Below are 56,289 nucleotides of genomic sequence, written 5' to 3' on the forward strand. Positions count from 1 at the left end.
CGGGGAGGACGCCGGCCCCTCCTGGCCGGCCGCGGCCAGGGCCGCCTGCGCGTCCTTGATCCGCTTCCAGGCGTCGCCCATCGCCGGGTAGTCGCCGTTCTTCTGCGCGGCCTCGTAGTCCGACACGGCCTTCTGCAGATCGCCGATCGCCTTCTGCGCGGCCGCGCTCAGCTGCGGCGGCTGGTCGCCGCCGTCCCCGTCCGGCTCCGACGTTGTCGGCGGTGGCGCCGACGTCGCGCCGCCGAGGACCTGCTTCAGCGCCTCGTCGAGGGTGTCCGCCGCGGCGATGCTGTCGCCGTACCTCACCAGGATCTTGCCGAGGATCGGGTACGGCTGCTGCTCCGTGCCGCCCGCCGCCATCGTGTACATCGGCTCGACGTACAGCAGGCTCCCGCCGAACGGGATCGTCAGCAGGTTGCCGGGCACGGTCTTCGTGCCGCCCTGTCTCAGCGCGAACAGGTCGGCCTTCACCTGCGTGTCCGTCTCGAACGAGTTCTGCACCTGCCCCGGGCCCGCCGGTTGCGCGTTGCGCGGCATCTGCAGGATCTGGATCTGCCCGTAGTCGCGGCCCGGTGTCGAGCCGACCGACATGAAGGCCGCCAGCTGCGGGTTGTTGCGCGGGTTGAACACCGTCGTCAGAGAGAACGACGCCTGGTCCTGGCCCGGCATCCGCAGGCTCTGGTAGTACGGCGGCTGCCGCTTGCCCTTCGCGGACGGGTCCTGCGGCACCTCCCAGAAACCCTCGCCGTTGTAGAACGCCGACGGGTCCGTGACGTGGTACTTCGCGAGGACCTTCCGCTGCACCTTGAACAGGTCCTGCGGGTAGCGGAAGTGCGCCTCAAGCTCCGGCGGGATCGACGAGCGCGGCTGGACGGTGTCGTCGAACACCTTCATCCACGTCTTGGTGATCGGGTCGTTCTCGTCCCACTGGTACAGGTGCACGGTGCCGTCGTAGGCGTCCACCGTCGCCTTGACCGAGTTCCGCATGTAGTTGACGTGGTCGTCGGCCTGCCGCGCCACCGCCGACCGGGTGTCGGTGATGGTGTCGCGGGTCGCGTCGTCGAGGCTCGTCTCCTCCGAGTACGGGTAGTTGTTCGCCGTCGTGTAGCCGTCCAGGATCCACAGGATCCGGCCGTTCACCACCGCCGGGTACGGGTCGCCGTCGAGGGTGAGCCACGGCGCGGCCTTCTGCACCATCTCCCGCGGCGCACGGTCGTACAGCAGCTTCGCGTCGTCGTTGATCGCGCCCGACAGCAGGAGGTTCTTGTCCTGGAACTTCGTCGCGTACAGCAGCTTGCGGAAGAACGAGTCGATCGCGACGCCGCCCTGCCCGTCGTAGTTGTTGCTCTGCTGGCCCGACTCGCTGTTGTCCGGGTAGTTCAGCTCCTGCTGGCCGCGCCCGCCCACGATCGAGTACGTCGCCGAGCGCTCGCCGAAGTAGATCTCCGGCCGGTCCAGCTTGATCTTCTGGTCGGGGGAGACCGGCATGTTCTTCGTGACGAAGTCGGGCACGTTGCCGTCGGCGAACCGGTCGCCGAACGCCGACACGAACCCGTAGCCGTGCGTGTAGACCATGCGGTCCTTCACCCAGCTGCGCTGCCCCTCCGGCGCCCCGGACAGCTCGCGCAGCGCCACCACCGTGTCGACCAGCTTCCCGTCGATCTGGTAGCGGTCGACGTCCAGCGTGTCGGGGAACCGGTAGAACGGCCTGATCCGCTGGAGCTGCTGGAACGTCTCGCCCACGACGTTCGGGTCGAGGACGCGGACGCCGCCGAGCTGGTCGGCCTCCTGCTGCAGCTTCGTCTTGTCCGTGACCGGTTCCTGCCCGTACTGGACGACCTTCGCGCCGTCCACCCCGTAGGCGCGGCGCGTGGCCTCGATGTTGCGTGCGATGAACTGGCGCTCCTTGGCCAGCTCGTCCGGCTTCACCTGGAACTGCTGGATCAGCAGCGGGTACACCCCGCCGAGCAGGATCGCCGACAGCACCAGCAGCGTGAACCCGACGCCGGGCAGCATCATCCCGCGGCGCAGCAGGTTCGAGAAGAACATCGCGGCGCAGATCAGCGCGATCACCGCGAGGATCGTCTTCGCCGGGATCAGCGCGTTCACATCGGTGTACGACGCGCCGGCCGTCACCCCCCGTTCGGAATGCACCAGCCCGTACCGGTCGAACCAGTACGCGACGGCCTTCAGCAGGATGAACACGCCGAACAGCACGGACAGGTGCGCCCGCGCGGGCGGGCTCGCCTTGTCGCCGGGACCCTGCAGCCGCAGGCCCCCGTACAGGTAGTGCACCATCACCGCGGCCACGATCGACAGGATCACCGTCGCGAAGACGACGCCGATGATCAGCCGCAGGAACGGATACGTGAAGACGTAGAACGAGACGTCCTTGTTGAACTGCGGGTCCTTCACACCGAACGGCGTCCGGTTCAGGAACGCCAGCCACACCGGCCACTGGCCCGCCACCGACGAACCCGTCAGCAGGCCCAGCACGCCCAGCATCGACCAGGCGATCAGCCGGCGGCGCGGATCGATCACCGCGCGGTAGCGCTCCAGGCCCTGCTGCTCAACCGACAGCGGCCGGTACGCGGGCCGCAGCCGGTACGCCACCGCGACGTTCGCGCCCACCACCAGCGCCATCAGCAGCCCTGCCCCGAAGAACAGCACCACCTTCGCCTGGACCTGGGTCGTATAGACGTCCGCGAACCCGATGGAACGATGCCACAGCAGGTTCGTATAGACCGACGTGAAGACCAAGAACACGGTCAGCAACACGGCCAGTACCACCAGTATCGGCAGCATCAGCCGTGTCCGTCCGGTGCCGAGCCGGCGCCCGAAACCGGGAGTCCGGAAGGTCAAGAGGCCCCTCCGATCGAGATCTCGCTCACCGGCCGCCCGCCGGTTCCTGTAGATGCAACTTACCGACTCGCGCGGGGGTTCCCGCACCTCCCCGCACCGAATGCGGGGAAGATGGGCCCGTGAGCCTTCTGGAAGAAGTAGTACTAGATCTTGAACGTCATTCGGCCCAGGAGGGCTGGGACAGTGCGCCACGGCTGTACGCGCTCGTCCGCAGCACCGAACTGCGCCGCGCCGAACCCGACCTCGCCGATCAGCTCGGCCTGCCTCCCGATGCGGACACTCTAGCCGCACTCGAACAACCCGCCCTCCCCGAGCGGGACGGCGTCGAGAGCGCCCTCGCCTCCATCGCCTGGCCCGAGGCCGTCGAAGGATGCGCCCTCGTCATGGAACGGGTCGTCCTCCCGCCCGAGGTCGAGGACGACATCCCCGAGGACGAGGCCGAGGCCGCCGAGTTCGCCGCGACCCACCCCGGACGCGAGGACGTGCGCATGGTCGTCGGCGTCCTCCGCGACGGGAACCGGCACTCCGCCCTCCGGCTCCGCCGCCACGACAGCGACGACGAGGTCCTCACCGGCCCCGACCTCGTCCCCGCCCTCGCCGAAGCCCTCGCCGCCACCTTCGAACCGGACGAACCCGCCGAAGGGTAACCTGCGGACTGTGACCCACGACGGTGTAGACCCAGACGGTGCCGGCCGCGACGGCGTCATCCGGCTGCTCGGCGTCCGCGAGACGCCCCTGTCCGTCGACGAGGTGTTCGCCGCCGTCAGCGCCCCCGGCGCCGGCGGCATCGCCGTCTTCGCCGGCACCGTCCGCGACAACGACCACGCCCGCGCCGTCACCGGCCTGTCCTACAGCGCCCACCCCACCGTCGAGCAGCAGCTCCGCGCCGTCATGGAGAAGGTCGCCGCCGACCACCCCGTCATCGGCCTCGCCGCCGTGCACCGCGTCGGCGACCTGCGCATCGGCGACATCGCCGTCATCGTCGCCGCCTCCAGCGCGCACCGCGCCGAAGCGTTCGCCGCCGGCCGCCGGCTCATCGACGACCTCAAGGCCCAGGTCCCCATCTGGAAGCACCAGACCTTCGCCGACGGCGGGGACGAATGGGTCGGCGCCTGCTGACCCCCGCGACCGCATAGAGTTTCCGGCATGTCCCGTCGTGCCGCCACCCTCACCGTCGCGAGCGTGATCGTCCTCCTCCTCGCCGTCGTCGGCTCGGTCATGCCGGTGCCGTACGTGGCGCTGACACCCGGACCCACGAAGAACACCCTCGGCACCGACGACGACGGCCGGCCGCTCATCACGATCGACGGCCGCAAGACCTACCCCGACGAGGGCCACCTCAACTTCACCACCGTCACCTACCGCGGCGGCCCCGGCGGACGCATCGACCTGTTCACCGCCCTGACCGGCTGGCTCGACGGCGACACCGCCGTCGTCCCCGAAGAGACGATCTTCCCCAAGGACGAGTCGCAGAAGCAGGTCGAGCAGGAGAACACCCGCCAGATGCAGAACTCCCAGCAGAGCGCCGAAGCCGCCGCCCTGCGCGAACTCGGCATCGACGTCGCCACCCGCGTCGTCATCGAGGACGTCCAGAAGGACCGCCCCGCCGACGGCGTCCTCAAACCCGGCGACGAGATCACCGCCGTCGACGGCACCAAGGCCACCAGCGTCACCCAGATCGTCGACGCCATGTCCGCCCACGACATCGGCGACACCGTCAACGTCACCTACAAGCGCGCCGGCAAAGAACACGAGGCCGCCCTCAAGACCGTCGCCGACCCCACCGGGGAACGCGCCGTCGTCGGGATCGTCCTCGCCGACCAGTTCAAGATCCCCTTCAAGATCGACATCAGCGTCGGCGACATCGGCGGCCCCTCCGCCGGCCTCATGTTCAGCCTCGCCATCGTCGACAGACTCACCCCCGGCTCCCTCACCCAGGGCAAGTTCATCGCCGGCACCGGCACCATCACCCCCGACGGCGAAGTCGGCGCCATCGGCGGCATCCAGCAGAAGATGATCGCCGCCCGCGAAGCAGGCGCCACCATCTTCCTCACCCCCGCCGACAACTGCCCCGACGCCCGCACCGCCCGCCCCGACGGCCTCCGCCTCGTCCGCGCCGACACCCTCCACGGCACCATCCAGGCCATCAACGCCATCAACACCGGCAAAGGCGACGTCCCCGGGTGCGAATAAACGACCCGACCACCCCTCCCCATGCCATAGACTTGAAGCATCACCGCGGGGTGGAGCAGTTCGGTAGCTCGCTGGGCTCATAACCCAGAGGTCGCAGGTTCAAATCCTGCCCCCGCTACGAGTCCTGAGGCCCGTGTGGTCGGATGTCCTGCATCCTTCCCTCGGGCCTCTTCGCTGCCTTTGGGGGGACGACCCCCCAATCCCCCCGGTTCCTCCTCCTTCCCCCACCCACCCGCCCCTGGGGCTCCGCCCCTAGCCCCTCCTTGGTTCTGGTTGTGGGGGTGTTCGGGGCTTAGGGGGTGTTGTTTTGGGTTGGTTCTCGGGGGGGATTGTCGTGGTGCTGGGTTAGTAGGTAGGGGAGCAGCATCTTCAGGGTGTTCGCCGCGTGCCAGGATGCGGTGACGTGGTGATCGTCGTTCTTCGCGGGGTTCGCGTCGTCTGAGATGCCGCGGACGACCACCCAGCCGTGTTGGCGGTTCGTGGTCGCGGAGCGTTCGTGGCATGCCTGACTCAGGCCTGCTGCCTCCATGTCCACCGCGAGGATCTTGTCGTTGAAGGCCGCCAGGTAGCGGACGATGTCGGAGTCGCGGTCGGCGATCACCGCGTCGCCTGAGGCGATGGGGCCATGGTGGAGCCGCAGGTCGCGGGACATGCCGCCCGGGTCCGCGATGGACAACTCGCCGGGATGGTGATCGGTGAAGAAGGCGTTGACGGCGTGCCCTACGGCAGCGGGAGTCTCGCGCTCCTCTCCGCGGCGGCTCGTGCCTTGGGGAGTCTCCTTCCGGAGGTCGTAGTAGACGACACGTGTCGCTACGACGACGTCATCCACCCGGACGTCCTTGTGCAGGCCGCCGCCAATACCCGCCAGGACGATGACCCCCGGATCGTGGTGGCGGTACAGGTTGTCGCACGCCGCCATCGCCGAACGCTGCCCCTGGCCTAAGGCCTGGATCGCCGCCACCTTTACGGGTGTCTCGCCTGTGTAGAAGCGCAACGGGCCAATTGGGTCCTCCTGGAGACCCAGAGCCACGCAGACAGCGGTTGTCTCCACATCGAGGATGGTGATGATGCCTACGTCGGTACCGTTGCGCCGATCGTCCGGGCGGGGCGTTGTCCCCAGGTTGACCACGGGGTGATCGCCCACTGCCGAGGACGTGATGTTCGTGGTGCCGCCCGTGTTCAGGACGCCGTTGACCCGAGTGTGCTCGTTCACTTCTGTGCTCCCTGCGTAGCTGGCTGAGGGGTGGAGTTCTGGTTGACCTGTGCGTTGGAGCCGACTGCCGACTGATTGATGTTCGTGGTGCCGCCCATGTTGAGGACGCTCGCGTTGACGATCGTCTCCGCCCGCTTCTCGAACGCTGAGGTGTCGATGTTGCGGGCCCACAGGAAATCCTCGGTCGCGTGCAATATCCGCTGCTCAATGATCTTCATGTGGCCGAGGATCGTCGTCTCGTCGAAGGCGGCCTCGTCCCAGGACACCGCCTTCTCCTCGCGGAGGCTGAACCGTGCCGCGCGGACACCGGGTGCGCGCCGGACGCGGGCCCGGACGTATCGGGCGAGGTAAACGGGGATTCCGAATGCGAGGCACGATCTCGCGGTTTCGGCCGGCAGGCTCTTCAGCACGTGAAGCGCCATGTGCGGGACGTACTTATTGCTGCGTTGTGCCCACCGTTCCACCGAACGGATGCCCAACGGCGTCCTCGTCAGTGCACACGTGGCGAGATCCAGGGTCAGCGACCGCCCTTTGACCGTCACCCGCACGAAGACGCTGGTGACCAGTTCTCCGGACGAGGTGACGCGCATTTCCAGGAAGTGCTGGCAGACATCCTCCGGATCGTTGATCACCGTCCTCCGGAAGTCCTCCTCGCTGCGGGCGCGATCGAGTCGCTCGAACGCGCCGCGGGCATCCGCCTCCTCGACGTACACGCGGTGCGTGACTCCGTAGCCGGGCAGCCGGAACGGATCGCCCAAGTGCCCGATCGGCCGCATCGTGGTGCGCAGGTGCGCTACGAGATCGTGCGCTCTGAACGGGGGGTCGACGTACTCGCGTCGCGTGATGTCGTCGGCGCCGCTCTGGTCGTGGAGGTCGCCCTTGCGTGGACGGAGCAGCTGGATGGTCAGCGGTGGCAACCAGCGATGTACGAGTTTGCCGCCGCCCACGAAGAAGCCCGGCTCCTTGTCCGATCGGAAGAAGTCGACGAAGGTCTCCGAGCCCTTTTGCCTGGGTCTGCGGTAAACGACGATGAGACTCCGTTGCTGGTTGTCAATCGCGTGCAGCCTGCGGTTCTTTCGCACGGGTCCCAGGGGGTCCCCGTCCAGTGTGGTCCTGATGGACCGGCGCCTTGCGGCGGTGACGGTGGCCGTCACCGCCGTGATCAGCGCGAGCGATGCCGCCGCCCAGCCCACGGTGAGGTGCAGCGGTGTCCGCGCGGCCCCTGCCGCCACGGCCGGAGCGGCCAGCAGGAGGCCGCATCCGGCGAGACACACCTTCAGTCGCCGCGTCTGCTCCTTCGGAGGATCCGCATCGGCTGCCTTCTCCTCCTGCTTCTTCCGGTACTTGGGCACGTAGCGGCTCGCGGTGGCCTTCCCTTCGTCTCGCAGATTTCCGGCCCGAGCCGGGCCGCGCAGGCGGCGAGCGGGATTAGGCCGAGGATGCAGAGCGCCGTGATCGCCGCGGGTGGACTCGACGCGGCCGTGATGCCGAGAACGGCGAGGATGCACACGTGCTGGACTGCGTCCAGAGTCCACGCCCTCCAAGCATGGTCGGCCACGGGGACGAGATTGAAGCCGTAGGAGGGGGCCGCGCGGTGCCGGAACGCGACGAGGACCTTGTTGACCACCAGATTCCGTAACTCCCGGTCCTGGTACACCGCCGCGCACAGTCGGCGCGTCGTCTCGTCGCCGCCGCCCCTGGGAACGGCCCCGGTCTTGATCAGTGACACTGCCTGGTGGCTCACCACGGCCCCCAACGGTCCTGATTTAAGGTACGAGTGACCTTAAAACGGGAACGAATTAAAGTCAATACGACCTTTAAAGGGTGTGGGATGGGGCGGACCGTGCAAGAGGCCATCGCGGTGACCGTGGACCTGGTGATCCTCACGATCCGGGGAGACGAACTGCAGGTGCTGCTCATCGAACGCGGGAAGGAGCCGTTCCTCGGCCTTCCGGCGTTGCCGGGGGGTCACGTGCAGCCGGGGGAAACGCTTGACGAGGCGGCACGGAGGGAACTCGCGGAGGAGACCGGGCTCGACGGGGGGACGCTGCACCTGGAGCAGCTGCGGACGTACGGGGATCCCGAACGCGATCCACGCGGGCGAGTGGTCACGGTCGTGTATCTCGCGCTCGGCCCCGACCTACCGGTGCCGCAGGCGGGCACGGACGCGCGGGCCGCGCGCTGGGTGCCGGTGCAGCGGGTGGACGGTCTCGCCTTCGACCACGAAGTCATCCTTCAGGAGGCGTTGGAGAGGGCCCGGTCGCAGTTGGAGTACACGACGGTGGCGGCGGCGTTCTGCCCCGAGCCGTTCACGGTCGCGGACCTGCGGCACGTGTACGAAGTCGTCTGGGGAGTAGTGCTGGACCCGAGCAACTTCCGTCGCAAGGTCACAAGGGCGGAGAAGTTTCTGGAGGCGACGGGAGAGCGGAGGATGGCGGAGGCCGGACGCCCCGCGGCCCTCTACCGCCGAGGCCCGGCGAGGCTGCTGTCCCCGCCTTTGCTTCGCGCCGGTGGTGTCGCACGGGCTCAGTTCTCGACGCTTTCGCTGCGGTGACCTGAATCCTGGAGGTGGGGGGAGAGGGTTAGGGCTAGGTGGAGGGTTAGGCGGTCTTGGCCGTTGGTCAGGGTCAGGGACGTCAGGGCCTCTATGCGGCGTAGGCGGTGGTAGAGGGTTTGGCGGTGGATGTTCAGGGTCTTGGCTGTTTGCTGGATGTTGCCGGCCAGGTCCAGGTAGGTGCGGGCTGTTTCCGCCAGGTCTGGGTGGGCTTGTAGGCGGGTTGTGCCTGGGGTTTGGGTTGTTTGGGTCAGGGCCTCGTCGCCTGCGGTTCTGAGGAGGCGGAGGGCGCCCAGGGTGTTCCAGTCGCGGGTTTCGCCTGGGGTGGCTACGCGGGCGGCCACTCGGGCGCGTTGCCAGCTTTCGTGGACGTCGTCGAGGGTCGGGCAGGGGGAGTGGACGCCGATCTGGACGGGGGCGTTGCGTTCTTCCAGGAGTAGGCGGGCTCGGTCGAGGGTGGTCGGGGTGGAAGTTGTGGACGGGATCAGTAGGACGTGGTCTCGTTGCCAGAACGTGGTCAGGACCGAGTGGGGGAGCAGCCAAGGGTTCAGTGGTTCGGGGCTTGGGGTTCGCAGGACCGCGACTGTGAAGGGCGGGGCGGTTATCCCTGTCAGGTCGTCGGCTGCTCGGGTGCGGGGCTCCGGGTGGGTTGATAGGAGGTCGGCGACCTTCCAGCCCAGGTCGTCGCGTTCCCTGGCCTGGCGGGCCATGAGGAGGGCGGCGCGGTCGCAGAGGGGCATCGCTTCGGCTGCCTGGTCGGGGGTTATGCGTTCCTCGTCGTCCAGGAGCCAGAGGTAGCCGTAGGTGACGTTGTTCCAGCGGACGGGCAGGCACAGGCGGCCCAGCTGGCCCAGGGAGGGGTCGGCCGGGATGCGGACGGGGCCCTTGGCGCGGGCGATGCCGTGGCTTTCGAAGCGGGCCCGGACGGCGCCCGTCGCGCGGCGGCGCAGGATCGAGTCCAGCCGGACGGGGTCGATGGTGTCGCCGTGGGCGGCGTAGGCGACCAGGTGGAAGTCGCGGTCCTCCAAGGTCGCGGGGGCCTGGAGGAGGCTGGCCGCGTGTTCCGCGATCTCCTGTAGGTCGTCCATAAGGTCCTTCGTACGTTTGTATGAAGAAGGTGCGGTGTGGAAGTTGCATTTGACTATAGGGGTGGGCGTCGGGGGCTTCTAGCGTGCGGAGTGTTCCTCGTGCTGGAGGTTCCCGATGCCGAACCCTGTGCTTCTTGCCGCCGCGCGTAGTCGGCGGATGCGTGACGTGGTGACGTCCGTGCCTCTGACCAAGGGGGTCGTCGACCGGTTCGTCGCTGGTGACGACCTTGAGTCGGCGGTTCGTGTTGTCGAGGCTCTGGTCGGGGGTGGGGTCGCGGTCACCCTCGACCATCTCGGTGAGGACACCGTCGAGGTTGGGCAGGCGCGGGATACGCGGGATGCCTATCTGCGCTTGATGGCGGTGCTTGAGGAGGGGCGGCTTTCCGAGGGTGCCGATGTCTCTTTGAAGCTGTCGGCGCTTGGACGGGGGCTCTCCGAGGGGCTTGCGCTCGACTATGCACGGGATATCTGTGCTGCTGCTGAGCGTGTCGGTATGACGGTCACTCTTGATATGGAGGACCACACGACGGTCGACTCCACGCTGGAGGTCCTCGGCAAGTTGCGGGTTGACTTCCCGTGGGTGGGTGTTGCCGTACAGGCGATGCTGCGGCGTAGTGAGGGTGATCTGCGGGACTTGGCGGGCTCGCGGGTGCGGCTCGTCAAGGGGGCCTACGCCGAGCCCGTTTCGGTGGCCTTTCAGGGTCGGCGTGAAGTCGATCTCGCTTATGTGCGGGGGCTGCGGACGCTGATGGGCGCGGACGGGTATCCGATGATCGCCACCCATGATCCGCGGATCATTGAGATCGCGTCCTTGCTGGCTGGGGAAAGGGCGCCCGGGTCTTATGAGTTCCAGATGCTCTACGGGGTGCGGGTGGCCGAGCAGAACCGGTTGGCGCGGCGGCATCGGATGCGCGTCTACGTGCCCTACGGCGTCGACTGGTACGGCTACTTCATGCGGCGCCTGGCCGAGCGGCCCGCCAATCTCGCGTTCTTTCTCCGTTCGTTCGTTTCCCGCTGACCAGGAGGATCTCCTTTCATGGACGCCGTGACCAACGTCCCGACCCCGGTGAATGAGCCGGTGCGGGGGTACGCCCCCGGCAGCCCCGAGCGCGCCCGGCTTGAGGCCAAGCTCGCCGAACTCGCCGGGGAGACGCCGATCGATCTGCCCATGACGATCGGCGGACGCCGGAGGCTCGGCGGCGGGGCCAAGGTCGCCGTCGTGCAGCCCCACCGGCACGCCGCCGTGCTCGGGACGTTCGGGAACGCCACCGAGGACGACGCCCGGGACGCCGTCGCCGCCGCGCTGGAGGCCGCCCCCGCCTGGCGGGCGCTGTCGTTCGACGACCGGGCCGCGATCTTCCTGCGGGCCGCCGACCTGCTGTCCGGGCCGTGGCGGGAGACGATCCTCGCGGCGACCATGCTCGGGCAGTCCAAGACCGTCCAGCAGGCCGAGATCGACAGCCCCTGCGAACTCGTCGACTTCTGGCGCTTCAACGTGCACTATGCCCGGCGCGTCCTCACCGAACAGCCGATCAGCGAACCCGGTGTGTGGAACCGGTCCGACCACCGGCCGCTCGAAGGGTTCGTCTACGCGATCACCCCGTTCAACTTCACCGCGATCGCCGCCAACCTCCCGACCGCGCCCGCGCTGATGGGCAACGTCGTCGTGTGGAAGCCTTCACCCACGCAGACCTACTCGGCTGTGCTCCTCATGCGGCTGCTCGAAGCGGCCGGCCTGCCGCCCGGCGTCATCAACCTGGTGACCGGGGACGGGCTGGCGGTGTCGGACGTCGCGCTCGCCCACCCGGAACTCGCCGGGATCCACTTCACCGGGTCGACGGCGACCTTCCGGCATCTGTGGAAGACGGTCGGTACCAATATTGAGAGGTACCGCGGGTATCCGCGGCTCGTGGGGGAGACCGGCGGAAAGGACTTCGTGGTCGCCCACCCCTCGGCCGACCGGCGCGTACTGAAGACGGCGCTGGTGCGTGGCGCGTTCGAATACCAAGGGCAGAAGTGCTCTGCGGCTTCGCGGGCTTATATCCCTAGGTCCATTTGGGACGGGGGATTTGCTGACGAGCTTGCTTCGGAGGTCGACGGGCTCGCTGTGGGGGACGTTGCCGATCTGAGTAACTTCATGGGTGCCGTGATCGACGAACGGGCCTTTGCCAAGAACAAGGCGGCCATCGATCGCGCCCACGCCGATCCGGGTGTGCGTGTCCTGGCCGGGGGGACCTACGACGATTCCGTCGGGTACTTCGTCCGGCCTACCGTGCTCGTCTCCGACGACCCCGAAAACGACATCTTCCGCACCGAGTACTTCGGGCCCATCCTCGGCATCCACGTCTACGACGACGACCGCTACGACGACATGCTCCAGCAAATGGAATCCGTCTCGGCATACGCCCTCACCGGCGCCATCATCGCCGACGACCGCGCCGCCGCCGCCCACGCCGCCGAAACCCTCCGCTACGCCGCCGGCAACTTCTACATCAACGACAAACCCACCGGCGCCGTCGTCGGCCAGCAACCCTTCGGCGGCGCACGCGCATCCGGCACCAACGACAAGGCCGGATCCGTCCTCAACCTCCTCCGCTGGACCTCACCCCGCTCCATCAAGGAGACCTTCGTCCCCCCGACCGACCACCGCTACCCCCACATGGGCTGACACCCCACCCCCGACGAGCCCCGAACCAGTTTGCCTAAGCCCCCACCGCCCCATACAGTTAACCCATCACCGCGGGGTGGAGCAGTTCGGTAGCTCGCTGGGCTCATAACCCAGAGGTCGCAGGTTCAAATCCTGCCCCCGCTACGAGTCCTGAGGCCCGTGTGGTCGGATGTCCTGCATCCTTCCCTCGGGCCTCTTCGCTGTTTTTGGGGGGACGACCCCCCAAACCCCCCGGGTTCCTCCGCCTTCCCCCACCCGCCCGCCCCTGGGGGCTCCGCCCCTATCCCCCCTGCGGCTCTGCTTGTTTGTCGCTGTCGCCCCCTCCGGCTGGGCACTAGCTTTTCCCTACCGCTTCTTACAGCTGGCTGGAGGACGGGGTGGGCGACTCGGGGACGGTCGGGGATCGGCTTCGGCGGGCTCGGCGGCGGCGGTTCGTCGGGCGCGGCGGGGAGATCGAGCTGTTCCGCGGGGCGCTCTCGGACGGGGCGTTCGCCGTGCTCTTCATGCATGGGCCCGGTGGGGTCGGCAAGAGTGCGCTGCTCGGGGAGATGGCGGAGGCGGCGCGGCAGGCCGGGGTCACTCCGGTGCTCGTGGACGCGCGGACCGTCACGCCCGAGGCGTCGGCCTTTCTGCGGGCCGTGGAGGCGCCGGGGGCGGGGCGGTACGCGGTGCTCGTCGACACCTACGAGATGCTCGCTCCGCTCGACGACTGGGTCCGGGAGCAGTTCGTTCCGGGGCTGCCCGCCGACACCGTCGTCGTGCTCGCCGGACGGGACGCGCCCTCGGCCAGGTGGATCGCCGACGCAGGATGGCACGAACTGCTGCGTGTGGTGTCCGTGCGCAACCTCAGTCCGTCGGAGACCAGGGACTATCTCTCCATTGAAGGCGTCCCCGAATCGCTGCACGAGCGGATGCTGGAGCTCGCGCACGGGCATCCGCTCACCCTTGCGCTGCTCGTGGACATGGTGCAGCGGCAGGAGGAGGTGCCCGGGGCGCTGCGGGCGGCGCCCGACATCGTTCGGGCGCTGCTGGCTCGGCTCGTCGACCAGGTGCCCGGTCCCGGGCACGCGGAGGCGCTCCAGATCTGTGCGCACGCGCGGTTCACGACCGAGGAACTGCTCCGAGGCATGCTCGGTGACGACGCCGGGACGCTCTTCCACTGGCTGAGAACCCTGTCGTTCGTCGAGGAGCGGGAGTTCGGGCTGTTCCCGCACGACGTGGTGCGGGACATCCTGGACGCCGATCTGCGCTGGCGCGACCCGGACGGGTACGCGGGGCTGCACCGGCGGCTGCGGGGCCACTTCGTCGAGCGGGCGCGGAGGTCGGCCGACGACGAGCGGGTCAGGCACCAGACCGTCGCGGACATCATGTTCCTCAGCAGGGACCACCCCATCGTCAAGGGGTACTGGCGGCTCACCGGGCTCGGGCAGCTGTCCGCCACCGGGCTGCGGCCCGGCGACGCCGAGACCGTGCTCGCCATGACCCGCGAGCTGCAGGGCGAGGAGCAGGCCGCCTGCGCGGCGCAGTGGATCGAGCGGCAGCCCGCGGCGTTCGGGGTGTTCCGGGACGGGACGGGCGAACCGTTCGGGGCCGCGGCGTACGTGGAGCTGAGCGAGGACGGCATCGGGGACGATCCGGGTGCGCGGGCGATGTGGGAGCACGTGCTGCGGCACGGGCCGCCGCGGCCCGGGGAGAGCGTCATGGCCTGGCGGTTCTTCGTGGACACCGAGCCGGGCGCGCGGCCCACCCGGTCCGAGACCATGATCCGGCTCTGGCACGGGCAGGAGATCATCACCGGGGCGCGCAAGGCGTGGGACCTCGTCGCCGTCCCCTCGGAGCGCGAGTACTGGGACCCGCTGCTGTCCTTCTTCGACTTCCACCACGCGCCCGAGGCGGCCTTCCGGATCGGCGGGCACCGCTACGACGTGTACGCCCACGACTGGCGGGTCCTCGGCGTCGACGAATGGCTCGCGCTGACGGCCGAACGCGAACTCGGAGCCCCCGTCACCGCGGCCAGCGCGCCCGAACTCGTCCTGTCCCAGCCGGAGTTCGCCGACGCCGTCCGCGGCGCCCTGCGCGACCTGCACCGCGCCGACCGGCTCGCCGGCAACCCCCTGCTGCGGTCCCGGCTCGTGCGCGGGGCCGACGACCCCGCCGGGGAACTGCGCAGGCTCATCGAGGAGGCCGCCGCGACGCTGCGGGACGACCCCCGCGAGGAATCGCTGCACCGGGTCGCCGACCGGACGTTCCTCCGCCCGGCCCCGACACAGGAACGCGCCGCCGAGATGCTCGGGCTGCCGTTCAGCACCTACCGGCGGCACCGCAACCGGGCCGTCGAGCGGATCGCCGGATGGCTCTGGGAACGCGAACTCTACGGAGGAAACGGCCACCAAGTGGACGGCTAGTGGCCTGGCGGGTGGACAGCGGCCCGCCGCATCGTCGCCTCATCGACCGACATCGGGAGGCACGAGATGCGAGTCATCGGAGAGCACGCGGTGGTCCTGGGCGCCGGCATGGCGGGACTGCTCGCCGCGCGGGCCCTGACCGGGGCGTACGAGCGGGTCACGATCGTGGAGCGCGACGGCGGGTCGACCAGGGAGGCGCGCAAAGGCGTTCCGCAGGGCAGGCACGCCCACGTCCTGCTGCCGCGCGGGCAGCGGACCCTGGAGGACTTCTTCCCCGGCCTGGAACGGGAACTGGTCGACGGCGGCGCCGTCGTCGCCGACCCGGGGACCGACCACCGGTTCGTCATGGGCGGCCGCACGCTCCTGCGGCGGGCCGGGACGGAGCGGGCGATCCAGGCGAGCCGCCCGTTCCTGGAGCGGGCCGTCCGCGAGCGGGTCGCGGCACTGCCCGGCGTGCGGTTCGCCTGCGGGCGGGACGTCGTCGGGCTGCTCAGCGGCGGGCCGGGCCGGATCAGCGGCGTGCAGGTCATGCCGAGGAGCGTCGGCGGCGCCGCCGAGGAGCTCCGCGCCGACCTCGTCGTCGACGCGATGGGACGCGGCGGCCGCACCCGGTACTGGCTGGAGCGGCTCGGGTACGGACCTGTGCCCCGCGAAGAGATCGACATCGGCGTCGGCTACGCCTCGCGCCCGATCCGCCCGGCGCTCGCCGCGCGGATCGGCAGGGCCGTCGTCGTGGGCCCGCGGCCGGGGCGGTCGGCGGGGATGGCGCTGGTCGCCGTCGAAGGCGACCGGTACCTGCTGACCGTCGCCGGGCTGAACCGGCGTCCCCCCGCCGACGACGACGGCTTCCTCGCGTTCGCGCGGGAACTCGCGCCGCCGGACGTGTTCGAGGCGATCCGCACGGCCGAACCGCTCGGCGGGATCGCCACGCACCGGTACTCGTCCGACCTGCGCGTCCGCTACGAGAAGGTACGGAACCTGCCCGAAGGGCTCGTCGTCACCGGCGACGCCCTGTGCAGCTTCAACCCGATCTACGCCCAGGGCATGACGGTGGCCGGCCTTGAGGCCGAGGCACTGCGCCGCTCCCTGCGGGAGGGCCCGCGCGACCTGGCCCGGCGGTACTTCCGGGCGGTCGCGAAGACGCTCGACGACCCCTGGCGCATGGCGGTCGCGGCGGACCTGTCCCTGCCGGAGGTCGAGGGCCGCCGCAGCCCGGCCATCAAGATCATGAACGCCTATGTGGACCGCGTCCAGGCAGCCGCGGCCCAGGACGCGGCGGTGGGGGAGCAATTCTTCCGGGTCATCGGCCTGCTAGACCCGCCGACGGCGCTCATGCGCCCCGCGGTGCTGGCACGTGCCCTGCTGCCCGGCGGTCGCGGTCGCGTCGCGGCCCCCGTCGCCAGGGAAGAGCACGCCACTGCATGAGGCTTCCATTGCACCGCCACGCCCACCTACCTGAGTGATCACCTCACGGGTCGTGCGGCCGGAGGCGCCCCAGGCGCCGGAGGTCGCACGACCCGACGCACGGGGCGCCGTTTCACGAGACGCGGAGCGGATCGGGAAACGGTGCGCCGTGCGCAACGGGGGTTCCAGGGGGTCGCCCCCCTGGGCTGGCTACGCTGGGGTTATGCGGACTGGCGTGGCGGGGCTTTTGGATGTTTGCTGCGTGGTCGTGTTCGTTGCCATCGGGCGTGCCACGCATGAGGGGGCTGCGTCCCTTACTGGGTACCTCGGGACGGTCTGGCCGTTTCTCGTCGCTCTGGGGGCCGGGTGGGTGCTCGGGCGGGTCTGGCGGCGGCCGGAGGTGCTGGTGCCGTCGGGGGTCGTCGTGTGGGTGACGACGCTGGTGGGCGGCATGGGGCTGCGAGCGCTGGCGGGGGACGGGACCGCTCTTCCGTTCGTCGTCGTGGCCACGGGTTTCCTGGCGCTCACGTTGCTCGGGTGGCGTGCCGGTGTGCGTGTGGCGGGTACGCGGAAGGGCCTGTCCCGGCAGGGCTGAACGCCTTGTGGAACGTCTCCAAATGACCGCCTGGTCTCTTTGCTGATCGACTCGGTTGACTGCGACGCGCCATCCTGATGAAGTTACCCGCGGGTCACGTTGGTGGCGGTGGGCGACGCGAAAGGGACACGATGGCATCTGCGCTGCGCGACTGGCTGGAGAAGCCGAACGGCGGACGTGGCGTTCACCTGGCGGCCGACGACGGCGGCTGGGAGTTCCGCGACTACGGCGAGCTTGCCTCCGGCGCGCGACGCACCGCCGCCGCGCTCATCGAGGAGGGCGTGCGGCCCGGGGACGTCGTCTGCCTGATCCTGCCCACCGATTTCACGTGCATCGAGGCCTACTACGCGGTGTGGGCGGCGGGGGCGACCGTGTGCCTCATCACCCCGCCGCTGTTCCAGGACGGGGACGACTACGTCGCGCACGTCGCGGCGATCCTGCGGCAGGCGTCGCCCGCGCTGGTCGTCGCGTCCAAGGACCTCACCGAGTACGCGGGACGGGCCATGGCCGAGGCCGGCATGAGCGGCGAGCCGTGGCAGCCGCGGCAGGCCGTGGACGAGGCGGACGTGCAGCCGGCGGGCGAGCTGGCCCTGCTGCAGTTCACGTCCGGGTCCAGCGGCGCGCCGCGCGGCGTGATGGTCACCTGGGCGAACCTGGAGGCCAACTCCGACCTGATCGTCCGGGAGTCCGGGTACGAGGACGGCGACGTGGTCGCCACGTGGCTGCCGCTCTACCACGACATGGGGCTCATCGGCACCTTCATCACGCCCATCGCGCGGCAGGGGATGCTGCGGCTGATGCGGCCCGACCACTTCATCCGCGACCCCGCGCGGTGGATCCGCCTCTTCGCCGAGGCCGCGCACACGGCCGCGCCCCCGTTCGCGTACTCGTACTGCGCGCGGCGGATCAAGCCCGAGCAGCTGGAGGGCCTCGACCTGTCGGGCTGGAAGATGGCGCTGATCGGCGCCGAGCCCATCGACCCGAACACCCTGGAGGTGTTCGCGCAGCTCGTCGAGCCGTTCGGGTTCTCGCGCACGATGTTCAAGCCCGCCTACGGCATGGCGGAGACGACGCTGCTGGTCACCATGGACAGCGAGCAGCGGCCGCCGCTCGCCGTGCGGCCCGACCCCGAGTCGCTGTCGTTCGGGGAGCCCGTCCGGATCCTCGACCAGCACCGGCTGGGGCCGGAGTCGCTCGGCGCGAAGGCCGGGTGGGTCGTCGGGTGCGGCACGCCGGAGAGCGACGTGCCCGTCATGATCGTGGACGACGACGGGGCCGAGCTCGGGGACGGGCTGCTCGGCGAGATCGTCGTCGGCGGGGCGTCGGCCTGCCCCGGGTACTACGCGGGCGCGGAGGCCAAGTCGACGCGGTTCATCGACGGGCGGGTCTTCACCGGGGACGCCGGGTTCTTCCACGAGGGGCAGCTCTTCGTCCTCGGGCGGATGGGCGACAGCATCAAGGTGCGCGGGCGGTCCGTCTACGTCGAGGACCTCGAAGCGAAGATCGCCGAGGTGAGCCGGCTCGGGAAGGGCCGCATCGCGGCCGTCGCCGTGCCGGACGCCGGCCGCAAGGGCCTCGCCCTGTTCGCCGAGACGCAGGACGAGTCGTGGACGGCCGCCGTCCGCGAGATGCTGCGCCGCCGGCTCGGCGACGACGTCGAGCTGACGATCGTCATCGGCACCGGGCTGATCCAGCGGACCTCCAGCGGCAAGCCGCGCCGCCGCTACATGTGGGAGCGGCTGAAGTCGGGGAAGATGGAGGGCGCGCGCATCGTCCCCTGATTGCGGAGGCCGGTTGCGGCGCGACACGATGGCGCTGACGCCGTGAAAGGTGCGCGATGCCGGCTGTAGCCAGAACGCTCCTGCGCCTGGGCTCCCGCCTGGGCTCCACCGCACAGAACGCCCTGGAGGTCGCCCGGTTCGGCGGGTTCGACACCGACGAGGACGCGTCCCCCTGCGAGGTGGTGACCGAGCAGCGGGTGTACCGGCTGCGGCACTACTTCCCCGGGGCTGCGGGCGGGCCGGTGGTGCTGCTCGTCCCGCCGCTGATGATCACCGCGGAGGTGTACGACATCTCCTCGCGGGTCAGCGCGGTCCGGGTGCTGCGCGACCTGGGCGTCGACCCCTGGGTGGTCGACTTCGGCGCGCCGGAGCGGGAGCCGGGCGGGCTGGAGCGGACGGTCAGCGACCACGTCCTCGCCGTCAGCGACGCCGTCGACCGCATCCGCAAGGCCACCGGGCGGGACGTGCACCTCGCCGGGTACTCGCAGGGCGGCATGTTCGTCTACCAGGCCGCCGCGTACCGGCGCAGCGAGGGCATCGAGTCAGTGGTGACGTTCGGCAGCCCGGCCGACACCAGCGTCGGGCTCCCGTTCGGGCTGCCGAGCTGGCTCGCGGCCGAGGGGGTCGAGCGCATCCCCGACGCGCTGCTCGGCGGGTTCGCCGTGCCGGGCTGGGTGACGCGGCTCGGGTTCCAGGTGCTCAGCCCCGTGAAGTCGGTCCGGTCGCGGGTCGACTTCATCCTGCAGCTGCACGACCGGGAGCGCCTCGCGCCGCGCGAGCGGCAGCGCCGGTTCCTGGAGCGGGAGGGCTGGGTGTCGTGGCCCGGCCCGGCGCTCGCGGAGTTCATCCGCCAGTTCATCCAGCACAACCGGATGCTCACCGGCGGGTTCGTCATCGGCGACCGGCCCGTCACGCTGGCCGACATCACCTGCCCGGTGCTCACCTTCGTCGGGGAGGTCGACGAGATCGCCGGGCCGCCCATGGTCCGCGGGATCAGGCGGGCCGCGCCGCGCGCGCAGGTGTACGAGGCGTCGCTGCCCGCCGGGCACTTCGGGCTCGTCGTCGGCAGCCTCGCCATCGCCCGGACGTGGCCCGCGGTGGCCGCGTGGGCGAAGTGGCGCGCGGGCGACGGGGAACTGCCGGGCATCGTCGCGCCCGTCACCGGGGACGAGGAGGCGGCCACCGCCGAACTGCCCGGCGGGCCCGCCGGCTACGGGCTCCAGCTCGCGATGGGCGTGGGCGCGGGGGCCGCCCGCTCCGCGTTCCGCACGGCGGCGCGGGCGGTGCACGGCACCCGGGAGCTCACCGGGCAGGCGGCGCAGAACCTGCCGCGGCTGGCCCGGCTGGAGCGCATCCAGCCCGACACCCGCATGTCCATGGGCCTGCTCCTGGACGAGCAGGCGCGGCGCAGGCCGGACGAGGTGTTCTTCCTCTACCACGGGCGCGGCCACACGCACGACGCCGCCAAGCGGCGCATCGACGCCGTCGTCCGCGGGCTGGTCCACATCGGGGTGCGGCGCGGCGACGCGGTCGGCGTGCTGATGGGCACCCGGCCGACCGCGCTGGCGCTGGTGGCCGCGCTGAGCCGGCTCGGCGCCGTCGCGGTGCTGCTGCGCCCCGACGGCGACCCGGACGCGGAGGCGCGGCTCGGCCGGGTGACCCGCGTCATCGCCGACCCCGAGCACGCGGAGCGGGCCGCGAAGCTGGAGGGCGTGGACGGCTACGTCCTCGGTGGCGTCGGACGGGCGGAACGCGGCCCGCTGACCGACATGGAGGCCATCGACCCCGAGCGCGTCGAGCTTCCCGGGTGGTACCGGCCGAACCCGGGGCGGGCCGGCGACCTGGCGTTCGTCGTGTTCACCGGGGAGGGGGAGCTCCTGCGGGCCAGCCGGATCACCAACCGGCGCTGGGCCCTGTCGGCGTTCGGGACGGCGTCGTCCGCCGCGCTGTCGCCGTCCGACACCGTCTACAGCATCACCCCGCTCCAGCACCCGTCCGCGCTGCTGATGAGCCTCGGCGGCGCCGTCGCGGGCGGTGCCCGGCTCGCGCTCGCCGGGGGATACGACCCCGCGACGTTCTGGGACGAGGCGCGCCGCTACGGCGTGACCGTCGCGTCCTACACGTGGCTGCTGCTGCGCGACCTGGCCGAGGCGCCGCCGGACCCGGCCGAACGGCACCACGCCGTCCGGCTGTTCATCGGCTCCGGCATGCCGCGCGGTCTCTGGCGGCGCGTCGAGGACCGGTTCGCGCCCGCCCGGGTGCTGGAGTTCTACGCCTCCACCGAGGGCGAGTCGGTGCTGGTCAACCTCAGCGGCAAGAAGCCCGGCTCGCTGGGCCGCCCGCTGCCGGGCAGCGCCGGGGTGCGGCTCGCCCGGTACGACCTGGAGAGCGGGCGCCTGGAGGAGGGGCCGGACGGGTTCGCCGTCGAGTGCGAGCCCGGCGAGATCGGCATGCTGCTCGCCCGGTCGCGGCCCCCCGCGGCCGGTGCCGAGACCCGGTGCGTGCGCGGCGTCTTCCACCCCGACGACGCCTGGACCATCACCGGCGACCTGTTCCGCCGGGACGCCGACGGCGACTTCTGGATGGCCGGGCGGGAGACGGAGCTGATCCGCACGGCCGAGCGGATCGTCCCGCCGGGCCCGATCCGCGACGCGCTCGGCGACCTGCCCTACATCGACACCGTGGCCGTCTACGGGCTCCCGGCGGGGGAGACGGAGATCGTGGCCGCGGCGGTGAGCCTCCGCGACGTGGGCGAGCTGAAGCCCCTGGACCTGTCGGAGGCCATGCTCCGGGTGGAGCCGGAGCTGCGGCCGGCGATCGTCCGGGTCGTGGACGAGGTCCCCCTCACCGCGGGCGGGCGGCTGCGGACCGCGTCGCTGCGGGACGAGGGCGTCCCGCCCGCCGGCGACGGCCGCACCTACCACCGCACCAGGGCGGGCGCGTACCGGCCGCTGACGGACGCCGCGCGGCGCCGGCTCCTCGCCGCCCCCGCGGGCCGCCAGGCGCGCTGACCGGGGAGTCACAATTCACCGGCCGCAAGCCTGGACTTACCGGTGTCCCCTGCGTTACAACAAAGCAACAGATTTCGGTCTTTTGTTGCACGCGTTCCGGAGGGGTCATGACGAGCGTCCTCGCGCCGCCGCCGCAGGGCAGCGGCCTGAAGCCGGTCCCCGGCGTGCCCGGCATCCCGTACATCGGCAGCACCCTCGCGGTGATGCGCGACCCCATCGGGATGGCCCGCAAGCGCTACGACCAGTACGGACCCGTCGCCTGGGGGTGGCTGCTCGGGCAGCGGACCGTCACCGTCCAGGGCCCCGAGGCCGCCCAGGTCGTCCTCGTCAACCGGGACAAGGCGTTCGCGAACGGGCCGGCGTGGAGCTACTTCATCGGGCCGTTCTTCAACCGCGGCATCATGCTCCTCGACTTCGAGGAGCACCTGCACCACCGCCGGATCATGCAGGAGGCGTTCACCCGTCCGCGGCTCCAGTCCTACATGGAGGCGATGGCGCCCGGCATCGTCAAGGGCGTAGAGGCGTGGCAGCCCGGCGACGGGTTCAAGGTCTACGACCACGTCAAGCAGCTCACGCTCGACCTGGCCGTCGACGTCTTCATGGGCGTCGAACTGGACGACGCCGAGCGCGACCGGGTCAACGGCGCGTTCATCGACGCCGTCCGGGCGGGCACGGCCTACGTCCGGTTCCCCGTCCCCGGCCTGCGCTGGCACCGCGGGCTCAAGGCCCGCAAGGTGCTGGAGGAGTTCTTCTACCGGCACCTGCCCGCCAAGCGCCGCGACGGGGGTGACGACCTGTTCGCGGCCCTCTGCCAGGCCGAGACCGACGACGGCGAGCGGTTCACCGACGCGGACGTCGTCAACCACATGATCTTCGCGCTGATGGCGGCGCACGACACGACCACCATCACGATGACCTCGATGGCGTACTACCTGGCCAAGCACCCCGACTGGCAGGAGCGGCTGCGCGAGGAGTCGCTGGCCCTCGGCAAGGCGCAGCCCGGCTACGACGACCTCGACCACTTCACCGGCACCGACATGGTGATGAAGGAGTCGCTGCGGATGGTCGCGCCCGTCCCGGCGCTGCCGCGCAAGGTCGTCAAGGACACCTCGATCCTCGGCTTCCACATCCCGGCGGGCTCGCTCGTGGTCGTGCCGATGCTCAGCAACCACCACATGGCCGAATGGTGGCCCGACCCGGACCGGTTCGACCCCGGGCGGTTCTCCGCGGAGCGCCGCGAGGACAAGGTCCACAAGTACGCGTGGTCGCCGTTCGGCGGGGGCGCGCACAAGTGCATCGGCATGTACTTCGCCGGGATGCAGGTCAAGACGATCCTGCACCAGGTGCTGCAGCGGTACCGCTGGAGCGTGCCCGCGGACTACGAGTGGCCCCTGGACACCACGTCGCTGCCGTCGCCGAAGGACGGCCTCCCCGTCCGCCTCGAACGTCTGGAGCAGAGCTGATGGCCAAAGCCGGTGAAGGCGCTGTGGCGGGCGAGGTCGTCGCGATCACCGGGGCCGCGCGGGGGATCGGGCTCGCCACCGCGCGGGCCCTGAAGGCGGCGGGCGCGACCGTCGTGATCGGCGACATCGACGAGACCGCCGTGAAGGAGGCCGCCGCGGCGCTCGGCGTCACGGGCCTCACCGTGGACGTGACCTCCCGCGAGTCGTTCACCGCGTTCCTCGACCGGGCCGAGGAGTCCGCCGGGCGGCTCGACGTCCTGGTCAACAACGCCGGGATCATGCCGATCGGGCCCGTCACGGAGGAGAGCGACGCCGACGCCCGCCGCTGCATCGACGTCAACGTGCACGGCGTGATGCTCGGCACCAAGCTCGCCCTCGGCCGGATGCTGCCGCGCGGGGCCGGGCACGTCGTCAACATCGCGTCGGTGGCCGGGATCATGTTCACCCCCGGCCTGGCCCTCTACAACGCCAGCAAGGCCGCGATCGTGGCGTTCACCGAGGCGACCAGGCTGGAGGTCGAGGGCCGGGGCGTGCGCGTCGGCGCCGTCCTGCCGACGTTCACCAACACCGAGCTGGTCGCCGGGACGCGCAGCCCGAAGGGGCAGCGCAACTGCGAGCCCGAGGAGATCGCCGCCGCGGTCGTGGCGATGATCGGCAGGCCCCGGCCGCAGACCGTCGTCCCGAAGCGGCTCGGCCCGCAGATCCGGATGGGCGCGCTGTTCCCCGACAGGGTCAGGCAGGCCGTGTCGCGGCGCCTCGGCCTCGACTCGATCTTCCTGGAGTACGACCCGGATGCGCGCAAGGACTACGACGCCCGCATCCGCTCCGGCTCCTAGCCGGTCAGGCCCGCCGCGGCGCCCGGTGCGCCCCCGGTGCCCGGCGCGCGGCGCGGAAGGCGCGGCGTGCCTGCGGGACGTAGCGGACGGCCTCGGGCAGCAGCGGCCACACCCGGTTCCCCGCGCGGACAACCGCCGCGAACCGCCGGTAGCGGCGCTCGTCGGCGGCGCTCCACGGCAGGTCGAGCACCTCGCGCATCCGCGGGTGCAGCCCGCCGACCGTGATGAACCGGGCGACCGCGTTCAGCGGCGGCGACACCGCGCGCCACACCGGGGCGGGGACCTTCGGCGGCGCGGGCAGCCCCTTCTTGACGTAGCCGACGCCGTACCGGGCGGTCTTGTGGGGGACGATCACCTCGTCCAGCATCCGCTTCCAGTACGTCTGGAACGCCTCCCAGTCCTCCGGCATCGCCCGGTCGCTGACGCCGTACATCCGGAACCAGACCTTGGACTCGTCGTAGATCCGGCGCTTCTCGTCCTCGCCGAGCGGGCGGATGAACGTCTCGACGCCGTACAGCATGTTGTCGAGGAACGTGGCGTGCGCCCAGTAGTAGGTCTCGGGATCGAGGGCGTGGTAACGGGAGCCGTCCGGCATCGTGCCCTTGATGTCGCGGTGGTAGTCGCGCACCTGCCGGCCGGTCTCGGCGGACCGCTCCCCGCCGTACACGGTGTTGAGGATCGGGCCGGCGGACCGCTTCACCCGCGCGAAGGTCTCGGAGAAGAACACCGAGTGGTCGAGGACGCCCTGGCCGAGCTCGGGGAGCATGTTCTGCAGCACGGCCGCCCGCGGGCCCACGAGGGCCATCCGGGTGTCGCCGAAGTAGCGCCAGGTCAGCGAGCCTGGCCCGAGCGGAGCGGGGGTCCGGGTCTCTGCCTGGTCCGTCATGTGCACCGCCGGGAGTCGCAGTGAGAAGTACAGAACGACGAATATTGTAACTGTGTCGCATCCGCTCGCACGACGCGGGTGCCCGAGCCGGTTAGGGTGCCGCTATGACCTTGCACGCGACCGGAGCCGAGGGGCTGCGGGCCCGGCTGGCGGCGCCGGAGGCCGACCCCGACGACCTCGACACCCGCATCCTGGACGCCGCGCTCACCGAGTTCGAGACCTACGGGCTGCGCAGGGTCAGCGTCGAGGACGTCGCCAAGCGGGCCGGGGTCGCGCGCACCACCATCTACCGGCGGTTCAGCAACAAGGAGCAGCTGCTCCAGGCGGTGATCCTGCGGGAGTGCCGCCGGTTCCTCACCGCGATAGCCCAGGCCACCGAGGACCTCGCGTCCCCCGAGGACGCGGTCGTCGAGGGCTTCGTCACCGGCCTGCAGAGCGCCCGCACGCACCCGCTGATGACGCGCGTCCTGGAGAGCGAGCCCGAGGCGGTCATCCCGCAGCTCAGCATGAACGGCGGCGCCGTGATGCTCGCCGCCCGCGACATCCTCGCCGACCGGCTCCGCCGCGCCCGCCCGGACGACCCGCAGGACCACGACACCGTGGCCGAGGTGCTGCTGCGGCTCGCGGTCTCGCTGCTCCTCGTCCCCGGCGGGGGCCTCGCGCTGGAGGACGAGGACGCCATCCGCGCCTTCGCCCGCGACTACCTCACCCGGATGCTGCGTCCGGGCGGGGACTGACCGCCCGGTTCCCGTACCCTGGTTCGAACTTTGTTCTAGAAATGGAGGCGGGGCATGGAGGCGATCGCTCAGACGTCCTACGGGAAGGTCCGCGGCACCACACGGGACGGCGTCACCGCCTTCCTCGGCATCCCCTACGCCGCGCCGCCGTTCGGAGCGGACCGCTTCCGGGCGCCCCGCCCGCCCGAGCCGTGGGACGGCGTCCGCGACGCCGCCGAGTACGGGCCGACCGCGCCCAAGCCCGGCTACCCCCGGCCGTTCGACAAGCTCCTCCCCGACCCCGCGATTCCGGGGGAGGACTGCCTCAACCTCAACGTCTGGACGCCCTTCTTCGCGGGGGGTACAGGGGGGTCGTCCCCCCGGAACGACCCGGCGCCTGACCCGGGGGGCTCGGGCCTTCCGGTCATGGTGTGGATCCACGGCGGCGCCTTCCGCAACGGCTCCGGCGCCGTGCCGCTCTACAGCGGCCGCAACTTCGCCCGCGACGGCGCCGTCTGCGTGACGATCAACTACCGGCTCGGCGTCGAGGGCTTCGCGAACCTCCCCGGCGCGCCGCTCAACCGCGGGCTGCTCGACCAGATCGCCGCGCTGGAGTGGGTCCGCGACAACATCGCCGGCTTCGGCGGCGACCCGGACCGCGTCACGGTGTTCGGCGAGTCGGCCGGCGCGATGAGCGTCACCACGCTGCTGTCGCTCGACCTCGGGCTCTTCCGCCGCGCGGTCGCGCAGAGCGGCGCGGGCACCATCGCCCAGGACCCGTCGGACGCGCTGCTCGTCACCAAGGAGATGGCCGCCCGGCTCGGTGTCGAGGCGACCGCCGAGGCGTTCGCCGCGCTCGACCCGGCCGCGATCCTGCTCGTGCAGGCGGCCGTCGCCGCCGAGGTCGCGGCGCTGCCCGACCCCGGCCGCTGGGGCCGCACCACCGCCGCGGGCGGCATGTCGCTGACCCCGATCCTGGACGGCGAGCTGCTGACCCGCCGGCCCGAGGACGCCATCGCCGACGGCGCCGGACGGGACGTCGACCTGCTCATCGGCTACACGTCCGAGGAGTTCCGCTTCTTCCTGATGCCGACCGGCCTGGCGCGCGACCTCACCGACGAGCTCGTCGGCGCCGTCACCACCGGAATGGGCGTCCCGCCGGAACTTCCCGCCTCCTACCGCGCCCACCACCCGGACCAGACGCCCGGCGAGCTGATGGCGACGATCATCACCGACCACCTGTTCCGCGTCCCCGCCCACCGGGCCGCCGCGGGGCACGCCGCGTCGGGCGGCACCGGCGGGACGTGGATGTACGAGTTCGCGTGGCGGTCGCCCGTGCACGACCTGGGCGCCTGCCACGCGCTGGAGCTGGGCTTCGTCTTCGACACCCTGGGCGAGGGCACCGAGGGCCTGGCCGGGCCGAAGCCTCCGCAGGCCCTCGCGGACCGCATGCACCGCGCCTGGACGGACTTCGCCGCCCACGGCGACCCGGGCTGGCGGCGGTTCGACCCCTCCGCCCGCGCCGTGCAGGTCTTCGACGGCCCCGCGGACGAGGTGGTCGAGGACCCGCACGCCGAAGACCGCCGCCTCTGGGGCTAACGCACTCCCACCGGGTCCGCGGGTTTCGTCGACCTGCGGGCCCGGGGGACGTTCGTCGGGCGTGTCAGCTGCCGAGGCGCTTGCGGCCCTGGGCGCGCACGCGCTTGCGCTGCGACGGGTCGAGCATCAGGTACCCGACGAGCGGCGCCCCGAGGACGCCGAGGATGATCAGCGCGGTCAGCCACCACGGGAAGATGAACAGGGTCAGGAAGCCGACGACGACTCCGCCGATCACGAACTTTGTCTGGGTCGACATCTGGTACCTCCGTTTACGGGCCGCCCGATCTGTACAACGGCCGCCGGGCGACCGCTGTTCCACGATATGTCGCGAGTCCCCCGGATGGCCACAGTGAAGTGTCCCCGCAGGCAGCGGGTTCGATCCTCGCAGCCGTGTCGATCAGCCGTGTCGATCAGCCGCGCCGGGCTCAGATGCGCAGGGAGAGCTGACCGCCGCCCAGCGTCCGCAGGACGTCTGCGTGCAGGCGGCCGTTGGTGCACACGACGCTGCCGCCGTCCGGGCCGGGCACCCCGGACAGGTCGGTGAACATGCCGCCGGCCTCCTCCACGATGACCTGGAGCGCGGCGAGGTCCCACAGCGACACCTCGGGCTCGGCCGACACGTCGACGACCCCTTCGGCGACCATCATGTGGGACCAGAAGTCGCCGAACGCCCGCGTCCGCCACACCGACCGGGTCAGGTGGAGGAAGCGGTCGAGGCGCCCCTGCTCCTCCCAGCCGCTGAGGCTGGAGAAGGACAGTGAGGCGTCCGACAGGTCCGTCACCGACGAGACGTTCATCCTGGTGGCGCGGGTCAGGCTGCGGCCCGTCCAGGCGCCGCCGCCGCGGGCGCCCCACCAGCGCCTGTTCAGGGCGGGCGCCGACACCACCCCGACGACGACCTCGTCGTTCTCCATCAGCGCGATCAGCGTCGCCCAGACGGGCACGCCCCGCACGAAGTTCTTCGTCGCGTCGATCGGGTCGATGATCCAGCAGCGGTTCCCGTACCCGGTCCTGCCGTACTCCTCGCCGAGCACCGCGTCCCGCGGGCGGGCCCGCTTCAGCGTGCCGCGGATCTGCTCCTCGACGCTCCGGTCCGCGTCGCTGACCGGGGTCAGGTCCGGCTTGGTCTCGATGTCGAGATCGAGGGCGCGGAAACGCCTGCTCGTGATGTCGTCGGCCCCGTCCGCCAGCACATGCGCGAGACGCAGGTCATCGGAATAGCCCGCCACGGCGTGCAACGCTACCCTGATCACTCGTTCCGCAGACACACGTACCCGCGCAGTTACGGGCTTTTCGGTCGGCCGGTCGGGGCGCGCCGGGCGGAGCGGGCCGTGCCGGGGGCGCGGTGGTGGCAGCATGGGGGCCATGCCGCACGACCTTCCCGAGTGGGTGGCCGAGCTGACCGACCCGCGCAGGGCCGGGACGCTCGACGAGCTCGCCGACCGCCTCGTCCCGCTGGCCGAGCACGCCATCGACGTCTCCCGCCGGCTGCAGGCGCAGCTGAACGAGCTGAACGACCCGTTCAAGCGGGAGGCGCTCTACGGGCGGGTGGAGCGCCTGAAGGCCCGCGCGGGCGAGGCGCTCGACGAGATCACGGCGGAGATCGCCGCGTCGGGCGAGCAGCGCATCGAGCGGGTCTGGGCGGACTGGGCCGGCCGCGCGGGGCCCGGCGACCACGGCGAGCGGAAGCGCGAGCTGCAGCGCCGGCTGGACCGCGACATCGTCCCCGTGCTGTCCAGGCGGCAGCGGGACGTCGCCGAGCGGGTCGCCGAGCGCACCTCCGGGGCGCTGGAGGAGGCGACGCAGACGCTGCTGACGCGGGTGGAGCAGCTCGCCAAGGCCGTCACCGACCTGATCCACGACGTGCTGCCGCTCGCCCGGGAGGGGCTGATGCTGGCCAGCCGCATCTCGGCCCTGTCGAGCCAGGCGCGGAAGGCGGGCCGCGGACCGATCCCGGACGAGCTGAAGGACGCCGCGGCCGAGACGTCGCACGCGTTCGACGAGGCCGTCGCGCGGCTGGAGCTGGAGTGGGCGGCGCTCGGCGCCAGGTCCGCGAGCGTCCGGGCGGCGCTGCGGGGCGCGGAGGAGAGCGCGTTCAGCATGGTCACCGAGGAGATGACCCGGTGCGTCGAGGAGCTCGCGCCCGAGCACGTCAAGGCGCTCAACGAGGCCGAGGCGCGGGCGCGCAGCCTGTTCGAGGAGCCCTCGAAGGGCTAGTCGGCCGGCCGGGGGTCAGAGCGCCTGCGGGAAGCGGAACAGCCGTCCCGGGTCGTGCGCGGCCTTGACCTTGCGCAGGCGGCCGAGGTTGGGGCCGTAGTAGGCGCCGGCCCAGTCTCTGAGGTCGGGGTCGACGTAGTTCACGTAGGCGGTGCCGCGCATGTAGGGCTCCATCGACGCGTGCGTTGCGCGGAGCCAGCCCGTGTCGGGCGCCAGGTACTGGACGCAGAACAGGCCCTTGCGGTGGGGGAAGGCCGTTTCGCCCGGCCCTACGCGCGCTATCGCGCCGCCCATGGCGTCCATGAGCGCCGAGCGGTTCGCGACGTCGTTGCCCTGCTCGAAGCGGGCGAACAGGGTGCTGATCGCGTCATCGGGCAGGGGTTTGTAGGCGAGGTGGGACTTTCCGGCGTAGTCGGTCCTGGGGAAGTTCCCGCCCGGCCGCTGGCCGGGGAGGCTGCCCTGCGCGTGGCACTGCTCGACGGTCTGGCCCGCGCAGCCGCCCAGGAACTTCATCGCGTCCAGGAACGGACGGGACCGGGCGTCCGACGAGTCCGGGTCGGCGCCGATCGCGGCCGTCAGCCTGTCCATGTGGGCGCCGGCGTCCGCGAGCGCGACCCCGATGACCTCGATGGTCGGCGTCCCCGTGCCGGGGCCGGTGTCGAGGTGCAGGCTCGTCCAGACCTCGTCGGGTGCGGCCGGGGCCCAGCGCTGCCAGCCGCGGACCACCGCGGCGGCCCGCGCCCAGGGCCAGCGCAGGGAGAACGGCGTGACGTCCCCGGCCTCGTGCGTCCGGTACGTGAACGAGACCGCGACGCCGAAGTTGCCGCCGCCCCCGCCCCGGCACGCCCAGAACAGGTCGGCGTTCTCCTCCCGGTTGCAGTTCAGGATCCGCCCGTCCGCCGTGACGAGCCGCACCGACTCCAGGGCGTCGCAGGACAGCCCGTACGCGCGGGACGTCACGCCGAGCCCGCCGCCCAGCGTCAGGCCGGCCACGCCGACCGTGGGGCAGCTGCCCGAAGGGACGCTCACGCCCGCACTGGCGAGCTCGCCGTACAGGTCGATGAGCCGTGTCCCCGCGCCGACGACCGCGCGGCCGCCGTCGCGTCGAACCGCGTCCATGGGGGAGACGTCGATGACGAGTCCGGTGCCCGTCGACCAGCCCGCGTAGCTGTGCCCGCCGCTGCGCACCGCGCACGCCATCCCCTGCAACGTCGCGAACGCGATGCATTCGGCGACGTCCTGAGGGGTCTCGCAGTACGCGATGCCCGCCGGTTCGACGTCGTCGTAGCGCGGGATGTACAGCCGCCGGGCGCGGTCGTAGGCGGCGTCGGACGGGCGGATCAGGCGGCCGTCCAGGCCGCGGGCGAGGGCGTTCCAGTCGGCCGGGCCGGTCGGGCGGGGCCGGGACGGCCGGCCGCCGGTCGCGGGCGGTTCCCCGCCGGAGCAGCCGGCGGCGGCCAGGCCGCCGAGGAGCGCCGCCCTGAGCGCCGCCCGCCGGCCGATGCGCCCGGCCCCGCTTGTCAGGACGGGCTCCGCAGCGTCTTGAGGATGGTCTCGTAGTAGGGCACGCCCGCGTCCCAGTGCTTCTGGTCGCCGATCAGGACGGCCTGGTAGACGGCGCCGCCGAGCTCGAAGACCCGCACCCGCACGCGGCCGGGGATGCCGTCCCTGGTGAAGGTGAACTGCAGCTCGGCCGCCTGACCGCCCTGGTATGGGACGTCGCGCTTGAAGCTCTCCTGCTTGTAGCCGGGGTAGTCCGGGTCGTTCCGCATCTTGCGCGCCGCGTCCGCGAGGCCGTCCGCCAGATCGCCCTGGGGAGTGGAGGCGACGCGCTGGATGCTCACCCCGCGCTTGACCCCCTGGGCCGGGTCGGTGAACGTCACGTCGTCGCCGGAGCCGTCCTCCTCCCAGCCCTCGGGGACGGCCGCGACGAACGCCGACCCCCGGTACGGGCGGTACCCGTCGGGCACGCCGCCGACCTGCGAGGAGGGGGAGGAGGAGGTCGTCTCGCCGGCCCGGTTCTCGTTTCCGGAAGGCCCTTGTGAGACGAAGACCACGATCGTGACGACGGCGGCGGCCAGCGCGGCCGCGAAGACCCCCGCCGGGACGATCAGCTGCCACGGCGGGCGCCGGCGCGGAGCGCGGACGGGCGGCCCGGTGGGGGGCACGGTCGGCGGTCCGACGGGCGGCTCGACGGTCGGCGCGGCGGGTGGGGGCTGCAGCGTCACGTCGCGCGGCCCCGGGCCGGGCGGCGCGAACGCGGGCGGCTCGGGCGGCCGGGACACCGCTCCGTGCGCGACCTGGCGCAGCAGGCGCCCGGCCTCGCCGGGGCCCATGCGCTGTTCCGGGTCCTTGCGGAGGAGGCCCTGGAGCACCGGGGTCAGCGGCCCGGCGCGCTCGATCGGGTCCGGGTCGTCGGAGAGGACGGCGGCCATCACGCCCCACACGTCGGGCCGCTTGTACGGGGGGCGGCCCTCCACGGCCGCGTACAGGGTGGCGCCGAGGGACCACAGGTCCGACGCCGGGGTGGCCTTCTGGTGGCGCGCCTGCTCGGGCGCCAGGTACGCGGGCGACCCGACGATCGCCCCGGCCTGCGTGAGCGTCTCGTCGCCCGCCACGGTCGCGATGCCGAAGTCGGTGAGGACGGCGCGGCCGGGCGGCAGCAGCACGTTCCCCGGCTTCACGTCGCGGTGCACGACCCCGGCGGCGTGCGCGGCGGTGAGCGCGTCCAGGAGGTCGGCGCCGATCGCGGCGGCCCGGTCCGGCGGCAGCGGCCCCTCCCGCGCGATGACCTTGTCGAGGGAATCGGCCCGGACGAGGCTCATCACGATCCAGGGCCGCCCGTCCTCCTCCACGACGTCGTGGACGGTCACGATCCCGGGGTGGTCGAGCCGCGCCGCGGACCTCGCCTCGCGGAACGTCCGGGCGTAGGTCCGCTCGACCTGCGCGTCGTCCAGGCCCTGCGGCAGGGACACCTCCTTGACCGCGACCTCCCGGCCGAGCGTGCGGTCGCGGGCCCGCCACACGGCCCCCATCCCGCCGCGTCCGAGCACCTCCAGGAGTTCGTAGCGCCCCGCCACCATCTGGACCATGGGGCAAGACGATACCGACGCATCGCCCGGAGTTTCCGGCCTATTCGGGCTCTCCCTCCCGGCTGGCGAGCAGCCGCCGCAGCGAGTCCAGCCGGGCCCGGCTGGCGTGCCCGTCGTCCACCCAGGCGTCGAGACCGCAGTTCTCCTGGAGATGGTCGCAATGCGGCGGGCACCGCTCGGCCGCGCCCTCCGCGAGGTCCTCGAACGCGTTGATCACGTGCGCGGGGTCGACGTGCGCGAGCCCGAAGCTCCGCACGCCGGGGGTGTCGATGATCCAGCCGTCGCCGCCGGGCAGCTCCAGCGCGATCGCCGACGACGAGGTGTGCCGGCCGCGGCCGGTGACCGCGTTGACGTGGCTGACCGCCCGCTCGGCGTCCGGGACGAGCGCGTTCACCAGCGTCGACTTGCCGACGCCCGAGTGCCCGACGAGCACGCTCATGCGGCCGGACAGGTGGCCGCGCAGCTCGTCCAGGCCCGCGTCCCCCCCGCCGTCCTCCGCACCGTCCAGCCCGCCGTCCTCGCCGCGGCGCGTCACGACGTACGGGACGCCGAGCGGCGCGTACTCGGCGACCAGCGGCTCGGCGTCGGCGAGGTCGGCCTTGGTGAGGCAGAGCAGCGGGTCCATCCCGGCGTCGTAGGCGGCGACGAGCTGCCGGTCGATCATGCGGGGGCGGGGCTCGGGGTCGGCGAGGGCCGTCACGATCACGAGCTGGTCGGCGTTCGCGACGATGATCCGCTCGAACGGGTCGGTGTCGTCGGCGGTCCGGCGCAGCGACGACCGGCGCGGCTCGACGCGGACGATGCGGGCCAGGGTGTCGGGCTCGCCGGACACGTCGCCGACGAGGGCCACCCGGTCGCCCACGACGACGCCCTTGCGGCCCAGCTCGCGGGCGCGCATCGCGGTGACGCCGCGCTCGTCGTCGGTGCCCGGGTCCACCAGGCAGCGGTACCGGCCCCGGTCCACCGCGATCACGAACCCGGGGGAGGCGTCGTCGTGCGCGGGACGGCGGCGGGTGCGCGGACGCGACCCGCGGCGTCCGGGCCGGACCCGGACGTCGTCCTCGTCGTAGTCGTGCGTTCTTCTGGCCAGTGGTCCGTCCCTGCCGTCAGGCGGGCGCCAGCATCGACGCCCACGACTCCGTGAAGTTCGGAAGAGTTTTGCCCACGGTGCCCGGATTCTCCACCTCGATACCGGTAACGGCCAGTCCGAGGACGGCCGCCGCCATCACCATCCGGTGGTCGTCGTAGGTGCGGAAGACGCCGCCGCGCAGCGGCCGCGGCCGGATCTCCAGCCCGTCCGGCAGCTCGCGGACGTCGCCGCCGAGCCCGTTGATCTCGGTGACCAGGGCCGCGAGCCGGTCGGTCTCGTGGCCGCGCAGGTGCGCGATGCCCGTCAGCCGGGACGGGGAGCCGGCGAGCGCGGCGACGGCCGTGAGCACCGGCGTCAGCTCCCCGACCTCGTGCAGGTCGGCGTCCAGCCCGGAGTACGCGCCGGAGCCGCGCACGGTCAGCCCGTCCGGGCCGTGGGACACCTCGGCGCCCATCGCGGCGAGCAGCCCGCGCAGCGCGTCGCCCGGCTGCGTCGTCTCGGCCGGCCAGTCCCGCACGGTGACGCGCCCGCCGGTGACCAGCGCCGCCCCCAGGAACTGGGCCGCGTTCGACAGGTCCGGCTCGATCGCCCACTCGCCGCCGCGTAGCGGGCCCGGTGCGACCCGCCACAGGTTCCGCTCCGTCTCGACCACCGCGCCCGCCTGGCGCAGCATGTGCACCGTCATCGCCAGATGCGGCGCGGACGGCACGGGCGGCCCCTCGTGCCTGACCTCCACGCCCTTCTCGAAGCGCGGCGCGGCCAGCAGCAGGCCCGACACCAGCTGCGACGACCCGGACGCGTCGATCACCACCTGCCCGCCGTTGACCGACCCCGTCCCGTGCACGGTGAACGGCAGCGCGCCCCGCCCGCCGTCGTCGATGCGGGCGCCCAGGGCCCGCAGCGCGGTGATGATCGGGCCCATCGGCCGCTCCCGCGCCCGCGGGTCGCCGTCGATGGACACCTCGCCGGACGCGAGGGCCGCGACCGGCGGCAGGAACCGCATCACCGTCCCGGCGAGCCCCACGTCCGCGTGCGCGGGCCCGCGCAGCTCGCCCGGCCGGACCTCCCAGCCCGCGGCGTCCTCGGCGATCCCCGTGCCGAGCGCGCGGAGGGCATCGGCCATCAGCACCGTGTCTCGGCTGCGCAGCGGGCGCGTGATGCGCGCGGGCGCGTCGGCGAGCGCGGCGAGGACCAGCGCCCGGTTCGTCATCGACTTCGAACCGGGCAGCGACACGGTCGCGTCCACGGGGGCAGGGGCGACCGGGGCGAGCCAATGCGGAGTGGGCATGACCCAAGGTTATCGGCCCTGGAGAGGGGCGGCGGGCCGCTCAGCGTGGGGCGGAAAGGGGAGTCACAGGGGGATGGTCAGCAGCGTGCCGCCGGTGTCGAGCCGCACCTCGAACCGGGTGATCTCCTGCCGGGTGAGGCCCGTCCCGCCCTGCATCACCAGCGGGTTGGGCTGCTCCGGCACGCCGTAGCCCTTGTCCGGGACGCGCCAACCGGCGACGACGCTGCGCTCACCGGTCTCGGACACCGCCTCCAGGTGGCACCGCAGCGGCCCCTTGATGCCGCGCAGCTCCAGGCTGACCTGCGTGCCCCAGCCCTTGTCGACGAGCCCGACCGTGCCGGACGCGCCGGTGCGCGCGTCCGCCGCCTGGAACCGCTCGCCGGTGACGGCCACGGGCGGCGGCTGCTTCCCGGTCTCGCCGTCGTCGCCGAGCACCGTCCCGACGCCTATCCCGACGGCCAGCATCGCGGCCGCCGCCGCCCCGCCGACGGTGTAGGCCCCGCGCCGAAACCTGCGGTCCTCCCTCCGCCGGCGCCGCATCATGTCGATCACCGGTGCCGGAGGCTGGTGCGCTCCGGGGTCCGCCACCGGGGCGGGCCCGGCGGTGTCGCCGCCGAGGGCGGACAGGACGCCCGCCGTCCCCGACATCTCGGCCAGCTCCGCCTGGCACCTGCCGCACCCGTGAAGATGGGCCTCGAAGGCCCGCCGGTCGCCCTCCTCGAGAAGGCCGAGCGCGTACGCGCCGACGTCGGTGTGCTCGACCGGCGAACTCATGAGGTCACCCCCCTCTCCTCCAAGGCGACGCGCAGCGCGCGCAGCGCGTAGTAGACGCGGGACTTGACCGTGCCCACCGGGATGCCGAGGTACTCGGCCGCCTGGTTCACCGTACGGTCGCGCAGCACCGTCTCCGTCAGCGCCTGCCGGTGCGCGGGGGAGAGCGACTCCAGCGCCTCCGCCACCACGACCTTGCGCAGCAGGCCTTCCATCTCGTCCGCCATCGGCAGGTTCTCCAGGGGGCCGTCGCCGACCTCGGGCGGCCGGACCTCGCGCTGCCGCCGATTGTCGATCACGATACGCCTGGAGACCGTGGCCAGCCACGGCATCAGCGAGGATGTGCGGTCGTCGAGGCGGTCGGCGCTGCGCCACGCCCGGATCATCGTCTCCTGCACGACGTCCTCGGCCCACTGGCGGTCCCCGCCGGTGAGCCTGAGGACGAACGAGAGGAGCGGCCGATGGTACTCGCGGTAGAGCTCGGCGACGATCTCGTCGTCGCGTGCGGCCCGGCCGGCCGGGGAGGCCGGCCGCGCCGCGCCGGGGCGGCGGAGCAGGCTCCGCAACCCGCCGGTCTGGCGACCGGTCGATCCGGGAACTGCCATGGCCGGGGCGTCTCCGTGGTGGGGGTCGTCTCAAGGGGGTGAGGACGGTGGTCAACTGGCAGTACGGGACCGCCCCGGCTCTCGGTTCAACGGATTTGAGGCTCTTTTAAGGTTCTCTTCGGGAAGTCAGTGCTTGACGGCCTGCTTGACCTTCCCCGCCTGCGTCGCCGTCCCCGCCTTGACGGTCTTGCCGGCCTTCATGGCCTTCGCGGCCTGCGCGGCCGTCCCGGCCTTGACGGTCTGCCCGGCCCGCGCGGCCCGCCCCTGCTTGGACGCCCGGCCGAGCTTGAACGCGGCCCCCGCCTTCGCGCCCCCGGCCTTGAGCCCCTGCATCGCGCCGCCCCGCTTGCGGCCCTTGAGGCCGCTCGGCTTGGCGATCTTCACCGTGACCGACTTGGCGGGCTTGGCCGCCTTGGCGCCCTTGGCCGCCTTCGCGGCCTGCTTCGCGGTCTTGCGGCCGCTCTCGGCGCGGGCGATGCGCACCTGGCGGGCCGCCTCCCGGCGGGCGTCGCGCAGCGTCGCCGCGGCCTCCCGGCGCAGTGCCTTGGCCTCGGCACCGCTCTTGAGCTGCGTCTCCCGCGCGGCGCGCCGCAGCTCCGCCATCCGCGGCGGGCGGCGCGGCTCGGTCGCCACCATGAGCAGCGCGCCGAACAGGCCGGCGTTCTTCAGCAGGTGGGACCGCTCGCTGGCACGGCGTTCGGGGTCGTCCTCGGCCCAGAAGCGGTGCTCGGTCGCCAGCGCGGGCACCAGCTGCGCGGCGAGCAGCAGCGTCGTCAGCCGCCGGAACTTGCCGGTCAGCAGCAGGGCGCCGGTGCCCAGGCTGAGCGCGCCCTCCATGCGGACGAGCGTCTCGGGGTCCTTCGGCAGCCATTCGATCCGGTCGGCCACCGGCTTGACCGCGGGGCCCACCCGCTCGGCGCGCTCGCGCGGGTCCCGGACGGCCTCCAGGCCGGTCATGATGTAGGGCGCCGCCACGAACGGACGGGCCAGGGTCGTGAAGGGTCGCATGACCCGCTACATGCCCATCACGCCGCGCCTCAAGCACGGCAGGATGGGACCCATGTGCGGACGCTATGCCACGACCCGAGCGCGGCAGGAGCTGCTGGACGAGTTCCAGGTGCAGCTCGACGCCGTCGACGGGGACATCCAGCCCGACTACAACGTCGCCCCGACGAAGCAGGTTCCGGTCGTCCTGAACCGGCGCCCGAAGGACGCCCCAGAGGAGGCCGCGGCCGTCCGGCAGCTGCGGACGGTGCGCTGGGGGCTCGTCCCGTCGTGGGCCAAGGACCTGTCCATCGGCTCCCGCATGATCAACGCGCGGTTCGAGACGGTGCACGAGAAGCCGTCGTACCGCCGCGCGTTCGCGCGGCGCCGCTGCCTGCTCCCGGCCGACGGCTACTTCGAGTGGTACACCCTCCAGGACCAGGGCGGCGACGACAAGGGCTCGCCCGATCCGGCCGAGGGCGAGAAGAAGGCCAAGAAGAAGAAGCCGCAGAAGCAGCCCTACTTCATCCGCCCCAATGACGGCGCCGTCATGGCGATGGCGGGTCTCTACGAGCTGTGGAAGTCGCCCGAGGGTGGTTCCGGGGGGTCCGGGGGGTCGTCCCCCCAGATCGGGCCAGGCGAGTGGATCTGGACGTGCACGGTGATCACCACCGACGCGCCGGACGACCTCGGCCGCATCCACGACCGGATGCCGATGATCGTCGAGCCGGACCGCTGGGACGCCTGGCTCGACCCCGCGCTGACCGAGACCGAGCAGGTCCGGAGCCTGCTGGTGCCCGCGATGGCCGGGACAATGGACGCCTACCCGGTGTCAAAGGCGGTCAACAACGTGCGAAACAACGGACCGGAGCTCATAGAACCCGCGCTTTCCGGGGATAGTCCAGGCAGCAATTCCGACGGTTTGTTCTGACCGCTGCCGGGAACGCGGCGGCGGCCGGAGCCGGAGTGCAATGCCCGGGATCCCCCTGCCGGGAGGAGTTCGCAGCGTCGTGGACATCGCCGTAGCCCGCGCCCGCCTCGAGGCCATGCTCGAGGATTTGGATCGATCCATCGCCATTCTGCGCGGGGAGAGCCCCGAGCGCGACAATTCCGCCGCGGACGCCGGGGCCGGCCTCACCGCCCTCGACCGCGTGGAGGCCGCCCTGCATTCGCTGGAGCGGCACCGCGACGGCGTCGTGGCCGCCCTGGAGCGCCTCGGCGCCGGAACCTACGGCCGCTGCCTGGCCTGCGGCAAGCCCGTCCCCGAGGGCCGCCTGGAGGCCCGCCCGGACGCCGCCCGCTGCGTGACCTGCCAGGCCAAGCACGACCGGAGGCGCTAGGGCGGCCTGGCCTCACTTCCTCCTGGCGCTCGCCAGGAGGTGGATGCCCAGGGACTCGTCCGGTTCCGTGGCGTTCAGCTCGGTGCGGACCAGCCGGGGCAGCGCGCGGGGCGACTCGGCCAGCACGTGCTCGACGGTCGACGGGGACAGCACCGTGCGGGGCCGGATCCACTCCACTTCGAGCCCGGCGTCGCCGAGCAGCTCGCGGAGCTGGTGGGGCGAGAAGGAGCGGGTGATGCTGCCGTCCGGCCAGGGGATGAGGACGACCTCGGCGCTCGGCACGTCCGACAGGTGCGCCCAGTAGTTGCGCTCGGCGAGCAGCGCCATCCCGAGGGTCAGCGAGTCGACGCAGAGCAGGACCCGGCCGCCGGGGCGCAGCACGCGGGCGATCTCGGCGACCGTGCCCTCGGTGGCGAGGTGGCGGGACAGCACCCGGTTCTCGGCGATCACGGCGTCGACGGAGCCGCCGGCGAGGAACGTGAGGCTGCCGGTGTCGCCGATGATCGGGATGGTGCCGCACTTGGCGGGCGGCGCCCCGTCCGCCGCCGGACGCCCGTCGCCCCTGGTCGGGTCGAGGACCTCCAGGACCGTGTGCCGGGCCTCGGCGGCCTGGGCGGCGGACCGCCCGCCGGAGATGTCCAGCACGCGGGACGGCCGCCGCGGCAGCCACCGGGTCAGCTGGGCGGCGGCGACCGCCCAGTAGAAGGTCCAGTAGCGCGCCAGTGCGTCCCCCGCCCCCTCCCCGGAGATGTCGCGCAGACTGGCGATGGTGGGCTCGGACGTTCGCGCCGACGGCACCGGGTGCACGTTTGCTCCTGTTCTCGCCGTGTATGTCACTTCTTTCCCCGTTACCGGAGGCATCACCCTCCGTGCAGGACGCCCGCGGCGGCCCGTGTCCGCCGCGTCACCCCCGGCTGCGGGAATCGGCGGCACCCTTCCGGTGTTGCACCGTCTCACAGGCCAAACGCGGAGGTGCACACCCATGACCACAGCCGTTGCCGACCAGCAGCGGAGCCCTGGACTCGCGGCCCCGCGCGGCGACGCGCAGACACCCGCCCGCGTGGGAAGGCCGCGCGGACCGCTATCGTCTGGTGGATACGGCGTCATCGGCCTAGCCGAGGCCGGCGGCGCCACAGCCGAGGGGGTGGGTCAGGTACAGGGCACCACGGAGACCGTGGAGCAGCGCCGCGACCGGTTCCAGCGCGACGTGCTCCCGTTCTTGGACCAGCTGTATTCTGCCGCGCTGCGCATGACGCGCAACCCGGCGGACGCCGAGGATCTCGTGCAGGAGACCTTCGCCAAGGCGTTCGCGTCCTTCCACCAGTTCAAGGAAGGCACCAACCTCAAGGCGTGGCTCTACCGCATCCTGACCAACACGTTCATCAACTCCTACCGCAAGAAGCAGCGCCAGCCGCAGCAGGCCGCCACCGAGGACATCGAGGACTGGCAGATCGCGCGCGCCGCGTCGCACACGTCCAGCGGCCTCAAGTCCGCCGAGACCGAGGCGCTGGAGCACCTGCCGGACAGCGATGTGAAGCGGGCGCTGCAGGAGCTCCCGGAGGAGTTCCGCATCGCCGTCTACCTCGCCGACGTCGAGGGCTTCGCCTACAAGGAGATCGCCGAGATCATGGGCACGCCCATCGGCACGGTCATGTCCCGGTTGCACCGGGGCCGGCGCCAGTTGCGGGGCATGCTGGAGGACTACGCTGGGGAGCGCGGTCTCACGCGGACGGGCGGAGGGGCCAAGTGAGCGGGAAACGCGCCTGCCGCGTACTGCGTAGCGAGATGCCGGACACCGTGCCGTGCCGCGGCGCGGTGAACGAGAAGGGTGAGTGAGCCATGAGCTGTGGCGACCACCACGAGACCCCCTGCGACGAGGTCCTTGCGCGGGTCTACACCTATCTCGATGGCGAGCTGGACCAGGGCGGATGCGGCGAGGTGCAGCAGCACCTGGACGAATGCGGCCCTTGCCTGCGCGAGTACGGCCTCGAGGAGGCCGTCAAGAAGCTGGTGAACAAGTCCTGCGGCTGCGAGCAGGCCCCCACCGACCTGCGCGCGAAGGTGCTCGGCCGCATCGAGGAGATCTGCGGGGACATCAAGGCGTCCGGTGACGCCGAGAAGACCGGCAGCGCCTGAGCGTCGTATCGTTCTCGGGTGCTCGCACTCGTCACCGGCGCGGCCGGCTTCATCGGATCACACCTGGTCGACCGGCTCGTCGCCGACGGCCACGAGGTCATCGGCGTGGACGACATGTCCTCGGGCGCCAACGTCCGCCCCGGTCTCGAACTCTGGGAGATGGACGTCGGCGACCCGGCGCTCGTCGAGCGCGCCGCGGCCCGGCGCCCCGAGGTGATCTGCCACCTCGCCGCGCAGGTGAGCGTGCGCGCCAGCGTCGCCGATCCGCCGGCCGACGCGCGCACGAACGTGGTCGGCACGGCGAACGTGCTGGAGGCGGCGCGGGCGGCGGGCGGCCGCAAGGTCGTGTTCACGTCGAGCTGCGCGGTGTACGGGGTGCCGGACGCGCTGCCCGTCCCGCCGGACGCCGAGCTGCGGCCCGCGTCCCCGTACGCGGCGTCGAAGGTCTCCGGCGAGGTGTACGCGGCCACCTACAAGGCGCTGTACGGCATCGACTACACGACGCTGACGCTGGCGAACGTCTACGGGCCGCGGCAGACCCCCGAGGGCGAGGCCGGCGTCGTCTCGATCTTCACGGACGCGCTGCTGGCGGGCCGCCCCACGCGGGTCTACGGCGACGGCACCCAGACCCGCGACTACGTCTACGTGCTGGACGTGGTCGACGCGTTCGCCCGCGCGGCGGGCGAGGCGGGCGGCGGGCGGCGCCTCAACGTGGGCACCGGAGTGGAGACGACCGACCGGGAGCTGCACACGCTGGTCGCCGAGGCGGCGGGCGCGCCGGACGACCCGGAGTTCGCGCCGCCGCGGCTGGGCGACCTCCCCGCGATGTCCGTCGATCCGCGGGCGACCCGGGAGGCCCTCGGCTGGGCGCCGGAGACGGGCCTCCGCGAGGGGCTGGCGGAGACCGTGGCGTGGGCGCGGGAACGGATGGCCCCGGCCTGACGGAAAGCCGGTGGTTGGTCGTTTCTGGGCATTTCCTGGGGATAATTGGGAACGCCCGGTAATGCACGTGCATTGTGACGTGCATCGACGCTGTGCAATTACGGTCGGTGTATTCTCCCGGGGCAATTGATCACTTAAGGTGACGGCCGCTTCACAGTTGGCTCTCGTTTCTCCGCATGCCTGTGTGACCTGGGCAGTTCGCGTTAGGCTTGGGCCGGAATCAGCGACGGGAGCACGTGCCCGCCCGTGAATTCGGGAGTATGTGCTCGCCCGGGCGAGAACCGGGGCCGACGAGGTCCCGGTGGCCGGCCGCGAGGCCGGCCGGCCCGGTTCGCGGGGGGAGGCAAGGAGCCATGCTCGAGCGTGTGAAGCCGGCGGTGGACGGCCGGTGCGAGAGCCCCTCGGCGGTGTCGCTGTCGATGCCCGAGGGCGTGTCCTGGGTGTAGTGCCGGCAGGCACGCGCACGCCCGGCGGCGGCCCGCCAGTCGAACCGAACACTCCTCCGTCCCGGCGGGCCCGCGCGGGCCCGCACCGCCGCGGACGGGGCCGGGTGTTCACACCCCGAGGGGGCGGCAATGCGTGGACTCCCACTCCCTGCCTGGGCGTACGTATGCGGCGTGGTCACCCTGGCGGCCGGCCTCATCGCGACGTCGTCCTTCGCGGAGATCGACTGGGGCACGCTCGCCGTGCTGGCCCTGCTGTTCCTCGTCTGCGACTCGGCGCCCGCGCGGCTGAACCTCGCCCGCGCCAGGGTGTCGCTGAGCTTCGCCGCGAGCCTGGCCTCGGTGGTCCTGCTCGGTCCGGTCGGCGCCGCGCTGGTCGGCTTCTGCGCCGTGATCACCGGCCAGCGGATCTTCGCGCCGGTCAAGCGGGTCTTCAACGGCGCGCAGTTCGCGCTCAGCGGCTTCACCGCCGGGACGGTCTTCCAGCTCCTCGGCGGTGACCGCTTCCACCCCGAGCAGATCCGCTGGGTCGAGAACGTCATCGGGCCGTTCCTCGGCGCGCTGGTCACCTTCGTCCTGGTCAACCTGACGCTGACGGCCGGGGTGCTGCTGCTCAGCCGGCAGGCCGCCCCGCGCGAGTTGCTGCACGAGAGCGGCCAGCTCGCCGTCGGCTGCCTCGGCTACGGCATGGTCGGCCTGCTGATCGCCGGGCTGTGGCCGCGGATAGGGCCGTTCGCCGCCGTGCTGGTGCTGCTGCCGCTGCTCATCGCCCGCTGGGCGATGGACCAGGCGTACGTCCAGCAGCAGGCGCACGCCGCCACGCTCGCCGCGCTCTGCCAGGCGGTCGAGACCAAGGACTTCTACACCCGCGGGCACTCCGAGCGGGTCTCCCGCGGCTCGGTGATGATCGCGCAGGAGATCGGGATGCGGCCCGACCGGGTCGAGGCGATCCGGTACGCCGGGATGCTGCACGATGTCGGCAAGCTCGGCGTCCCCACCAAGGTCCTGCAGAAGAACGGCCCGATGACCGAGGAGGAGTTCGCCGCGATCCAGCTGCACCCGATGCGCGGGCTGGAGATCGTCCGCGAGATCGGGTTCCTGGACGAGGCGCTCGCGGGCATCATGCACCACCACGAGAAGATGAACGGCCGCGGCTACCCGATGGGCCTGGCCGGCGACGAGATCCCGGAGTTCGCCCGGGTCATCGCGGTCGCCGACGCGTTCGACTCGATGACCTCCACCCGCTCCTACCGGGCGGCCCGCAGCGTCGACGAGGCGGTGGCGGAGCTGCGCCGCTGCATGGGCGACCACTTCGACCCGGTGATCGTTGAGGCGTTCCTGCGGGCGCTCGAGCGCACCCCGTGGGAGCCGCCCGGCCCGGTCGTCCTGCCCGACGACGACGTGGTGGAGACCACCCAGCAGGACCACGACGACCCGAGCACGCCGCTGCGGGTCGCCGGCGACGAGGTGCGGCGGTGACGGGACGCCCATGAGCAGCCAGAGTGCCCGGGAGAGGGCCGCGTGGCAGAGCATCGACGCCGGCCAGCTGCTGCTGATCGCGACCGCCGGGCTGTTCGTCGTCGTCGCGGTCACGCAGGTCGCCGCGGTCGGCCTCCGGCAGCCCGACGTCGCGATCATCTTCGGCGTGCTGATCGCGCTGGGCGAGCTGTTCCGGATGGTGATGCCCGGCAACCGGGAGGTCGCGCCGATCGCCGGCGCGGGCGCGATCGGCTACGCCCTGCTGGTCGGCGTCGGCCCCGAGGGCGCCCCGCCGGACGCGCCGCTCGGCGTCGTCGCCGCCGAGCACTCGGCGCTCCAGGTCGTCGCGGTCACCGCGGCCGGGATGCTGGTCGGGTCGCTGCCGCACATCGCGGTGGGCCGCTCCCCGCGTCCGGACGCGATGGCGCGGCGGCTGTTCACCGTCGCGGTCATCGCGCTGTGCTTCCGGCCGATGCTGGCGCTCGACGTCGTGTGGCAGCTCCTGCTGGCGGTGATGGGCATCGTCGTGATCGCGTCCTGCTTCACCGACGTGCTGATCGCCGCGATGATCCGGGCGGAGGCCGTCCGGGCGCGGTTCGGGATCGCGCTGCGGGACGAGATCGAGGCCAAGATGGCGCTGTGCGCGGCCACCAGCGCCACCGCGATGCTGATCGCGGTCGCCACGACCGCGATGGGCGAGGCCGCGCTGCTGATCTTCACGGTGCCGATCCTGGTGACGCAGTTCGCGTTCCGCCGGTACGCCGGGACCCGCGCCACGTACCTGCAGACCGTCCGGGCGCTTTCGCGGGTCACCGAGGTCGGCGGCTACGTGGAGCCCGGCCATTCGCGCCGGGTGTCGCGGCTCGCGATCGCGATGGGGCGCGAGCTCGGCATGTCCGAGGAGGAGCTCCTCGAACTGGAGTACGCGGCGCTGATGCACGACATCGGCCAGCTGTCGCTCGGCGACCCGATCCCGGGCGGCGCGACCGTGCTGGCGTCCCCGGCGGAGCAGCGCCGCATCGCCGAGCTCGGCGCCGAGGTCATCAAGCAGACCGGCGTCCTGGACCGGGTCGCGCACATCGTGCAGCTGTCCTCGCACCCCTACCGGGCGGGGGGCGACCCGGGCGGCGCGGCCCCGCCGGTCTCGCCGCCGCTCGCGGGCCGCATCATCAAGGTCGCCAACGCCTACGACGACCTGGTGGGCGAGTCCTCCGACCGGGACAGGGGCGCGGCCGTGCTGGAGCGGCTGAGGCACGACTCCGCCGCCGAGTACGACCCGACCGTCGTGGAGGCGCTCAGCCGGGTCGTGGACCGCCGCCCCCGCCCGTGACGCGCCTGCGCCGCCGCGACGGCGGCGGTGAGTACGGCGGTGACCGTCCACAGCAGCAGCGCGCCGAGCCGCTGGTCGTCCAGCGGTGACGCGCCCCAGCCGCGGCCCAGCTCCTCGAACCAGCTGCCGCGGACGGTGCCGTCCCGCATCAGGGCGACCCCGGCGAGGACGTGCAGCGGCAGGACGGCGAACGGGAGCGGCGTCCCGGCCGTCCCGCGGAAGTACGCCAGCCCGATGACCAGGAAGGCGAGCATCGCGAGCGTGTGCAGCGCGTGGTTGCTGAGCGAAGGCGGGAACAGCGGCGACACGGAGAAGCCGTAGAGGCTGAGCAGGAACAGCACGGTCGCGACGATCGGATGGCAGAGCAGCCGCATCCCGCGGCAGCCGCCCGCGGCGGCGACGAGCCGCGCGTTCTCGTCCCGCATGGCCCGCACCGCCAGCCGCAGCGGAGCGCCGTAGAGGAGCAGCAGCGGTGCGACCACCCCGATGAGGATGTGCTGGACGGCGTGCGCGCTGAACAGGACCATGCTGTACCGGGAGATCCCGCTGCCGGTGGCGAGGAACGCGGCGAGGAGCCCCGCGTACCAGGCGGCGGCGCGGTACCAGGGCCAGTCCCGCACGCGGCGCAGCCCGACCCCGTACAGGACGGCCCCGGTGACGATCAGTGCGAAGAACAGCGGGTCGAGCCACCAGTCCAGCAGATAGGGGCCGGGCCCCGCCGGGCCCGGCATCGGGTAGCCGAGGCGGAGCGCGGTGAGGTCGAGCGTGTCGGGGGCGTTCTCCGGCGGGGGAGTGCGGGACAGCCCGGTGGCGAGCGCCATCGTCGCCGCCATGGCGAGGACCTCGGCCGTCCCGAGCCGCAGGAAGGGCCGCGCGCCCGTCCCGTCCCGCAGGGCGGGGATGGTGGCGCGCCGGTGCCACCAGCCGAGCACGCCGAGGACGCCGAGCGCCGCGATCTTGGCGACGACCACCCACCCGTACCGCGAGCCGAGGTTGACGCCGCCGAGGCGCACCCAGGCGTTGACGGCGCCGCTGGCTCCGACGACGGCGAACGACACCAGCGCCAGCGTGCTGTAGCGCCCGACGATCGCGGGCAGCTCGCCGCGGAGCGCGGGCCCGATGGTGATCAGGGCGACGAGCCCGCCGATCCAGAGCGCGGCGCCGAGCACGTGCGCGGCCAGGCTGTAGACGGCGAGCGCGTGGTAGGAGGCGTTCGCCGCGTGCCCGGTGAACAGCGGCGGGAGCAGCGCGGCGAGCGCGCCCGCCAGCAGGTACCCGGCGCCGCCCTCGGCGCGGGGGACGCTAGCCGCCACCGACAGCGCGACCGCGGCGGCGAGCACGAGCAGCAGCGCCCGCCCCTGGGGCAGCTCGATGAGCAGCGTCCGCATCATGTTCCCGGTGAGGCCGCCGATGCCGGTGCCGAACAGGTCCAGTGCGGTGAAGACGATCAGCGCCAGCGTGCACAGCGCCCAGACGAGCGCCGTCAGCGACACGGCCCGCAGGCAGCGGCGGCCGACGGGCGACGGCGGCCGGGCGAACACGGCCGCGACGAGCAGCCACCCGACCGTGAGGACGCCGGCGGCGTTGCCGCCGAGCTTGGCGACCGTCAGCCCGGTCTTCGTCAGCGCCCCGGTCTGCGACAGTCCGGGCGCGGCGGTCTCGCTGAGCGCCCCGCCCAGCCGCACGACCAGCGCCAGGACGACCAGCGAGAGCGCGACGGCACCGATGGCGAGCATCGGCCGGTCGGTCGGGGCGGCCTCGGCCTCCTGTGCAGCCACACCACCCCGTACGCGGCCACCAGCCCAAACGGTTCAACACCCATACCGGATGCACCCAGACCAGCCACTACAGCGACCCCGCGACGACCCTGACGCCTGCGATCGCGTCCGAAGGCAGGTTTCGAGCGAAGCAAGAAACCTGATCGCGCAGCGAGCCCCTGGGCGAGCCGGAGCGATGCAGCGATCGCGCGCAATGCCCGCCGAAGGGAGGGCCCCCAGGGCCCGAGCGCCTAGGGCACTGCGAAACAAACAGGCAGGGTAGTCAGGGCGCGGTGGAAGGGGCCGGGGCGCCATTCCAGGTCGGCGGCCGGGACGGCCAGGTCCAGTTCGGGGAGGCGGTCCAGGAGGGTTTCCATGGCCACCGACGCGATGAGCCGGGCGTGGCTCTTGGCGGGGCAGGTGTGGGGGCCGCCGGAGAACGACAGGTGCGCGCGGTTGCCCTTCCGGTCGCCGACCCGCCGGGACGGGTCGGTGTTCGCGGCCGCGTAGCTGATGAGGACGGGCTGGTGGGCGGGCAGCCGGTACCCGCGGAAGTCGATGTCCTGGCGGGGGAACGTCGTCCCGTAGCTGGCCATCGGCGGGTCGGTCCACAGGATCTCGTCGAGGGCGTCCTCGACGGGGAGGCTGCCGCCGGCGAGGTCGCCGCCGAACCGGTCGTCCGACAGCAGGAGCAGGATGCCGTTGGCGATGAGGTTCTGCTCCGGCTCGGTTCCGGCGCCGACCAGCAGCGTGAGCTGGTGCGCCATCTCGAAGTCGTCCAGCGCGGCGGGGTGGCGCATCATCCAGGACGTGACGTCCGCGCCGGGCTGCTCGCGCTTGTGCGCGACGAGTTCGAGGGTGGCCTCCGCGAGCAGCGCGTTGCCCTCTTCCGCGCCGACGGTGTCGAAGATGGCGCTCATGCCGCGGACGAGCTTGTCGCCGATGGCGTGGGGGCAGCCGAACATCTCGTTGAACACCAGCAGCGGGAGCGTGCGGGCGTACTGGATGAGGTCGGCCTTGCCGTCGGCAGCGAACCGGTCGATGAGGGTGTTCGCGGCGTCCGCGACGTGCTCGCGCAGGGCCGCGGGGTCGACGCGCTCCAGGCTGTCGACGATCACCGACCGGAGCCGGGCGTGGACGGCGCCGTTGGTGAACAGCGCGTTGGGCCGCGTCATCATCATCGGCAGCACCGGGCACTCCGGCCCGACCTCCTCCTCCCACACCTCGCTGCAGCGGGGGAACCGGTCGGGGTCGCGCATGATCTCCAGCGCCGCGTCGTACCCGAGGACGAGCGTCGCCGGGACGCCCGGCGCGATCTCGACGGGCGCGAAGTCGCCGTGCGCGCGCATCCGCGCGTAGAGGGCCTGCGGGTCCCGCGCGAACTCCGGCCCGTACATCGGGAAGCGCTCCGGGCCGGCGGGCGCCTCGGTCGCGGGCCCGTCGCCAGTGGTGGGCTCGCCGTAGCGGGGCTGGTCGGTCACGGCGTCTCCGGGTCGAGGGTGAGGAGGTGGTCGACGAGCGAGATCAGCGCCTGGGTGGACGACCGCCGGTCGCGGGCGTCGCAGGACACCAGCGGCGTGCCGGGCGCGAGGTCGAGGGCCTCGCGGACCTCGGCGTCCGGGAAGCGCGGCGACGCGTCGAAGTGGTTGACCGCCACCGCGTACGGCAGGCCCTGCCGCTCCACCAGGTCCATGATCTCGAACGACTGCTTGAGGCGCGCGGTGTCGACGAGGACCAGCGCGCCGAGGGCGCCGCGCGCCAGGTCGTCCCAGAGCCGGGTGAAGCGCTGCTGCCCGGGGGCGCCGAACAGGTAGAGGACGAGGGAGTCGCTCAGCGTGAGGCGGCCGAAGTCCATGGCGACCGTGGTGGTCGTCTTGTCCTCGATGCCGGCGAGGTCGTCGACCAGCGCGCCCGCCTGCGTCATCCGCTCCTCGGTGCGCAGCGGGCGGATCTCCGAGAGCGTCCCGACGAAGGTGGTCTTGCCGACCGCGAAGTGCCCGACGACGAGGATTTTGAGGGCGGTCCGCACGGTCTCGCGCAGGTAGGGCGTGTCAGAGGCGAGCGCGGAGTCCATCGAGCACCTCCTGTAGGAGCCGGACCCTGGACTGCCGGCCGTCCGCCGAGCCGGCCCTGGTGGTGAGGTGCCCGTCGTCGACGAGGTCGGACAGCAGGACCTTGGTGACCCCGACGGGCAGGCCGAGGTGCCCGGCGATCTCGACGACCGACAGCGCGCCGCCGCGGCACAGCTCGATGATGCGGAGCTTCTCCGGGGACAGCCCGGCTGTCGAAAGCGGTTGCCGGGGGGTCTGGGGGGTCGTCCCCCCAGCATGACGGGGCAGGTCGCCGTTGAAGATGACCAGGGTGACGAGGTCGAAGACGTTGCGGGTCGGGTGGGCGCGGCCGCCGGTGACGACGTGCGGCCGGACCAGCGCCCGCTCGTTCCTGCGGCGGGTCATGCGGGACGGCCCGCGCCCGGTCGCGGCGGGCTGGTCATCTCCTTGCCCAGCCGCTGCACGAGTTCCTGCAGCCGGAACGACACGGTCTCCATGTCCACGTGCTGCGTCGCCGACACCGCCAGGTACGCGCCGGGCCCGGCGGCGACGAGGAACACGTACCCGTCGTCGAACTCGTTGACCGTCTGCCGCCAGGTGGTGTCCGGGGCGCCGCAGAACTCGGCGGTGCTGCGGGCGAGCGACTGCAGGCCCGACATGCCCGCGGCCTGCCGCTCGGCGTCGTCCCGGCTGATCCGCTCGGAGTGGGCCATGAGCAGCCCGTCGGCCGACAGCAGGATCGCGTAGCGCGTCTCCGGCATGCGCAGCGCGTCGTCCAGCATCCAGCCGAGCCGGTTCGTCCCGTCGTCCATCGCGCCGTTCCACCCCTCGTTCATGGCCGCAGGTCCTTGCTCTCGATGGCGGGCCCCTCGGCCTCCGCGTCCCCGGACGGGGCGGCGGCGCGGCCGGACCGCGTCCCGCGCTGCCAGGCGCCGAGGCCCGCCGCGGTCTCCCGGGCCGGTCTGGCCGCGGGCCACTCCCCGGTGTCCGCCGTGCCGGGCCCCTCGTTCGTGCCGGGCCGCTCGTCCGTGCCGCCGGGCCGTTCGGCGACCGCGACGCGGCTCCGCTTGGGCAGGCCGCCCGCCGTGGACGGGCCGTCCTCCGGCCCGGCGCCGCTCTCCGCCGCCGGGCGGGGCGCGGGCACGGCCTCCGGCGGGCGCTCGTCCGGGATCTCGGTGATCAGCGCGCTCGGGACGAACACCACGGCCCGCACACCGCCGTAGGGCGAGCGCGAGTCGACCGACACCCGGAACCCGTAGCGGGCGGCGAGCACCCCCGCCACCGCGAACCCGACCTGCGGGGGGTCGCCGAGCCGGTGGATGTCCACCGTCGCCTCGCCCGACAGCAGGTCGGACGCGCGCTGGAGTTCGTCGGCGTCCATCGCGACCCCGGCGTCGTCGATCGTGATGGCGACGCCGTTGTGCGTGGAGCGGAAGTTGACCTCGACGGAGGTGTCGGGCCGCGAGTGCCGCGCGGCGTTGTCGAGCAGCTCGGCCAGCGTCAGCACGACCGGCTCCACGGCCCGGCTCGTCACCGCGCTGTTCACCGTCCCCTCCAGGTTGACCCGGAGGTAGTCGCGGATGCGGGACGTCGCGCCGCGCACCACGTCGGTCATGGAGGACGCCGACCGCTGCTGCCCCGGCCACGACCCGCACAGCACGGCGGTGGCCTGGGCGCGCCGTCCGAGCTGGGCGTTCATGTGGTCGACGCGGAGCAGGCCCTCCAGCACGTCCGGGTCGTCGTGGCGCTCCTGCATGGTCGAGATGGCGAGCTGCTGCTCGTTCGCGAGGCTCTGCACGGCGCGCATCATCGCCCGCAGCGTCGACTTCGCGGACCGGTCCGCGCGTTCCTTCACGCGCGCCGCGGACCCGGCGAACAGGTCCGTCACGGTCTGCAGCGACCGCGCGAACTCGGGCGCCTCGCGTTCCAGGTCGTGCAGCGGGCGCGCGACCCGCACGCCCGGGTTGCTCAGCGACTCCATGAGCTCGGGCAGCCGGACGTCGGCCAGGTGCCGCAGCTCCTTCTCCCGCAGCTCCAGGCCGCGCTCCAGCGCGGCGGTCCGCTCGCGCAGCGCGGCGGTCGCCCGCCGCTGGCGCAGCAGCAGGACCGCGGCGGCGATGCCGGCGCCCGCCACGAGGACGAACGCGGTCGCCAGGAGGAATTGCTCCATCAGATCCTCGGTGCACACGATTCGGGCGAGGCGGGCCGGAGCGGACCGCCTCTTGGCCGGGTGGGGTGGGTGCCGGACGGCGCGGAAATACGCCGCGGTCCGGGCACCGTAGGACGATCGCGCACGGCCGCGCTTGTGCTCACGCGCAGAGATCTTGCCGCGGGGCGCATCGCACGATCACGCGCCGTCTGAATCGCGTCACTTTCCGCTGGATTCGCCTGAATCGTCGGCGGGGTGCGTACTACGCTGCCAGGCGGCGGTCAGGGCGGTGATCAGCGGGTGCCGGGCGGTCGCCGGCGCGCGGAGCGAGCGGCGGAAGGGCCTGCGGTGGACGACTTCCTCGGCGGGCCGGTCCGGCAGAGCAGCTCGGCGTACCGGCTCGTCCTGTACCGGTCGGACCGGGCCGACCACGTCCGCCCTGTCGGAACCGACGACGCCTACCGCTTCCTCCTCCCGCTGGAAGGAGAACTGCTCGTGCTCCGCGACGGCGGCCGGGCGCGGCTCCGCCCGGGGACGGGCGGCCTGCTGTCGCCGGCGGCGCGGGTGCGGGTCGTCCAGCACCGTCCCGCCCGCGCGCTCGTCATGACGATCCCGGCGCACGAGGTGGACGGACGCCTGCACCCCGAGGCGGCGCTCGCCGCCGACCTCGACCTGTCCGCGGGCCTCGGCCGCGTCGTCGCCGACATGGTCCGCGCCGTCGGCGACGAGCCGCTCCCCGAGCCGCAGTTCGACGCCGCCTGCGACCGGATCACCGAGCTGCTGTGCCTCGTCGTCGCGGGCGGGCAGCGGCCGCCCGCGCCCGGCCACCTCGCCCAGGTGGAGGCGGTCGTGCGCCGCTACGTCCGCGAGCACGCCACCGACCCCGGCCTCACCGGCGCCGCGATGGCGCAGGACCTCGGCTGGTCGCTGCGCCAGATCCAGCTCGCCCTCCAGCGCGCCGGGACGACCCCCCGCGACCTCATCCGCGAGGAGCGGCTCCGCGTCGTCCGGGACCGGCTGCGCAACCCCCTCGACCGCGACGTCACCATCACCGACCTCGCGCACGCGACCGGCTTCTCCTCCGCGAGCGCCCTCAGCCACGCGTTCCGCCGCCGCTACGGCGTCACCCCCCGCGACCTCCGCAGGCTCACCGCCTCCCGCTGAACGGCGGCGCCCGAGTGTGTCGCATGACATGGACGCCGTCCCCGTCCCGGCCTTCACTCGTACCGTGGACGCATCCCTCGATCCGGCGCCGCCCCGCGCCCTCACGGCCTGGTCGGGCCTGAACTGCTCCGTCCTGTTCTGCGACGTCGCCGGTTTCGGCGACCCGTCCCGCGACGACGAGGACCGCCGCGTCGTCCGCGAGACCACCTACCGCATCCTCCTGACCGCGCTCGAAGCCTCGGGCGTGGACCTCGCCCACACCTACCGCGAGGACCGCGGGGACGGCGCCCTGGTGATCGTCTCGCCCGCCGTCCCGACCTCGGCCCTCGTCGACCCGCTCGCCGGCCACCTGGCCGTCGCGCTGCGCCGGCACAACCACCGCGCGAGCGAGGCCGTCCGGATCCAGCTCCGCGCGGCCCTGCACGTCGGCCCCATCACCCCCGACGTCGAGGGGCTCAACGGCCAGGCGATCATCCAGGCCGCCCGCCTCCTGGAGGCCCCGGCGCTGAAGACCGCCCTCGCCGAAAGGGGCGCCGACCTCGGCTTCATCGTCTCCCCGTTCGTCTACGACGCCTTCGTGGCCCACCTGCAAGGCCCCGTGGACCGCGCCTCCTTCGAACGGGTGACCGTCGAGGTCAAGGAGACGGCCACCGAGGGATGGATGTACCTGGCCGGCACCGGCCTCCCGGTTCGCCGGGCCGCCGCGCCGCGCTCGCCCGACCCCGGCCGCTCCCAGGGCTCCACAGTTTTCAGCGCCGACGTCGAGGTCCACGGCGACCTGGTCCTCGGCAACAAGATCATCAACGAGCGCTGACGGCGTCCCGCACCGGCGCCGGCGAGCGGGGGAGCGCGATGGTGACGGCCAGGCCGCCGGCCGGGCGGGGGACCGCCGTGATCGTGCCGTCGTGGGCCTGGACGATCGACTGGACGATGGAGAGGCCGAGGCCGACGCCCTTAGCGGTCACCACGCGGTCGGCGTCGAGGCGGCGGAAGGGCTCGAAGAGGGCGGGGATCTCGTAGGGCGGGACGACCGGGCCGGAGTTGGCGACGTGGAGGACCACGTCGTCGTTCCGGGCCCGGCAGGAGATCTTCACCCAGCCGTCCTCCGTGTTGTGGCGCAGGCCGTTCTCCAGGAGGTTCTGCACGACCCGTTCCAGGAGGAGGGCGTCGCCGGTCGTGACGGCCTCGGCCGTTTCGGTCTCGATGGTGATGCCGGCGTCCTTCGCCTCCGGGGCGGTCTGGGACGTCACGTGGTCGACGATGTCGGCCAGGTCGACCGGGGCGCGGGCGGTGATCTCGTGCTCGGAGCGGGCGAGCAGGAGCAGCCCGGTGATGAGGCGCTCGTGGCGGGCGTTGATCTGCAGCAGGGTCTCGCCGAGCCGCCGGACGTCCGGCGACGCCGACTCGCGGTGCATCGCCATCTCCACCATGGCGCGGCCCAGGGTGAGCGGGGTGCGCAGCTCGTGGGAGGCGTTGGCGACGAAGCGGCGCTGGCCGTCGAAGGAGCGGTCGAGGCGTTCGAGCATCGTGTCGAAGGTGTCGGCGAGCTCCTTGACCTCGTCGCGGGGGCCGGTCAGCGCGATCCGCTCGTGCAGGCCGCGGTCGGCGGCGGGGGAGCCGGCGATGCGGCGGGCGGTGTCGGTGACGCGGTGCAGCGGGGCGAGGATCCGGCCGGCGATGAGCCAGCCGAAGCCCACGGCGGCCGCCCCGACGGCCAGCAGCGCGATCGAGCCCTGGGTGAGCAGGGAGGAGATGGCCGCATCGTGCAGTTCGCCGCGCTCCTTCTCGAACAGGCGCCTGGTCTCGTCGGCGATCCGGGCGCTGTCCCGGGGTGCCTGCGCGGCCGGGCCCGGGCCGGTGTGGGTGGCGAGGAACTTGGTGTTGCCGCGGGAGAGCTGCTGCTCGAACAGGACATAGGTGACGCCGAGGAGCAGCACGCCCGCGACGAGGAACAGCAGGCCGTAGGTGAGGGTGAGCCGGGCGTGGAGCGACAGCCTCATGGGATCCGGTACCCCGCCCCCTTGACGGTCTCGACGACGGGCGGGTCGGCGAGCTTGCGGCGCAGTTTCAGGACGGTGAGGCGGACGGCCCCGGTGAACGGGTCGGCGTGCTCGTCCCACACCTTCTCCAGCAGCTGCTCGGCCGACACGACGGCGCCGTCGGCGCGGAGCAGCTCGGTGAGGACGGCGAACTCCTTCCTGGCGAGGGGGACGTAGCGCCCGTCCCGGAACACCTCGCGGCGCGCCGGGTCGAGGGTGATGCCGGCGCGGTGCAGCGTCGGCGGCGCGGCCGGGCGGCAGCGGCGGCCGAGGGCGTGGACGCGGGCGGCCAGCTCGGCGAACGCGAACGGCTTGGTGAGGTAGTCGTCGGCGCCGAGCCCGAGGCCGGCGACGCGGTCGGTGATCTCGGCGGCGGCGGTCAGCATCAGGACGCGCGCCGCGGTCCCGCCCCGCACGACCTCCCGGCAGACGTCGTCGCCGTGCACGAGGGGAAGATCGCGGTCCAGGACGACCACGTCGTAGTCGTGCACGCCGACGCGTTCCAGCGCGGCGGCCCCGTCGTAGGCGAGATCGACCGCGTGCGCGTCGCCGCGCAGCCATTCGGCGATCGCGTCGGCGAGCAGCCGTTCGTCCTCCGCCACCAGCACCCGCATGAGGCTCCCTCCGCCTTCTCCCGCCGCGAGTGTGCCGGAGGCGCTGTTTCGTTTCCGTTAGTGATCGGCGCCGGGACGCGGAAACGCGGGGGAAACGCCGGACCGGGTTGCATCGCTGCCCACCGGGCCGGAACCGCTCCGGCCGGGGAGACGAGGGAAGGGCACATGCGACTTCGGATACTGGCGGTCCTGCCGCTCGCGCTGGCGCTGACGCTGACCGGATGCTCGGAGGACGACGGCGGCTCGGGCGTCGCCTCGGCGGGCGGCGCGGAGCAGGGGGCCGCGGCGGGCGGCGAGAAGCTCGGCAGGGAAGAGATGGGCGTGAAGTTCGCCCAGTGCATGCGCGACCACGGCGTCGACATGGAGGACCCGAAGCCCGGCGGCCGCGTCCAGTTCAAGGTCAAGGGCGGCGAGGGCGAGCGAGCGAAGATGGACAAGGCCATGGAGGCGTGCCGCGAGTACAGCCCGCAGGCGAACGCCTCGGGGCCGCCGGACCCGCAGCAGCAGGAGCGCGCCCGCGAGTTCGCCGAGTGCATGCGCCAGAACGGGGTGGAGGACTTCCCGGACCCCGACCCGAACGAGCCGGGCATCCGGATCCAGCGGAAGAAGGGCGATGACGACGCCACCTTCGAACGGGCGCGGCAGGCGTGCGAGAAGGTGCTGCAGGGCGGCGGGAAGTGATGGGGGAGACCACCGCCGAGCGCGCTCCGGACAGGGAGGAGGAGCACCCGCCGCGCCGCCGCCGGGGCCGGCCGCGGCTGAAGATCGCCCTCGCCGCCGGCGCCCTGGCCGCGGCCGGCGGGACCGCCGCGGCCGCGGCGCTCGGCACCGGCGGGGACTCCGGCGCGGCGGCCGCGGCCGCGCTTCCGCCGGCCACCGCGAAGGTGACCGAGCAGACGCTCAGGGACACGCTCAGCGAGGAGGGGCGGCTCGGCTACGGCCCGGTGCACGTCGCGACGAGCCAGGCGAAGGGCGTGCTGACCAGCCTTCCCGACAGCGGCGACGAGATCACCCGGGGGGAGGAGCTGTACGAGGTCGACAACGACCCGGTCGTGCTGCTGTACGGGTCCAAGCCCTCCTACCGTCCGCTGGCGGTCGGCGCCGAGGGCTCCGACGTCAAGCGGTTCGAGGCGAACCTCAGCGCGCTCGGCTACGGCGGTTTCACCGTCGACGCCGAGTACACCGACGCCACGGCCGCCGCCGTCCGGGAATGGCAGGACGACCTCGGGGTGGCGGAGACCGGGATCGTGGAGCTCGGGCGCGTCGCGTACGCGTCCGGGGCCGTGCGGATCGACGGCGTCCAGGCGAACCCGGGCGAGCCCGCGGCACCCGGCAAGAAGGTGCTGTCCTACACCGGCACCGCCAAGGCCGTGACCGTCGAGCTGGACACCGCCGACCAGCGGATGGCGAAGAAGGGCGCGGCCGTCGAGGTGACGCTCCCGGAGAACGAGGAGGTCACCGCGAAGATCGACGAGGTCACGACGGTGATCGACCCGGGCGAGCAGGGCGAGGAGCCGACGACCC

General features: G+C 72.5%; 50 protein-coding genes, 2 tRNA genes and 1 pseudogene (1 of these 53 running past the window's edge). 29 read left to right on the forward strand and 24 right to left on the reverse strand.

What is annotated here, in order from left to right; all coding sequences use genetic code 11:
* Positions 1-2,805 (reverse strand): UPF0182 family membrane protein (locus tag IEZ03_RS25515; protein WP_229808576.1); only part of this gene is annotated, 2,805 nt, incomplete at its 3' end.
* Positions 2,806-2,981: 176 nt separating this feature from the next.
* Here IEZ03_RS25515 and IEZ03_RS25520 point away from each other — a divergent pair.
* The 4 genes from IEZ03_RS25520 to IEZ03_RS25535 all read left to right on the forward strand — a co-directional run bounded on the left by IEZ03_RS25520 (position 2,982) and on the right by IEZ03_RS25535 (position 5,173).
* Complete coding sequence (locus tag IEZ03_RS25520; RefSeq protein ID WP_184887603.1) at positions 2,982-3,509, forward strand: PPA1309 family protein; 528 nt, start codon at positions 2,982-2,984, stop codon at positions 3,507-3,509.
* A gap of 10 nt (positions 3,510-3,519) precedes the next feature.
* Positions 3,520-3,981, forward strand: coding sequence for a molybdenum cofactor biosynthesis protein MoaE (locus IEZ03_RS25525; RefSeq protein WP_184887601.1), 462 nt, complete (start codon positions 3,520-3,522; stop codon positions 3,979-3,981).
* A 27-nt stretch (positions 3,982-4,008) separates the two neighbouring features.
* Positions 4,009-5,055 (forward strand): YlbL family protein, encoded by a 1,047-nt coding sequence (locus IEZ03_RS25530; RefSeq protein ID WP_184887599.1) that lies wholly within the window; start codon positions 4,009-4,011, stop codon positions 5,053-5,055.
* A gap of 44 nt (positions 5,056-5,099) precedes the next feature.
* Positions 5,100-5,173, forward strand: a tRNA-Met gene (locus IEZ03_RS25535).
* Between the two features lie 174 nt (positions 5,174-5,347).
* On the opposite strand, the gene IEZ03_RS25540 is transcribed toward IEZ03_RS25535, so the two are convergent.
* The 3 genes from IEZ03_RS25540 to IEZ03_RS25550 are packed head-to-tail and all read right to left on the reverse strand — an operon-like array spanning position 5,348 to position 7,997.
* Positions 5,348-6,268 carry a 5'-methylthioadenosine/S-adenosylhomocysteine nucleosidase family protein gene (locus IEZ03_RS25540; RefSeq protein ID WP_184887597.1) on the reverse strand — a complete coding sequence of 307 codons (921 nt, stop codon included), beginning with the start codon at positions 6,266-6,268 and terminating at the stop codon, positions 5,348-5,350.
* A complete protein-coding gene (locus tag IEZ03_RS25545) occupies positions 6,265-7,620 on the reverse strand; it encodes an AbeC-like domain-containing protein (RefSeq protein ID WP_184887595.1) in 1,356 nt (451 codons plus the stop codon). The genes IEZ03_RS25540 and IEZ03_RS25545 overlap by 4 nt, the downstream gene beginning before the upstream one ends.
* A complete protein-coding gene (locus IEZ03_RS25550) occupies positions 7,545-7,997 on the reverse strand; it encodes a hypothetical protein (protein ID WP_184887593.1) in 453 nt (150 codons plus the stop codon). Before IEZ03_RS25550 ends, IEZ03_RS25545 begins: the two co-directional genes overlap by 76 nt.
* 102 nt (positions 7,998-8,099) lie before the next feature.
* Here IEZ03_RS25550 and IEZ03_RS25555 point away from each other — a divergent pair, with 102 nt between their 5' ends.
* Entirely contained in the window at positions 8,100-8,822 is a 723-nt protein-coding gene (locus IEZ03_RS25555; RefSeq protein ID WP_184887591.1) for an NUDIX hydrolase, read from the forward strand.
* Here the strand turns inward: IEZ03_RS25555 and IEZ03_RS25560 are convergent.
* Complete coding sequence (locus IEZ03_RS25560; protein ID WP_184887589.1) at positions 8,795-9,910, reverse strand: PucR family transcriptional regulator; 1,116 nt, start codon at positions 9,908-9,910, stop codon at positions 8,795-8,797. The genes IEZ03_RS25555 and IEZ03_RS25560 overlap by 28 nt on opposite strands.
* Positions 9,911-10,025: 115 nt before the next feature.
* Here IEZ03_RS25560 and IEZ03_RS25565 point away from each other — a divergent pair, with 115 nt between their 5' ends.
* The 10 genes from IEZ03_RS25565 (at position 10,026) to IEZ03_RS25610 (ending at position 24,073) form a co-directional block, all read left to right on the forward strand.
* Complete coding sequence (locus IEZ03_RS25565; protein ID WP_184887587.1) at positions 10,026-10,928, forward strand: proline dehydrogenase family protein; 903 nt, start codon at positions 10,026-10,028, stop codon at positions 10,926-10,928.
* An 18-nt stretch (positions 10,929-10,946) separates the two neighbouring features.
* On the forward strand, positions 10,947-12,578 hold the full coding sequence (pruA, locus tag IEZ03_RS25570) for an L-glutamate gamma-semialdehyde dehydrogenase (RefSeq protein WP_184887584.1): 1,632 nt from the start codon (positions 10,947-10,949) through the stop codon (positions 12,576-12,578).
* 70 nt (positions 12,579-12,648) lie between these two features.
* A tRNA-Met gene (locus IEZ03_RS25575) sits at positions 12,649-12,722 on the forward strand.
* A 233-nt stretch (positions 12,723-12,955) separates the two neighbouring features.
* On the forward strand, positions 12,956-14,983 hold the full coding sequence (locus IEZ03_RS25580) for an AAA family ATPase (protein ID WP_184887583.1): 2,028 nt from the start codon (positions 12,956-12,958) through the stop codon (positions 14,981-14,983).
* A gap of 66 nt (positions 14,984-15,049) precedes the next feature.
* Positions 15,050-16,408 carry an FAD-dependent oxidoreductase gene (locus IEZ03_RS25585; protein ID WP_184887581.1) on the forward strand — a complete coding sequence of 453 codons (1,359 nt, stop codon included), beginning with the start codon at positions 15,050-15,052 and terminating at the stop codon, positions 16,406-16,408.
* A 202-nt stretch (positions 16,409-16,610) separates the two neighbouring features.
* Entirely contained in the window at positions 16,611-16,982 is a 372-nt protein-coding gene (locus IEZ03_RS25590) for a DUF3054 domain-containing protein (protein ID WP_184887579.1), read from the forward strand.
* A 131-nt stretch (positions 16,983-17,113) separates the two neighbouring features.
* Positions 17,114-18,763 carry an AMP-binding protein gene (locus IEZ03_RS25595; protein WP_184887576.1) on the forward strand — a complete coding sequence of 550 codons (1,650 nt, stop codon included), beginning with the start codon at positions 17,114-17,116 and terminating at the stop codon, positions 18,761-18,763.
* Positions 18,764-18,819: 56 nt separating this feature from the next.
* Positions 18,820-21,774, forward strand: coding sequence for an AMP-binding protein (locus tag IEZ03_RS25600; protein ID WP_184887574.1), 2,955 nt, complete (start codon positions 18,820-18,822; stop codon positions 21,772-21,774).
* 107 nt (positions 21,775-21,881) lie between these two features.
* Positions 21,882-23,237: a cytochrome P450 gene (locus IEZ03_RS25605; RefSeq protein WP_184887572.1), complete on the forward strand. Its 1,356-nt coding sequence runs from the start codon at positions 21,882-21,884 to the stop codon at positions 23,235-23,237.
* Positions 23,237-24,073 carry an SDR family oxidoreductase gene (locus IEZ03_RS25610; RefSeq protein WP_184887569.1) on the forward strand — a complete coding sequence of 279 codons (837 nt, stop codon included), beginning with the start codon at positions 23,237-23,239 and terminating at the stop codon, positions 24,071-24,073. The genes IEZ03_RS25605 and IEZ03_RS25610 overlap by 1 nt, the downstream gene beginning before the upstream one ends.
* Positions 24,074-24,077: 4 nt before the next feature.
* Here the strand turns inward: IEZ03_RS25610 and IEZ03_RS25615 are convergent, their stop codons facing one another.
* Positions 24,078-24,959, reverse strand: a complete 882-nt coding sequence (locus tag IEZ03_RS25615; RefSeq protein ID WP_184887567.1) for an oxygenase MpaB family protein — start codon at positions 24,957-24,959, stop codon at positions 24,078-24,080.
* A gap of 104 nt (positions 24,960-25,063) precedes the next feature.
* On the opposite strand from IEZ03_RS25615, the gene IEZ03_RS25620 reads away from it, so the two are divergent.
* Entirely contained in the window at positions 25,064-25,696 is a 633-nt protein-coding gene (locus IEZ03_RS25620) for a TetR/AcrR family transcriptional regulator (RefSeq protein WP_184887565.1), read from the forward strand.
* Positions 25,697-25,750: 54 nt separating this feature from the next.
* On the forward strand, positions 25,751-27,274 hold the full coding sequence (locus IEZ03_RS25625; protein ID WP_184887563.1) for a carboxylesterase/lipase family protein: 1,524 nt from the start codon (positions 25,751-25,753) through the stop codon (positions 27,272-27,274).
* A 64-nt stretch (positions 27,275-27,338) separates the two neighbouring features.
* Here the strand turns inward: IEZ03_RS25625 and IEZ03_RS25630 are convergent, their stop codons facing one another.
* The gene (locus tag IEZ03_RS25630) at positions 27,339-27,530 is read right to left on the reverse strand and encodes a tail-anchor membrane protein (RefSeq protein ID WP_184887561.1); all 192 of its coding nucleotides are present in this window, start codon (positions 27,528-27,530) and stop codon (positions 27,339-27,341) included.
* Positions 27,531-27,699: 169 nt separating this feature from the next.
* Positions 27,700-28,503, reverse strand: a complete 804-nt coding sequence (gene hisN / locus IEZ03_RS25635) for a histidinol-phosphatase (protein ID WP_184887559.1) — start codon at positions 28,501-28,503, stop codon at positions 27,700-27,702.
* 136 nt (positions 28,504-28,639) lie between these two features.
* Here hisN and IEZ03_RS25640 point away from each other — a divergent pair, with 136 nt between their 5' ends.
* The gene (locus tag IEZ03_RS25640; RefSeq protein WP_184887557.1) at positions 28,640-29,491 is read left to right on the forward strand and encodes a hypothetical protein; all 852 of its coding nucleotides are present in this window, start codon (positions 28,640-28,642) and stop codon (positions 29,489-29,491) included.
* Positions 29,492-29,506: 15 nt separating this feature from the next.
* Here the strand turns inward: IEZ03_RS25640 and IEZ03_RS25645 are convergent, their stop codons facing one another.
* From IEZ03_RS25645 to IEZ03_RS25675, 7 genes are all read right to left on the reverse strand, one after another.
* Positions 29,507-31,072: an FAD-binding oxidoreductase gene (locus IEZ03_RS25645; RefSeq protein WP_229808593.1), complete on the reverse strand. Its 1,566-nt coding sequence runs from the start codon at positions 31,070-31,072 to the stop codon at positions 29,507-29,509.
* Positions 31,012-32,583, reverse strand: coding sequence for a serine/threonine-protein kinase (locus tag IEZ03_RS38175; RefSeq protein ID WP_229808577.1), 1,572 nt, complete (start codon positions 32,581-32,583; stop codon positions 31,012-31,014). The genes IEZ03_RS25645 and IEZ03_RS38175 overlap by 61 nt, the downstream gene beginning before the upstream one ends.
* Positions 32,584-32,623: 40 nt before the next feature.
* Positions 32,624-33,673, reverse strand: a complete 1,050-nt coding sequence (gene rsgA, locus IEZ03_RS25655; protein ID WP_184890846.1) for a ribosome small subunit-dependent GTPase A — start codon at positions 33,671-33,673, stop codon at positions 32,624-32,626.
* A 16-nt stretch (positions 33,674-33,689) separates the two neighbouring features.
* The gene (gene aroA, locus IEZ03_RS25660) at positions 33,690-34,961 is read right to left on the reverse strand and encodes a 3-phosphoshikimate 1-carboxyvinyltransferase (RefSeq protein WP_184887555.1); all 1,272 of its coding nucleotides are present in this window, start codon (positions 34,959-34,961) and stop codon (positions 33,690-33,692) included.
* Between the two features lie 63 nt (positions 34,962-35,024).
* Positions 35,025-35,735, reverse strand: a complete 711-nt coding sequence (locus tag IEZ03_RS25665) for an anti-sigma factor family protein (RefSeq protein WP_184887553.1) — start codon at positions 35,733-35,735, stop codon at positions 35,025-35,027.
* Positions 35,732-36,337, reverse strand: a complete 606-nt coding sequence (locus IEZ03_RS25670) for a sigma-70 family RNA polymerase sigma factor (RefSeq protein WP_132054728.1) — start codon at positions 36,335-36,337, stop codon at positions 35,732-35,734. The genes IEZ03_RS25665 and IEZ03_RS25670 overlap by 4 nt, the downstream gene beginning before the upstream one ends.
* 126 nt (positions 36,338-36,463) lie before the next feature.
* A complete protein-coding gene (locus IEZ03_RS25675) occupies positions 36,464-37,345 on the reverse strand; it encodes a DoxX family membrane protein (protein WP_184887550.1) in 882 nt (293 codons plus the stop codon).
* Positions 37,346-37,397: 52 nt separating this feature from the next.
* On the opposite strand from IEZ03_RS25675, the gene IEZ03_RS25680 reads away from it, so the two are divergent.
* Positions 37,398-38,252 carry an SOS response-associated peptidase gene (locus tag IEZ03_RS25680; RefSeq protein WP_184887548.1) on the forward strand — a complete coding sequence of 285 codons (855 nt, stop codon included), beginning with the start codon at positions 37,398-37,400 and terminating at the stop codon, positions 38,250-38,252.
* A gap of 79 nt (positions 38,253-38,331) precedes the next feature.
* Positions 38,332-38,661: a TraR/DksA family transcriptional regulator gene (locus IEZ03_RS25685; protein WP_184887546.1), complete on the forward strand. Its 330-nt coding sequence runs from the start codon at positions 38,332-38,334 to the stop codon at positions 38,659-38,661.
* A 12-nt stretch (positions 38,662-38,673) separates the two neighbouring features.
* Here the strand turns inward: IEZ03_RS25685 and IEZ03_RS25690 are convergent, their stop codons facing one another.
* Positions 38,674-39,522, reverse strand: coding sequence for a class I SAM-dependent methyltransferase (locus tag IEZ03_RS25690; protein ID WP_184887544.1), 849 nt, complete (start codon positions 39,520-39,522; stop codon positions 38,674-38,676).
* A 199-nt stretch (positions 39,523-39,721) separates the two neighbouring features.
* Between IEZ03_RS25690 and IEZ03_RS25695 the strand changes: the two genes are divergently transcribed.
* From IEZ03_RS25695 to IEZ03_RS38180, 5 genes are all read left to right on the forward strand, one after another.
* Positions 39,722-40,411, forward strand: coding sequence for a sigma-70 family RNA polymerase sigma factor (locus tag IEZ03_RS25695; protein ID WP_229808594.1), 690 nt, complete (start codon positions 39,722-39,724; stop codon positions 40,409-40,411).
* A gap of 89 nt (positions 40,412-40,500) precedes the next feature.
* A complete protein-coding gene (gene rsrA / locus IEZ03_RS25700) occupies positions 40,501-40,797 on the forward strand; it encodes a mycothiol system anti-sigma-R factor (protein WP_132045784.1) in 297 nt (98 codons plus the stop codon).
* Positions 40,798-40,815: 18 nt separating this feature from the next.
* Positions 40,816-41,739, forward strand: coding sequence for an NAD-dependent epimerase/dehydratase family protein (locus IEZ03_RS25705; protein WP_184887540.1), 924 nt, complete (start codon positions 40,816-40,818; stop codon positions 41,737-41,739).
* 575 nt (positions 41,740-42,314) lie between these two features.
* Entirely contained in the window at positions 42,315-43,661 is a 1,347-nt protein-coding gene (locus tag IEZ03_RS25710; protein WP_184887538.1) for an HD-GYP domain-containing protein, read from the forward strand.
* A 10-nt stretch (positions 43,662-43,671) separates the two neighbouring features.
* Entirely contained in the window at positions 43,672-44,991 is a 1,320-nt protein-coding gene (locus IEZ03_RS38180) for an HD-GYP domain-containing protein (protein ID WP_229808578.1), read from the forward strand.
* Positions 44,992-45,008: 17 nt separating this feature from the next.
* Here IEZ03_RS38180 and IEZ03_RS25715 read toward each other — a convergent pair.
* The 6 genes and pseudogenes from IEZ03_RS25715 to IEZ03_RS25740 all read right to left on the reverse strand — a co-directional run.
* A pseudogene (locus IEZ03_RS25715) lies at positions 45,009-46,727 on the reverse strand (bifunctional copper resistance protein CopD/cytochrome c oxidase assembly protein); the annotation flags it as partial.
* Between the two features lie 272 nt (positions 46,728-46,999).
* Positions 47,000-48,229, reverse strand: coding sequence for a cytochrome P450 (locus IEZ03_RS25720; protein WP_184887534.1), 1,230 nt, complete (start codon positions 48,227-48,229; stop codon positions 47,000-47,002).
* The gene (locus IEZ03_RS25725) at positions 48,226-48,822 is read right to left on the reverse strand and encodes a GTP-binding protein (RefSeq protein ID WP_184887532.1); all 597 of its coding nucleotides are present in this window, start codon (positions 48,820-48,822) and stop codon (positions 48,226-48,228) included. Before IEZ03_RS25725 ends, IEZ03_RS25720 begins: the two co-directional genes overlap by 4 nt.
* Positions 48,800-49,204, reverse strand: a complete 405-nt coding sequence (locus IEZ03_RS25730; RefSeq protein ID WP_184887530.1) for a DUF742 domain-containing protein — start codon at positions 49,202-49,204, stop codon at positions 48,800-48,802. Before IEZ03_RS25730 ends, IEZ03_RS25725 begins: the two co-directional genes overlap by 23 nt.
* Positions 49,201-49,635 (reverse strand): roadblock/LC7 domain-containing protein, encoded by a 435-nt coding sequence (locus tag IEZ03_RS25735; protein WP_229808579.1) that lies wholly within the window; start codon positions 49,633-49,635, stop codon positions 49,201-49,203. Before IEZ03_RS25735 ends, IEZ03_RS25730 begins: the two co-directional genes overlap by 4 nt.
* Positions 49,632-50,969 (reverse strand): ATP-binding protein, encoded by a 1,338-nt coding sequence (locus IEZ03_RS25740; protein ID WP_184887528.1) that lies wholly within the window; start codon positions 50,967-50,969, stop codon positions 49,632-49,634. The genes IEZ03_RS25735 and IEZ03_RS25740 overlap by 4 nt, the downstream gene beginning before the upstream one ends.
* A 327-nt stretch (positions 50,970-51,296) precedes the next feature.
* Here IEZ03_RS25740 and IEZ03_RS25745 point away from each other — a divergent pair, with 327 nt between their 5' ends.
* The gene (locus tag IEZ03_RS25745) at positions 51,297-52,112 is read left to right on the forward strand and encodes an AraC family transcriptional regulator (RefSeq protein ID WP_184887526.1); all 816 of its coding nucleotides are present in this window, start codon (positions 51,297-51,299) and stop codon (positions 52,110-52,112) included.
* 64 nt (positions 52,113-52,176) lie between these two features.
* Positions 52,177-52,926 (forward strand): nucleotidyl cyclase domain-containing protein, encoded by a 750-nt coding sequence (locus tag IEZ03_RS25750; RefSeq protein ID WP_184887524.1) that lies wholly within the window; start codon positions 52,177-52,179, stop codon positions 52,924-52,926.
* Here IEZ03_RS25750 and IEZ03_RS25755 read toward each other — a convergent pair.
* Together IEZ03_RS25755 and IEZ03_RS25760 are read right to left on the reverse strand one after the other, a co-directional pair.
* Positions 52,913-54,112 carry a sensor histidine kinase gene (locus tag IEZ03_RS25755; protein ID WP_184887522.1) on the reverse strand — a complete coding sequence of 400 codons (1,200 nt, stop codon included), beginning with the start codon at positions 54,110-54,112 and terminating at the stop codon, positions 52,913-52,915. The two genes, IEZ03_RS25750 and IEZ03_RS25755, sit on opposite strands and share 14 nt — an antisense overlap.
* The gene (locus IEZ03_RS25760; RefSeq protein ID WP_132045806.1) at positions 54,109-54,765 is read right to left on the reverse strand and encodes a response regulator transcription factor; all 657 of its coding nucleotides are present in this window, start codon (positions 54,763-54,765) and stop codon (positions 54,109-54,111) included. The genes IEZ03_RS25755 and IEZ03_RS25760 overlap by 4 nt, the downstream gene beginning before the upstream one ends.
* Before the next feature lie 165 nt (positions 54,766-54,930).
* Between IEZ03_RS25760 and IEZ03_RS25765 the strand changes: the two genes are divergently transcribed.
* Both IEZ03_RS25765 and IEZ03_RS25770 read left to right on the forward strand, forming a co-directional pair.
* Positions 54,931-55,446 carry a hypothetical protein gene (locus tag IEZ03_RS25765; RefSeq protein WP_184887520.1) on the forward strand — a complete coding sequence of 172 codons (516 nt, stop codon included), beginning with the start codon at positions 54,931-54,933 and terminating at the stop codon, positions 55,444-55,446.
* On the forward strand, positions 55,446-56,289 hold the 5' portion of the coding sequence (locus IEZ03_RS25770) for a peptidoglycan-binding protein (protein WP_184887518.1). It continues 287 nt past the right edge of the window; only the first 844 of its 1,131 coding nucleotides appear in the window; it begins with the start codon at positions 55,446-55,448; its stop codon lies beyond the right edge, outside the window. Before IEZ03_RS25765 ends, IEZ03_RS25770 begins: the two co-directional genes overlap by 1 nt.

It is taken from the genome of Actinomadura livida (assembly GCF_014648675.1).
Classification (GTDB): Bacteria; Actinomycetota; Actinomycetes; order Streptosporangiales; family Streptosporangiaceae; genus Spirillospora; species Spirillospora livida.

Bases quoted from the DNA above. Each gene is read 5' to 3' on its own strand.
- pruA (WP_184887584.1), top strand. From the start codon at position 10,947: ATGGACGCCGTGACCAACGTCCCGACCCCGGTGAATGAGCCGGTGCGG.
- IEZ03_RS25600 (WP_184887574.1), top strand. From the start codon at position 18,820: ATGCCGGCTGTAGCCAGAACGCTCCTGCGCCTGGGCTCCCGCCTGGGC.
- IEZ03_RS25530 (WP_184887599.1), top strand. From the start codon at position 4,009: ATGTCCCGTCGTGCCGCCACCCTCACCGTCGCGAGCGTGATCGTCCTC.
- IEZ03_RS25640 (WP_184887557.1), top strand. From the start codon at position 28,640: ATGCCGCACGACCTTCCCGAGTGGGTGGCCGAGCTGACCGACCCGCGC.
- IEZ03_RS25560 (WP_184887589.1), bottom strand. From the start codon at position 9,910: ATGGACGACCTACAGGAGATCGCGGAACACGCGGCCAGCCTCCTCCAG.
- IEZ03_RS25590 (WP_184887579.1), top strand. From the start codon at position 16,611: ATGCGGACTGGCGTGGCGGGGCTTTTGGATGTTTGCTGCGTGGTCGTG.
- aroA (WP_184887555.1), bottom strand. From the start codon at position 34,961: ATGCCCACTCCGCATTGGCTCGCCCCGGTCGCCCCTGCCCCCGTGGAC.
- IEZ03_RS38180 (WP_229808578.1), top strand. From the start codon at position 43,672: ATGAGCAGCCAGAGTGCCCGGGAGAGGGCCGCGTGGCAGAGCATCGAC.
- IEZ03_RS25625 (WP_184887563.1), top strand. From the start codon at position 25,751: ATGGAGGCGATCGCTCAGACGTCCTACGGGAAGGTCCGCGGCACCACA.
- IEZ03_RS25555 (WP_184887591.1), top strand. From the start codon at position 8,100: ATGGGGCGGACCGTGCAAGAGGCCATCGCGGTGACCGTGGACCTGGTG.
- IEZ03_RS25740 (WP_184887528.1), bottom strand. From the start codon at position 50,969: ATGGAGCAATTCCTCCTGGCGACCGCGTTCGTCCTCGTGGCGGGCGCC.
- IEZ03_RS25755 (WP_184887522.1), bottom strand. From the start codon at position 54,112: ATGAGGCTGTCGCTCCACGCCCGGCTCACCCTCACCTACGGCCTGCTG.
- IEZ03_RS25630 (WP_184887561.1), bottom strand. From the start codon at position 27,530: ATGTCGACCCAGACAAAGTTCGTGATCGGCGGAGTCGTCGTCGGCTTC.
- IEZ03_RS25610 (WP_184887569.1), top strand. From the start codon at position 23,237: ATGGCCAAAGCCGGTGAAGGCGCTGTGGCGGGCGAGGTCGTCGCGATC.
- IEZ03_RS25605 (WP_184887572.1), top strand. From the start codon at position 21,882: ATGACGAGCGTCCTCGCGCCGCCGCCGCAGGGCAGCGGCCTGAAGCCG.
- IEZ03_RS25565 (WP_184887587.1), top strand. From the start codon at position 10,026: ATGCCGAACCCTGTGCTTCTTGCCGCCGCGCGTAGTCGGCGGATGCGT.
- IEZ03_RS25585 (WP_184887581.1), top strand. From the start codon at position 15,050: ATGCGAGTCATCGGAGAGCACGCGGTGGTCCTGGGCGCCGGCATGGCG.
- IEZ03_RS25765 (WP_184887520.1), top strand. From the start codon at position 54,931: ATGCGACTTCGGATACTGGCGGTCCTGCCGCTCGCGCTGGCGCTGACG.
- IEZ03_RS25735 (WP_229808579.1), bottom strand. From the start codon at position 49,635: ATGAACGAGGGGTGGAACGGCGCGATGGACGACGGGACGAACCGGCTC.
- IEZ03_RS25615 (WP_184887567.1), bottom strand. From the start codon at position 24,959: ATGACGGACCAGGCAGAGACCCGGACCCCCGCTCCGCTCGGGCCAGGC.
- IEZ03_RS25675 (WP_184887550.1), bottom strand. From the start codon at position 37,345: ATGCGACCCTTCACGACCCTGGCCCGTCCGTTCGTGGCGGCGCCCTAC.
- IEZ03_RS25690 (WP_184887544.1), bottom strand. From the start codon at position 39,522: ATGCCTCCGGTAACGGGGAAAGAAGTGACATACACGGCGAGAACAGGA.
- IEZ03_RS38175 (WP_229808577.1), bottom strand. From the start codon at position 32,583: ATGGTCCAGATGGTGGCGGGGCGCTACGAACTCCTGGAGGTGCTCGGA.
- IEZ03_RS25680 (WP_184887548.1), top strand. From the start codon at position 37,398: ATGTGCGGACGCTATGCCACGACCCGAGCGCGGCAGGAGCTGCTGGAC.
- IEZ03_RS25710 (WP_184887538.1), top strand. From the start codon at position 42,315: ATGCGTGGACTCCCACTCCCTGCCTGGGCGTACGTATGCGGCGTGGTC.
- IEZ03_RS25665 (WP_184887553.1), bottom strand. From the start codon at position 35,735: ATGAGTTCGCCGGTCGAGCACACCGACGTCGGCGCGTACGCGCTCGGC.
- IEZ03_RS25760 (WP_132045806.1), bottom strand. From the start codon at position 54,765: ATGCGGGTGCTGGTGGCGGAGGACGAACGGCTGCTCGCCGACGCGATC.
- IEZ03_RS25620 (WP_184887565.1), top strand. From the start codon at position 25,064: ATGACCTTGCACGCGACCGGAGCCGAGGGGCTGCGGGCCCGGCTGGCG.
- rsrA (WP_132045784.1), top strand. From the start codon at position 40,501: ATGAGCTGTGGCGACCACCACGAGACCCCCTGCGACGAGGTCCTTGCG.
- IEZ03_RS25730 (WP_184887530.1), bottom strand. From the start codon at position 49,204: ATGACCCGCCGCAGGAACGAGCGGGCGCTGGTCCGGCCGCACGTCGTC.
- IEZ03_RS25670 (WP_132054728.1), bottom strand. From the start codon at position 36,337: ATGGCAGTTCCCGGATCGACCGGTCGCCAGACCGGCGGGTTGCGGAGC.
- IEZ03_RS25725 (WP_184887532.1), bottom strand. From the start codon at position 48,822: ATGGACTCCGCGCTCGCCTCTGACACGCCCTACCTGCGCGAGACCGTG.
- IEZ03_RS25595 (WP_184887576.1), top strand. From the start codon at position 17,114: ATGGCATCTGCGCTGCGCGACTGGCTGGAGAAGCCGAACGGCGGACGT.